A 43485-nucleotide genomic window follows, 5' to 3' on the forward strand; every position below is an offset into this window, starting at 1 on the left:
GCGCCTGCAGGATGGCAATCGGCGTGCGCAGTTCGTGCGCGGCGTCGAGCAGGAAGCGCTGCCGGCGCGCATAACCTTCGTCGAGTCGCGCCAGCGCCGCGTTGACCGCATCGACCAGGGGCACGACTTCCGCCGGCACGTGTTCGGCCGGCAGGCGCACGCCGCGACGATCCACATCGATACGCGCGGCGTCTGCGGCGGCGCGGTCGAGGCCGTGCATGGCCCGACGCACCACCAGCGGCGTGACCAGCAAGGTCACCAGCGCCATCAGGCCCGCCGCCGGCAGGCCGAACGCGGCCAGGGTGAGCAGCGCCACCTTGATGAGCTGGTATGCCGACAGTTCGCCGCCCGGTCCGGTCATGACCTGGACCATGCCGGCGGCGGAGTTCATGCGCTTCACGCGCGCGGTCGGCCGGGCCCGATCGCCGAGGTTCCAGCCCAGCCGCGCCTGCCCCACGTCGTCGAGCGCGTGACCGATGCGCGCAAATTCCGGCGGTACCTCGCCCTCGCTCAGCCAGTGACCCTGCATGTCATGCACCGTGAACCACAGGCCGGGCACGTCGGCGCGCAGTTCGGCGAGCGCGGGTGTAGGGCGCAGCGCGAGGCTGCCATCGGGCCGGCGCGCCAGCGCGTCGCGTACGACATCCAGCACGCGGTCCTCGGTTTCCAGCATCGTCGCGTCGCCGCGCCACCACGACAGGCCGAGCAGTACCAGCAGCAATGCCGTAAGCAGCGCGACCTGCAGCACCACCAGGCGCCGCACCAGCCGCCAGCGCAGGGTGCCATGGCCGTTCAAGCCGGGATCTCGCGCAATAGATAGCCGACGCCGCGGATGCCGTGGATCTCCAGGCCTGCCTGCGCGAGCTTGCCGCGCAGACGCGAAACGTGCGTGTCCAGGGCGTTGGGCTGCACGGCATCGTCGAAGCCGAACACGGCTTCTTCCAGTGCGCTGCGCAGCACGGTGCGGCCCTGGCGCTGCAGCAGCGTTTCGAGCACGAGCAGCTCGCGCCGGGGCAGCAACAGCGGCGCGCCGTCGATGCTGGCTTCGCGGTGGCGCGGGTCGAAACACAGGCGGCCGATGCGCAGCGTGTCCGCCTCGACCCGGCCGGGCCGGCGCAGGACGGCACGCAGGCGGGCCAGCACCTCCTCCACCGCGAAGGGTTTAGCGAGGTAATCGTCGGCGCCGTGATCGAGACCGCTTACGCGATCCTCCAGCCCGCCCCGTGCGGTGAGCACGATGACCGGCGTGTCGATACGCCGCGCGCGCAGCTGCGGCAGCAGGCTCAGACCATCGCCGTCCGGCAGCCGGCGGTCCAGCAGCACGGCATCATGCACGCCGCTGGCGAGTGCGGCGCTGGCGGCGGCCAGCGTAGGCACGTGATCCACCACGGCGTGATGGCGCGCCAGCGCTGCCGCCAGGGCGGCAGCCAGTTCGGTTTCGTCCTCGACCAGAAGTATGCGCACGCGTCCCTCGCATCGGCCCGGCGCCAGCCTGGCGCGCGAACATGGCGGCTACCTTGCGTAGCCGCCACGGACGGGGCAAGTGCCGTCGGCTCAGCTGGCGGCGCGGCGTCGGAGGCCCTGGCTGGTCGCGTGCGCTTCGCGCAGGCGGCGGCCGTGTGCCGCCAGCAGGTCGCCGCGCGTGACGATGCCGACCATGCGGTGGCTGCCGTCGGTGCTCAGCACGATCAGGCGGCCGACGTCGGCCTCGACCATGTGGTCGGCCGCTTCGCGCAGGCTGTGGTCTTCGCGTACGACCAGGGCGGGGCGTTTCACGAGCTCACTGACCCTGCGCTCGCCCGTCACCTGGCGGTCGAGCAGGTCGCGTCGGGTGACCACGCCGCGCAGCGCGCCCTGTGCATCGACTACCGGGAATCCCTGGTGCTTCGCTGCCGCGCCGCCTTCGTCCAGCCAGGTGCGTACGTCATGCAGCGATTGCTCTGCCCGCAGCGTGACGACGTCACGCGTGCAGGCGTCGCGCACCAGGATGCGGTCGAGGTAATCGGCCGTGTATTCGGCCGGCACGCGCACGCCGCGGCGTGCGATCTTCTCGGTCATGATCGTGTGGCGCATCAGCAGGCCGGACACCAGGTAGGCGGCTGCGCAACCGGCCAGCAACGGCAGCAGGCCATTGGCCTGCCGGGTGGTTTCGAAGGCGAACACCACCGAGGTGAGGAAAGCGCGCGAGGCGCCGGCGAAGATGGCCGCCATGCACACCAGCGCCGCCATGCGGGGATCGACGTGCAGCCACGGCAGGCAGGTCATGGTGAGCGTGCCGAACACGCCGCCCAGCGCGCCGCCGATGGTGAACAGCGGCGCCAGCGTGCCGCCGGACGTGCCGCTGCCCAGCGAGACCGACCACGACACCAGCTTCAGCAGGCACAGCGACAGCATCGCGCCCACGCCGAGCTGGCCGCCCAGCACGGCGCTGATGTTGGTATAGCCCACGCCCAGCGTGGCGGGCAGGAAGTAGCCGACCACGCCGGTGACCACCGCGCCCAGCGCTGGCCACCACATCCAGTGGATCGGCAGTTTTTCGAAGCCGTCCTCGATCGCATAGACCAGGCGCGTGATGCCCACGCTGAGCACGCCGACCACCAGGCCCAGCACGAGGTAGGCCGCCAGCGCCGGCAGGTCGGGCGCTGGCAGCGCCGGCATGGCGAACATCGGGCCGCTGCCTTCGAGCGCGAAGCGCACGCCCGTGCCCGCCGCCGCGCCGAGGGCCACGGGAATGAGCGAGCGCGCGCGGCGCTCGAACAGCAATAGTTCCAGCGCCAGCAGCACGGCCGACACCGGCGCGTTGAACACGGCCGCCATGCCGGCCGCCGCGCCGGCGGCTAGCAGCGTCTTGCGCTCATCCGCGGTGACGCGCAGCAGCTGCCCGGCCAGCGAACCCAGCGCGCCGCCGGTGGCGATGATCGGACCCTCGGCACCGAACGGCCCGCCGGTGCCGATGGCGACCGCGGAAGATACCGGCTTGAGCCAGGTCATGCGCGGCGGGATGCGGCTCTCGTTGAGCAGCACCTGTTCCATCGCTTCGGGAATGCCGTGTCCACGGATCGCGCGCGAGCCGAAGCGCGCCATGATGCCGACGATCAGGCCGCCGGCCACGGGGACGGCGATCACCCACAGGCCGAGCCGGTTGTCAGCGGGACTGGCGAAGTCGAAGCTCCAGCGGCCGTAGAAGGCGAGGTTGGTGACCAGCCCGATCAGTCCGGTGAGCGCCCGCGCCACCACCGCCACCACGGCGCCAAGCAGCATCGCCAGCGAGGCGATCCACACCACGCGCATGCCCAGCGGCCGGAACCGGCGCGGCATGTGGGCATCGGCGAGCGCCGGGTCCAGCGAGGGGGCGAGCGGAAGCGCCGCACGCGAGTGCGGGTCTTGGGCGTCATGCATGGGAAAGGGCCTGGGAGGCGGGTAGGCCGCGCAAGGTTACGCAAAACCCGGCCTCGTAGCTGGCTGGAAAATGAACGATATCTGGACGTCCATCCGCCTGGCTTACGATGGCGCGTCCCGTTCGACCGTGAGGCACGCCATGAAGCTCGGTCCCGTCATCCCGGTTCTGCGCATGTTCGACGTACCGAAGGCGCATGAGTTCTATCTCGGCTTCCTCGGCTTCGCGGTCGACTGGGAACATCGCTTCGAGGAAGGCCTGCCGCTGTACACGCAGGTCTCGCGCGCCGGTTGCGCGCTGCATCTGTCCGAGCATCACGGCGATGCCAGTCCCGGCGCCGCCGTGCGCATCGCGGTGGACGATATCGATGCGTTGCATGCGGAACTCGCGGCGAAGCAGTACGGCTATGGCCGGCCCGGCGTCGAGACCAGGCCTTGGGGTCTGCGCGAGCTGGCCGTGCATGACCCCTTCGGCAATCGGCTGATCTTCTTCGCCGGGCCGTAGCGCGGTCAGCGCGCGGCGGGCAGTTCGCCGGTGACCTGGCCGTGTTCATCCAGCGTGCGGACCATCGGCTTGCCGTCGCCCGCCACCATCAGCACGATGCGCGGCCGGCCTTGATCGTCGTTGATGCCCAGCCCCACCGTGCCGTCCTGTCCGCGGCCCATGGTCAGGCGCGTCTTCAGCGTGCCGCCATGCGACGCATAGAAAGCCTCGATCCGCTTGGCCTGTTCCTCCGGGGGCAGGTTCTTGATCTGGTCCAGCAGCTGGATCAGTTGGAGGATGGGAAACGGCGGCTGGTCGATGAGCGTGAAGCGGCTGCTGCGCGCCTCGCCCTGCTGGCTCGCATCCAGGCTGAGGATCTGGTCCTGCTCGAAGGCGTCGAAGGAGAGATGGCCGTAGGTCTGCTTGGTGCCGTCCGCGCTTTTCTCGCCGCCGAAAATCAGGCCGCCGTTCTCGGTACCTTCGTCGTTGAGGAAGATCATGCCGGCGGTCTTGCGGTTGGGGTGCGGATATTCCTTGTTCTTGATGTAGATGCCCGGCGCCTTGTCGGTGCTGGACACGATCAGGCGCAAGGTGCCGTCGGGCTCACGGATATTGATGCGCTGTACATCGAGCTGTTCGACCGAGAGTTTCCTCGGCGCATCGACGAAGCCGCTGAGCACGGTGACGGCGAACACGGCGGTAAGCACGCCCGAATAGATCATCAGGAAACGCTGGCTGCCCCAAGTCATCGCGACACTCCTGGAACGAAAAAGGCGGGGCCACATCGTGTGACCCCGCCCGCCAGGAAAGCGTGATAACTGCCGTGTCAGAACGCGCCGGCGTTCTCAGAAATGGATCACAGTGCGGATCGACTTGCCCTCGTGCATCAGGTCGAATGCCTCGTTGATGCGTTCCAGCGGCAGGTTGTGGGTGATGAACGGATCGAGCCGGATCTCGCCCTTCATCGCCTGCTCGACCATGCCCGGCAGCTGGGTGCGGCCCTTCACGCCGCCGAAGGCGCTGCCGCGCCACACGCGGCCGGTGACCAGCTGGAATGGCCGCGTGCGGATCTCCTGGCCCGCGCCGGCCACGCCGATGATCACGCTCTCGCCCCAACCCTTGTGGCAGCACTCCAGTGCGGCCCGCATCACCTCTACGTTGCCGATGCACTCGAAGCTGAAATCCACGCCGCCATCGGTCATCTCGACGATGACGTCCTGGATGGGTTTGGCATGGTCCTTCGGGTTGACGCAGTCGGTGGCGCCCATCTGGCGTGCGAGATCGAACTTGGTCGGATTGGTGTCGACGCCGATGATGCGCCCGGCCTTGGCCTGCACCGCACCCTGGATGACCGCCAGGCCAATGCCGCCCAGGCCGAATACCGCCACGGTGTCGCCGGGTTTCACCTTGGCCGTGTTGTGCACGGCGCCGATGCCGGTGGTGACGCCGCAGCCGAGCAGGCACACCTTCTCCAGCGGCGCGGCCGGATTCACCACGGCCAGCGAGATCTCCGGCACGACGGTGTACTCGCTGAACGTGCTGGTGCCCATGTAGTGGTAGATGGGCTGGCCGTTATAGGAGAAGCGCGTGCTGCCGTCCGGCATCAGACCTTTGCCCTGGGTTGCGCGCACGGCCTGGCACAGGTTGGTCTTGCCGGACTTGCAGAACTTGCACTCGCGGCATTCGGCCGTATACAGCGGAATCACATGGTCGCCCGGCTTCACGCTGGTGACGCCTTCGCCCACCTCGACCACGATGCCGCCGCCTTCATGGCCCAGCACGGCAGGGAAGATCCCTTCCGGATCGTCGCCGGACAGCGTGAAAGCATCGGTGTGGCACACGCCGGTATGGGTGATGCGGACCAGCACCTCGCCCTTGCGCGGCGGCGCGACGTCGATGTCGACGATCTCCAGCGGCTTGCCCGGCCCGAAGGCGACGGCGGCACGTGACTTCATAGGTATGTCTCCAGCGAACGAACGGAACAGAATGGCGGACGGCGGCGCCCGCTTATTTCAGATAGGAACGGACCAGCTCGGTCATCTCGCGCACGCGCTCGGCGCGGCGCTCTTCGGACGGCGCCGGTGCACCGAACTCCTCGCGGATATGCGCCTCCATCACCTCGGACATCAGGCCGTTGACCGCGCCGCGCACGGCGGCGATCTGCTGCATCACCGGTGCGCAGTCGGCGCCCGCTTCGAGCGCGCGCTCGAGCGCCTCGAGCTGGCCGCGAATACGGCGCACGCGACCGAGGACGCGTTTTTTCTCTTGCGGCGAATGGGGCATGGCGCAGGACCAGTATCTATACTGGGGTAGAGTATCTGGCCAGACGAGCCATAGGTCAATGCGGATGGCCTTATCAGGCCTAGCTTTTCCATTTTGGAAAAGCTGTGTATGTCTTTGTCTTCTATTTGCACCCCAACTGGAAAGTTAGGATGCCCTCCGTCGGCCGCCGCATGCCGCGGCGGCGATTCCCCCTCCGAGGTGCATCCATGTCGTCCTTCTCCTTGCGCGCTCTTTTCATGACCGCGCTGCTCTCGCTCGCCGCCGGTGCGCACGCAGAGTCGCCACTCCGGCAGCCCGGCAGCCTGATTGTCGATGGCAGCTTGCCGAAGGCGCAGGTCGAAGCGCAGGTGCTGGCCGCGCGTCGCTACGACACGTTCTGGAGCACCGGCGAAGAAGCGCTGGCCAAGGCTGCACTGGCTCCGGGTTTCATCGACCGCACGCCACCGCCGGGCCGCGCGCAGGGACTCGCCGGCCCGCTCGCCGCCTCCAGGCTGATGCGCGCGGCGATACCCGACCTGCGTTGCGAGATCGAACAGATGCTGGTGACAGGCGACCGCGTGGTGACGCACCTGCGCTTCCGTGGCCATTTCACCGGACGCTTCAAGGCCGTGCAGGGCAAGGGGCAGGCGATCGACTTCATCGCCACCGACATCTATCGCATCGCCGACGGGCATATCACCGACAACTGGCATCTCGAGGACAACTTGACGTTGATGAGCCAGATGGGCCTGTTGCCGGCGCCGGAGAACGCATCGTGAGCACGGAGCGCAGCTTTGACGGCAATCGTCGCGACTTTCTCGCCAAGGCGGGTGTCGGCGCCGGCATGTTGGTGACGGGAATGGCGATCCAGGCGATGCCCGGAACGCAAGCCGTGGCGCAAGCGAAACCCGGTCACATACGCGATGTCGTGCGCGGCGATGTCTGGCCGAACGGTGCGCGGTTGGTGATCTCCATTTCGATGCAGTTCGAGGCCGGCGGCCAGCCGCCGAAAGGTACGGATGGCCCGTTCCCGAAAGTGGACTTCCCCGCCAGCGTGCCGTCCGACGCTGCGACCGACACGTGGTTCGCCTACGGCTACCGCGAAGGCATCCCGCGCATGCTGGACCTATGGGACAAGCATGGCGTGAAAGTCACTTCGCACATGATCGGTGAGGCGGCGCGCCGCCACCCCGCGCTGGCCCGCGAGATCGTAGCGCGCGGGCATGAAGCCTCGGGCCATGGTCCGCGCTGGAGTTCGCAGTATGCGATGGATCGCGACGAAGAGCGCCGCTTCCTGATCGCCGCGCGCGACATGGTGAAAGAGGCCACCGGGCAGGCGCCGGTGGGCTACAACTGCAACTGGTTGCGGCGCGGACCCCACACGCTCTCGTTGCTGCAGGAACTGGGCTACCTGTATCACATCGATGATCTGAGCCGTGACGAGCCCTTCGTCGAGAAGGTGAACGGCAAGGACTTCGCGGTGGTGCCGTATACGCTGCGCAACAACGACATCCTGCTGGTCGAAGGCCGCAACTACTCGCCGGACGCGTTCCTGGCGCAGATCCGGCGCGACTTCGATCAGCTCTATCAAGAAGGCGCGACGCGCCGTCGCCTGATGTCCCTCAGCGCGCACGACCGCATCAGCGGCTCGCCGCAGATGGTGCACGCATGGGACGAATTCCTCACCTATGCGAGACGACACGAAGGCGTCGCCTTCATGCGCAAGGACGATATCGCGCGCTTCGCATTGGGCAGCCCGCACACCGTGCGCGAAACCGAGACCATCTAAAGGCAGATACGCATGACGAACTTTGAAGGCAGAAAGATTCTGGTAATCGGCGGCAGCTCCGGCATCGGCGAGGCGACGGCGAAGGCATTCGTAGCGGCCGGTGCGGCGGTGACCATCGCCTCGCGCTCCATGGAAAAGCTGGCGGCGGCGGCCAAGGCCATCGGTGGCGACCTGCGCGTCGTGGCCCTGGACACCACCGATGCGATCGCGGTGGAGTCGTTCTTTGCCGCGCAAGACAGCTTCGACCATGTGGTGGTGTCCGCGGCGCAGACGCCATCGGGCCCGCTGCGTGGCCTGCCGCTCGACGCGGCGCGCTCCGCGTTGGAAAGCAAGTTCTGGGGTGCGTATCACGTGGCGCGGTTCGCGAAGATCGCGCCGGAGGGCTCGCTGACCTTCATCTCCGGATTCCTGGGCACGCGGCCGAGCGCGAACGCGGTGCTGCAAGGCGCGATCAATGCCGCGCTGGAATCGCTGGGACGCGGCCTGGCATTGGAATTGGCGCCAGTGCGAGTGAACACGGTTTCGCCTGGGGTGATCGCCACGCCGCTTTGGTCAAAGCTGACCGACGACGCGCGCCGGAGCCTGTTCGAGGCCACGGCCGAACATCTGCCGGCAGGGCGCATCGGCCAGCCCGAGGATGTGGCCAGGGCAATCGTCTACCTCGCCGCGACACCGTTTGCGACAGGATCGATGGTGCTGGTCGATGGCGGCGGCGCCATCGCCTGATCGCTCTTCCATCTCGCTTCTCTCAAAGGGTTACAACATGCACATCGATCTATCCGGCAAGAACGCGCTGGTGACCGCCTCCACCGCCGGCATCGGCCTGGCGATCGCCACCGGATTGGCGCAGGCCGGCGCCAGCGTCGTGATCAATGGCCGCAAAGCGGACACGGTGCGCGACGTGGTGGACAAGCTCCGCCACCAGCTGCATGGCGCCAGTGTCGAGGGCGTCGCGGCAGACCTGTCCACGGCGGCGGGCGCCAAGGTGCTGACCGATGCGGTGCCCAGCGTGGACATCCTGGTCAACAACGCCGGCATCTTCGGACTGAAACCGTTTTTCGAGATCGACGATGCGGAATGGGAGCGCTACTTCCAGACCAATGTGATGTCCGGCGTGCGCCTGGCACGGCACTACATGCGCGGCATGATGGAGCGCGGCTGGGGCCGGGTGGTGTTCATCTCGTCCGAGTCGGGCCTCAACATTCCCGTGGAGATGGTGCAGTACGGCTTCACCAAGACTGCGCAGCTGTCCATTGCGCGCGGCCTGGCGAAAGTGGCTGCCGGCACCGGCGTCACCGTCAACAGCGTGCTGCCCGGACCGACGCTGTCGGACGGCTTCAAGGACCTGGTGCGCGAACAGGCCGAGCGCGAGGGCAAGAGCTACGAGCAGATCGGCAACGAGTTCGTGAAAGCGCACCGCGGCAGCTCGATCATCCAGCGCATCGCCTCGACCGAGGAAGTGGCGAACATGGTGGTGTATGTCTGCTCGGCGCAGGCCTCGGCGACAACGGGGGCCTCGTTGCGGGTGGATGGCGGCGTGGTCGATACGATCTAGCGGCATGCCATGGCGCGGAACGGAAAAGAAAACGCCCCGCGATGCGGGGCGTTTTTCGTCAAGCGGAGAGAGCCGGCTCAGGCCTTGTTCTCGCTCTCGTAGCGCTCCATGCCGTTGATGATCTCGGCCTTGGCCTCGGCGGCGTTGCTCCAGCCCTCGACCTTCACCCACTTGCCCTTCTCCAGATCCTTGTAGTGCTCGAAGAAGTGGCCGATACGCTCCAGCCAGTGGCCGGAAACTTCGTTGATGTCCTTGATGTGGGCGTAGCCGTTGAAGATCTTGGCCACCGGCACGACCACCAGCTTTTCGTCGGCGCCGGCTTCGTCCGTCATCTTCAGCATGCCGACCGGATGGCAGCGGATCACCGAGCCCGGCACCAGCGGCAGCGGCAGGATCACCAGCGCGTCCAGCGGATCGCCATCGCCGCCGAGCGTGCCCGGCACGTAGCCGTAGTTGCAGGGGTAGCGCATCGGCGTGGACAGGATGCGATCGACGAAGATCGCGCCGCTCTCTTTCTCCACCTCGTACTTGACCGGCTCGGAATCCTTCGGGATCTCGATGATGACGTTGATTTCGTTCGGCACGTCGCGGCCGGCGGAGACGAGATGCAGACCCATGATGATTCCTTGACTAAAGAGAGGTGCGAGGGAAAAAGGCGTAGGAAAGCCGCCAAGGATACGGCAAAGCCTGCTGCGCCGCAGCGTGCGGGGGTGTCGGATTCAGGGGCGCGTCAGTGCGCGGACGCGCTCAGCGCTGGTACGGGCGCTCGCGCAACCATTTGGTGGCAATCCATTTTTCGCCCTGGGCGACGGGCAGGCCGGCATGCAGCGACGCCTGGTCGCCGGTGTCGTAGGCGAAATAGACGGCCGAACCGCGCAGCGCCGTGACGGTGAGCCCTGCGGCGGGAAAGGCCGTGCCGCCGCCTTCCTCGGGGGTATTGAGGTACATCACGATGCTGGCGATGCGCTGGCCGCCGCGCGCGGTGACCGCGGTGAAACCCGGCTGAGTGGGATCGAACCAGTCAAAATGCGGCTCGTACTCCTGGCCGGGCAGGTAATGCAGCACCTGCAGGCCTTCGCCGTGGTTGATCGGCAGGTCCACCAGCCTGGCGATGCGCTGCTCGATGCGCTGGATCAGCGGCGTTTCCCCGATGCGGAAGAACATGCCGTTGCTGCTGCGCCGTTCGTCGGCCTGGTGGCGGCCATCCTCGTCTACGGTGAGCGAGCGCGCCAGGCGCGGCTGGGCCAGCGCGACCAGCGCGTCGCACTCCTCGCCGGTGAGCAGTCCTTCCAGCACCCGCACCGCAGGGCTGTCCACGCTGACGCCCACGCGCACGACATGGCCGTCGATGCTGGCGCACGGCGCGGCAGGATGGCGGGTGCGTTTGGCGCCGGCGCGCGGCAGCGTGGCATGGAGTGCCGCGAGCGGCACGCCGAGCACTTCGGACACGGCGCGATGGCTCTGCTGCGCGTCGTAGCCGGACTCCTGCATCAGCTTCACCACCTCCAGCGGACCATGGCCGGCGCGCGCGGCGGCCAGGATCCATTCGCGGAGTTCCGGGCGGGTCTTGTGGAAGTGCTTCATGCGGAGCGGGGCACGGTGTGAAGGGAAGCGCCTACTTTAAGGGCCTGCGAGCTATTTCACGTGATCCCACAGATAGGTATAGCCCAGTGCGTTCATGAAAGCCGCCTGCTTGTTGTCCGCCGCCGCGCCATGGCCACCTTCGATGTTCTCGTAGAACGACGTGTCGTAGCCCATGCCGGCGAGCCTGGCGTACATCTTGCGCGCGTGCACCGGGCCGACGCGATCGTCGCGGGTGGAGGTGGTGAACAGCACGGGCGGATACTTCTGGTCCGCCTTGGCGTTGCTGTAGGGCGAGAAGGTCTTGATCCATGCCCATTCCTGCGGCTTGTCCGGATCGCCGTACTCGGCGATCCACGACGCGCCGGCCGACAGGTGCGTGTAACGCTGCATGTCCAGCAGCGCGACCTGGCTGACGATGGCACCGTAGAGCTGCGGATACAGCGTAAGCATGTTGCCCATCAGGAGGCCGCCGTTGCTGCCGCCCATCGCGCCCAGGTGAGCCGGCGAGGTGACGCCGCGCTTGAACAGGTCTTGCGAGACCGCGGCGAAATCCTCGTAGGCGCGTGGACGGTTCGCCTTGAGCGCCGCCTTGTGCCAGCGCGGACCGTATTCGCCGCCGCCGCGGATGTTGGCGATGACGTAGACGCCGCCCTTGTCCAGCCACGCGCGTCCGACGGTGCCGCTGTAGGCCGGTTGCAGCGAGATCTCGAAGCCGCCGTAGCCGTACTGAAGGGTCGGGTTCTTGCCGTCCGCCTTCAGGTCTTTGGCGGCGATCTGGAAATACGGCACGCGCGTGCCGTCCTTGGAGACGGCGAAGTGCTGGCTCACCGCGTACTTCGAGGCATCGAAGAAGGCGGGGCTGTGCTTGATCGCCTGCGGTTCGCCCTGGTCCAGCGTGCCCGCGTAAAGCGTGGTCGGCTGCAGGAAGCCGCTGACGGTGAGGAAGTAGTCGTCGCTGTCATCCGCGTCGATGCCCGCGGCGGCGATGGTTGAGAGTGCCGGCGCGCCGCCCAGGCTTTCGCGCTTCCATGCGCCGGGCTGCGGCGTGAGCACTTCGAGGCGGTTCACCACGTTGTCCATCACGTTGAGGATCAGGTGGTGGCGCGTCCAGGAGTAGCCGTCCAGCGCGGTGGTATCGGTCGGTTCGAACAGCGCGATGAGTTCGCGCTTGCCCGCCATGTAGTCGTCGAAGTTGCCGGCGAGCAGCGAACCGGCCTTGTAGGTCTTGCCGCCCACGGTCCAGTCGCTGCGCGGCGTGACCAGCAGCCATTCGCGATGCACGTCGGTGGTGGCGTCATTGGGCACGTCGATCTTGACCAGCTTGCCGTCCTTGCCGCGCAGGAAGGTCTCGCTGTCGTAGAAGGCCAGCTGGCGATGCACGAAGTCGCGCTCGAAACCGGGCGTGTGGTCGCGGTCGGCCGAGATGCTCATGTCCTCGTGCTTGCCTTCGTAGACGAAGGCCGCGGCCGACAAGGGCGTGCCGCGCTTCCATTCCTTGACGATGCGCGGATAGCTTGAGGCGGTCATCGAGCCGGGGCCGAAATCGGTGGCGACGTACAGCGTGTCCTGGTCCTTCCAGGTGACCTGGGTCTTGGCCTCGGGCAGGCTGAAGCCGTCCTTCACGAAGGTCTTGGAGACGAGGTCGAACTCGCGCACCACGTCGGCATCCGCACCGCCGCGCGAGAGCATCAGCAGGCAGCGCCGGTTCTCCGGTTTGAGACAGTCGACGCCGTGCCACACCCAGTTCTCGTTCTCCGCCTTGGCCAGCGCGTCCAGGTCGATCACCGTTTCCCACGACGGCTGGTCCTTGCGATAGTCGGCCGGCGAGGTGCGGCGCCACAGGCCGCGTGGGTGATCCTTGTCGCGCCAGAAGTTGTAGTAGCGGTCGCCGATCTTGGTCGCGAACGGGATGCGCGCATTCGAGTCGAGCACCTCCAGGATGCGCGCGTCGAGCTGCTTGAACTCTGCCGTGTCGGCGTACTTCTTCACCGTTTCGGCATTGTGCTGGCGCACCCAGTCGAGCTGCCTGGCGCCATCGATGTCCTCCAGCCACAGCTGGGGATCGCTGGCGGTGCCAGAGGAGGGCTGCGCGGCGTCAGCGGGGGTCATCAAGGTCATGGACAGAACCAGTAGCGAGGCGAGGTAGGACGTCTTCACCGGAAATGCCTTTGTCGGGGTGGCAGTACCCGCATTCAAGCAGGCGAGACGCTGCGCGTCACCCGGGGAGGGCGGCGCGGCGCGGACGCTGCCGGCGCAAGGCCTTGGCCATGCGCCGCACGGCTTCGTCCAGTTCGGCGGCGTCGTGGTAGCTGAAACCAAGGCGCATATAGGGGCCGGACTGCTGCTGGAAGTCGTAGCGTGCGGCGTCGAAAAACAGGACGCCTTCGCTTTGGGCATCGTGCGACCAACGCGCCACGTCGATACCGCGGTCCGCGCTCGCCCAGAGCCCCAGGCCGCCCTTGGGCGGGCTGAAGCGCAGAGCGCCGCCGAGGTGCCGGCGCAGCGCGTCGGCCATGGCATCCCGGCGTGAGGCATAAACCTGGCGCATGCGGCGCGCGTGGCGTAGCAGTTCGCCATCTTCGAACAGCTCGGCCAGGGCGCATTCCATCGCCGCGTCCCCTCGTGCGTCGCTGGCCGCGCGCAGGCTAAGCAGGCGCGCCGCCATGGCTGGCGGCGCCACCACGAAGCCGGTGCTCACGCCCGGTGCCAGCAGATGGGAAAGCGAGCCGACATAGATCGTGTTGGCGCCGCCGCTGCCGGCGGCGATCGGCAATATCGGCCGGCCTTCGTAGTGGAATTCGTGGTCGTAGTCGTCCTCGATGATGGCGAAGCCATGGCGCAGCGCCAGCTCGGCCAGGCGCTGGCGCCGCTGCGGCGACATCACCGTGGTGGTCGGAAACTGGTGGTGCGGTGTGAGGAACACCGCGCGCAGCGCCTGTACGCGCAGCAGCGCCTCCAGCGCATCGACGTCGAGCCCGTCGCCATCCACCGCCACCGGCAGCAGCCGCGCGCCAGCCAGGCGCAGCACACTCCAGGCCGGGGGATAGCCGAATGCCTCCACCGCGACGGCATCGCCGGGGGCGATCAAGGTGCGTGCCACCAGATCGATCGCCTGCTCGATGCTGCGAGTGATCAGCAGATTGTCGGGCGTGACGGACAAAGCGCGCGTGCGCGCAAGCATGGCCGCCAGCTCGGCGCGCAGGCGCACGTGGCCGGCCGGATGCGTCTTCGCCAGCAGCGCGCGCCCGCGCAGTTCGATGGCGCGACGGAAGGCGCGCGCCAGGACGCGCGCGGGAAACAGCCTGGTATCCGGCGCGCCGTGCAGCATCAGCAGTCCGGCCGCCGGAGCCGGTGCGACCGGCGGGAGCACCAGCGGCGGCAACGCGTAGGTGGGCGTATCGCGATCGGCCGCGGGCGTGGCAGGCGGCTGCGGGGGCGGTTCGGCGACGAAGGTGCCGCCGCCCGCGCGCGTGCGGACCAGGCCTTCGGCGGCCAGCTCGTCGTAACCGGCCACCACGGTGTTGCGGTTCACGCCCAGGCGTGCGGCCAGTTCGCGCGAACCCGGCAGGACATCGCCCGGTCTGAGTCGGCCCCGGCGGATGTCGTCGGCGATAGCGCCGGCAAGCTGCAGGAAGATCGGCAGCTCGCGTGCGGGATCGAGGGCGATGGACAGTTCCCAGCGGCGCATGCGTGGATTCTAGGGCTGCACCGGCCCACGTACACCCATGACCTGCCAGGCACCGGACCAGCCTTCGTCGCGAAAGTGGCGCTCCCGCGCCAGCGTGCCGGGTTTCACGCTGAAGCCTTTCCGGTCCGCATCCGAGGAGGGTTTATGCGATCGCTATCGCATTTCATGCTCACCGCTTTTTGCGCAGCGGCCCTGCCCGCGCTGGCTTCCGGCCAGACGGCGTATCACCTGTTGCGGTTGCCCGGCCTGGGCGGTTCGGTGGCGGCCGGCAGCAGCATCGACGACCTGGGCCTGGTCAGCGGCAGCGCCAACCTGGCCGGCGATCAGGCCGCGCACGCGGTGCTGTGGCTGAATGGTTCGGCGCACGATTTGGGCACCCTGGGCGGTACCAACAGCGCCGTGCAGTGGCCAGTCAAGAACAACGCCGGCGTGCTCGCCGGCATCGCCCAGACCGGGCAGACCGATCCGCTCGGCGAAAGCTGGAGTTGCTCCGGATTCTTTCCCGGGCCGCAGGCATCCGGTCATACATGCCTGGGCTTCGCGTGGATCTGGGGACGCATGTGGCCGCTGCCGACGCTGGGCGGCAACAACGGATTCGCCGCCGGCGCGAACGACCGGGGCGAAGTTACCGGCTGGGCCGAAAACACCGTGCGCGATCCCACCTGCGACACTGCGGGTAGCGGCCAGGTGCTGCAGTTCCGGCCAGTGGTGTGGGGACCTGCGCCAGGCCAGCTGCGCGAACTGCCGCTGCCTGACGGAGACAGCTCGGGCGCAGCGACGGCCTCGAATGATCAAGGGCAGGTCGTGGGCATCGCTGGCACCTGCGATCAGGCGGTGGGGCGCTATAGCGCGCGCCATGCGGTGCTGTGGGATCACGGCGTCGTGCGCGATCTGGGCAATCTTGGCGGCGTCGCGTGGCATACGCCGATGGCGATCAACCGGCGCGGACATGTGGTCGGCTTCTCCAACGTGTCGGCTGCCGACGGCGGCAAGCTGCACGAGCACGCTTTCCTGTGGACGTCCGCTACCGGCATGCGCGACCTGGGCACGCTCTATCCCGACGACGTGCACAGCCAGGCCTTGGGCATCAATGCGCGCGACCAGGTGGTGGGTGTTTCATGCACCGCGCATTTCGCCAGCTGCCATGCCTTTCTGTGGGAGGACGGGCGGATGAGCGATCTGGCGCTGCGCGTGACCGGCGGCGACGAGCTTACGCTGGTGCAGGCGTTGGACATCAACGATGCCGGCGTCATCAGCGGGCAAGGTGTCGATCCGGTCGCCGGCACCGTGGACGCATTCATGGCCGTGCCGGCGGGCGCCATGCCGGTATCTGCCGTGCGCCATGCCGTGGCCGACCGTCCCTTGCCGGAGGCCATGCGTTCGGCATGGTTGCGGCGCTGGCGCGTGGCGAGCGCCATGGACGTGCCTTGAACGAAAAGGCCGTCCGCATTCGCCCACATCCGCTTTGCCGTCCCCGCATAAAAAAGCCGCCGGCTATGTACCGGCGGCAGTCGGGGAGATCCGAGATCCCTCGGCGCCGTTCCAGGCACCGGGGCTCGGTGTTGTGTAATGCCTTGGGTCAGAAGTCGTAGCGCGCGGTGATGCGGAAGTAGCGCGGGTCGGACACGTTCAGTTCGCGCAGGTACAGCGGGTTGGGCGTGTTGCGCGCGCCGGTTTCGTAGCGATAGTTGTAGGCCGTGGCCACCTGGCGGTTGAGCACGTTGATGATGTCCAGCTGCAGCGTGAAATCCTTCAGCCACTTCGGCTGGTAGGCCACGTTGAGGTTCAGCTGATAGGTCCAAGGGGCGGTGCCGTGCGAGCCGCGGGGCGAGAACGCATAGTCCGACGCGGCGGGGACATACGCGATGGGCTTGCCCTTCGAATCCTTGGCTCCCGGCACCGTGCCCGAGCCGGACAGGCCGCAGAACCAGTAGGCGGAGCTGCCGTAGAGACCTGCATCCGCCGTCGGATAGTGGCTGGTGCAGTTCTTCGGACGACCCGACGCTGCGATCAGCGTTGCGCCGAAACGCCACTCCTCGGTGGCCTGGAAGTAGCCGAACGCCTTCAACTGGTGCTTGCGGTTGTTCGGCAACAGGCCGTTGGAGCCGACCATGAGCTGCGGCAGGTCCCAGTCCTGGGTGGTGGACACATCGGCCTGGCCGCCGTTGCCGGTATCCAGGTCGGAGGCCAGCTGGCCCTCGGTGTTGCCGTAGTTGCGCGAGAACGTGTAGTCGATGCGGCCGTACCACTTGTCCGCGAACGGATGCTCCAGGAACAGGTCGAGGGCGTAGTACTTGCGCTTGAGCTTGGGCAGGCCCAGCTGCTCGGTCGTGTAGGTCACTTCCTTGAAGCTGCCGTCCGCTTGTTCCTGCAGGAAGGTGTTCGTCGTGCCTGGGTTGAACAGGAAGCACGAGCCGCCCAGCGCCTGGGCGCAGGTGTCGTCGATCGCGCTGCGCAGCTTGCGGTAGGTCAGCTTGGCGCCCCAGTTGAAGGTCGGACTGATCTGCTGCTCCAGGCCGGCGATGTACTCGTCCTGGTAATGGGACTTCAGGCCCTTCGCCGCCACGGTCCGCGGATCCGGTGCCGTGCCGCACTCCAGGTTGGTGGAGACGGCATTGGTATTGCCGCAGGCGTGGCCCTGGCTGCGGTCTACCGCGATAGGGGTCAGGCCGGTGGGCGCGCCGGTCTTCGGATCGACGCCGGTATAGGTGAAGTACTCGTTGGTGATCAGCGAGCCGGAAGCGCCGCGCACCGCGACGTTGTTCGGCATCGCCAGGTGATAGCGGCCGGCGTTGGCGTAAAGCTTCAGCGAGGAATCGCCGAACACGTCCCAGGCGGCGCCGATGCGCGGAGCTAGCTGGTGGCGCTGGCGCGCGTACGGCTTGCCGTCGCCGTTGTAGTTGGTGAACTGTTCGTTGCGCAGGCCGACCGACAGCAGCCAGCGGTCGGTGATCTGCCAGCGGTCCTCGATGAACTGGGCCTGCTGCTCGGTCTTCACCTTGGCGTTCTGCGTGCTGTAGGCGCGCGAGACGAAATAGCCCTTGGTGCCCAGGCCGCCGCCCGAGGCCGGCGTGCCGGTGCCGAGGGCATCGATAGCGATGTTCGGGTCTTTCTGCCAGCCGTAGACCCAGGCGTAGCCGCCGGGATAGGACTGGCCGGTGAGCGACTCGGCGGTCTGGTCGTCGATACCCGCGCGCAGGTCGTGATCGCCGAGACGGTACTCGACGTCCAGGCGCCAGCCATGGGTCTTGTCGTTGGCGCCCGGAATCAGCAGCGAGGACACCGCACCCTGCTGGCAGGCGCCGTAGGTCAGGCCAGGTGCCTGCACCGGCGCAGAGGAAGAGATGTATGGGCAGTTCGGGTCATAGCCGAACGGCTGCTGCAGATGCTCGAGGTTCTGCTTGCCGACCAGCGCCGACACGGTCAGGTCGTCGGTGATGTAGCTGGTGTACTTGGCGATGTAGAGCCGACTGCTGTCCTTCTGGTGTACGCCACCGTTTTTGACGTCGCCGTGCGAGAGGTCGTTGTAATTGAAGGCGTAGCGGCTGGAATCGTAGACGATATTGTCCTGGACGCCGGTCAGCTCGAGGATGTTGCTGTCGGTGATGTTCCAGTCGACCTTCGCCGTCCAGCGCGGCAGCTTGTAGGTATAGTCGTTCCAGCCGGTCTTGGCGACAGGGGCCGACGAGTTGGAGAACGACGCGACGGCGTTGCCGCTCTGCTTGGTCATCTCGCCGTCGACGTAGAAGAACAGCTTGTCCTTGATCAGCGGGCCGCTGACGTAGGCACCATAGGTGTTGTACGAGTACTGGTTCTTGTTGCGGTACCAGTAGAGCGTGCCATCCGTGCGTTTGGTCGGATCGGGATTGCCGGCCGTGTAGAAGCCCGTATTGGGGAAGTAGTTGTTGCGCGGATTGGCTCGCAACGCTTCCGGACGCAGGATGGCGTACACGCCGCCCTTCCACTGGTTGGAGCCGCGCTTGGTCACGATATTGATCACGCCGCCAGTGGAGCGGCCGAACTCGGCGCCGTAGCCACCGGTGAGCACCTGCTCCTGGTCGATCGCGTCGAACGGCAGAGTGGTCGCGCCCAGCGAGGTGAGCGGATTGGTCACGGCGTAGCCGTTGATGTAGTACGCGTTCTCCGACGAAGCCGCGCCGCCGAAGCTCGGGATGTTGCCGAAGCCGGTGGTGCTGTAGCTGGAGTTCTCGACCACGCCCGGAGCGAGCAGGGCCGCGGCGCCGACGCTGCGGCCGATCGGCAGCTTGGCCAGCTGCTCGGAGGTGAGCACGGTGCGCGTGTCGACGGAGGATACGTCGATCGCCGGCAGCGCGGCGGCCACCACCGAGACGCCCTCGAGGTTCTTCGCATCGCCGGACGCGGCAGCGGCGCCGAAGGACACTTCGGCGCCGCTGGCGATCGCCACCACGATGTTGTCGCGCGTGCTGACGGCGCTGCCGTTGTTCTGCAGCGTCACCTTGTACTTGCCCACCGGCAGGGTGGAGAAGCGGTAGCGGCCGCTGTCGTCCACGGTAGCGGTGCGGGTGAAGCCGGTCTCGGTGTTTTCGACGAGCACGGTGGTGCCCTGCTTGGCCGCGACTTGGCCGAAGATCGAACCGGTGGTGTTGGACTGTGCGAACGCGCCGGTGCTGGCAAATGCCAGACCCATGGCGAGCGCGAGTGCGGAATAGCGCAGTGGACGCGACGCCGAAGCGATGGTGATGGTCATTACAACAAGCTCCCCCAGGAGAATTGGACAAAGCGAAGGACGCGGCCCGCAGGCAGGCGCGTAGTCGTCGGAAGTGCTCCCTGGCGCACGGTGGAATGAACAGGCCGCAAGAACCTGCCCCGGTCCCTCCCCAGGGACCAGAGATGTGCGCCGGTGGCGTTTTTCCCCCAGGCCGGATGACGTCCGGCCTGTAACGCTTCTAACCAAAGGGTTACGGAAGCGTCAACACGTACGTCGCAAAAAAACGTAGGAATTTTTTACGTCGCTTTCACATCAATATCTTACGTTTCGACGGGGACTCGCGATCGCAGATGAGTGGTTCGATGAAACTTACGCCTGGCTTGCCAAAAACTTGCGCCAATGTGACGGCTGGCGATTTGGACGTCCAAACGCAACGGGCCGGGGCTTGTGGCCCCGGCCCGCATGCATGCCGCCGGTCCTGTCAGAGCAGCGGGATCAGCAGCAACGCCACGATGTTGATGATCTTGATCAGCGGATTCACCGCGGGGCCGGCGGTGTCCTTATAGGGATCGCCCACGGTGTCGCCGGTCACGGCGGCCTTGTGCGCATCCGAGCCCTTGCCGCCGTGATGGCCGTCCTCGATGTATTTCTTGGCGTTGTCCCAGGCGCCGCCGCCGGTGGTCATGGAGATGGCCACGAACAGACCGGTGACGATGGTGCCGATCAGTACGCCGCCCAGCGCCTGCGCACCGGCCTCGGCACCGCCCAGCCACTTGAAGCCGAACACCACGAGCACCGGCACCAGCACCGGCAGCAGCGAGGGCACCAGCATTTCCTTGATCGCCGAGCGGGTCAGCATGTCCACCGCACGCGAGTAGTCGGGCTTGGTGGTGCCTTCCATGATGCCTTTGATCTCGCGGAACTGGCGGCGCACTTCTTCCACCACCGAACCTGCCGCGCGCCCCACGGCTTCCATCGCCATCGCGCCGAACAGATAAGGGATCAGGCCACCGATCAGCAGGCCGATGATCACGTAGTGGTTGGACAGGTCGAAGCGGAAATCGCCCACGCCCAGATGCTGGCTGAGGTTGTGCGTGTAGTCGGCGAACAGCACCAGCGCGGCCAGGCCGGCCGAGCCGATGGCGTAGCCCTTGGTTACCGCCTTGGTGGTATTGCCCACCGCGTCGAGCGGATCGGTCACGCCGCGCACTTCCGGCGGCAGCTCGGCCATCTCGGCGATGCCGCCGGCGTTGTCGGTGATCGGGCCGTAGGCATCCAGCGCCACGACCATGCCGGTCATGCTGAGCATGGCGGTGGCCGCGATGGCGATACCGTACAGTCCGGCCAGCGCGAACGAGCCCCAGATCGCCGCGCACACCGCCAGCACCGGCAACGCGGTGGATTTCATCGACACACCGATGCCCGCGATGATGTTGGTGGCATGGCCGGTGGTCGAGGCCTGCGCCACGTGGCGCACGGGCGCGTACTCGGTGGCGGTGTAGTACTCGGTGATCACCACCATGGCACCGGTGAGGGCCAGGCCGATCAGCGCGCAGCCGTAGAGCTTGCCCACCCCGTAGGCCGATTCGGCCATCAGCTGGCTGGTGATCGGCCAGAACGCGACGGCGGCGAGCACGGCCGAGACCGCCACGCCGGCGTAGAGCGCGTTCATGATCTTGCCGCCCGCACGCGAGCGCACGAAGAAGGTGCCGATCACCGATGCGATGATCGACGCACCGCCCAGCAGCAGCGGGAACAGCACGCCGTTGGAGCCGGTCTGCTCGGCCATCACGCCGCCCAGCAGCATGGTGGCGATCAGGGTCACCGCGTAGGTTTCGAACAAGTCGGCCGCCATGCCCGCGCAGTCGCCCACGTTGTCGCCCACGTTGTCGGCGATCACCGCCGGATTGCGCGGATCGTCCTCGGGAATGCCCGCTTCGACCTTGCCGACCAGGTCGGCGCCCACATCGGCGCCCTTGGTGAAGATGCCGCCGCCCAGGCGCGCGAAGATCGAGATCAGCGAGGAGCCGAAGGCCAGGCCGACCAGCGCATGCAATGCGTGCATGTTCTCATAGCCCATGCCACGCAGCGCCGCGTAGTACGCGGCGACACCCAGCAGGGCCAGGCCGACCACCAGCATGCCGGTGATCGCGCCGCCGCGGAAGGCGACATTGAGTGCGGCGGCGAGCCCGCTGCGCGCGGCCTCGGCGGTGCGCACGTTGGCGCGTACCGAGACGTTCATGCCGATATAACCGGTGGCGCCAGACAGCAACGCGCCGATGGCGAAGCCGATGGCCGTGCCCCAATCCAGCGCCAGGCCGATCACGATGAAGAGCACCACGCCGACGGCGCCGATCGTGGTGTATTGCCGGTTGAGGTAGGCCCGGGCGCCTTGCTGGATCGCCGCGGCGATCTCCTGCATGCGCTCGTTGCCCGGTGATTTGGCCAAGATCCAGCGCACCGAGAGCGCGCCATACAGAACCGCCACGACCGCACATGCAAGCACGATCCACAAGCCATACTGCTGCAGCATCGAAGCCTCCCCATCTCGGTTGTAGTAGCCGCCCATTGCGGGCGGTTCCGGCGAGTATAGGCAGAGGTCGATGGCGTTCATGTTGTGCGACGCAACGGCGCACGAAAAAAGGCGGTGCCCCGTAGACACCGCCTTCACCATGATCCATCCGCCGCTTAGTTCAGCACCATGTCCAGGATGATGCCGGTGCCGATGGCGACGAGCAGGTAGCCGCCGTCGTCGCGCACCCAGTGATAGCCGTACGGCGGCGGACGCAGGCGGTAGTAGCGATAGTCGTTCACCACATACACCGGGCCGTAGTAGCGCTCGCCGCGCGCCCAGCGATGAGGATGAGGACGATAGTGGCCGCCGTAATAGCGGCGATCGTGCCAACCGCGATCCGGACCGCGCCAATGGTCGCGGCGGTCCCAGTCGCGGCGGTCGTGATCGCGACGGCCCCATTCCTGACGACCGCGGTCGCGATCGTAGTGGCCATGGCGGTCGCCGCGATCGTGCCCGCGATCGTGATCGGCCAGCGCGGCGCCGCTGCCGGCCAGGAGGCCCAGCGCGAGGAACAGCTTGCCGAGGAACTGTTTGCCCAGAGTCTTCATTTGCGCTCCTCCGACGAATCGCCGTCGTTGCGAAAGATCGTAAAAAGATGCGTCTGAACGATGAGTCCTATTCGTCACGGGGTCTTTATCCACTGCTCAGCTGTCATGCCTTCGCCATCTGTCTTTTTTCAAACTGAAATATATGATTTAAAAGGATATTTTGACTAAAGCATGTCTCCCTCCGGCCGATGCAGGGGCCAGCTCCCCACTTCCCCGAGTAGGTGTCGCATGCGTTTTCTCCAAGCTCTCGCCCGCCACTGGCGGGTCTTGCCCGCGCTTTCCTTGCGGTTCCGTCTGATCCTCCGTCTCGTCGGCCTGCTGCTGCTCCTGCTGGTGGTGGGCGGCGTCGCCGGGTTGTCCCTTTGGCATGCCGACCAGCGCATGGGTGCACTGGTGGCCGACGCGTTGAGCCCGTTATCCGACGTGGGCCGCATCCAGAACGATTACAGCGACAGCCTCAACGCACTCACGCATGCCGGGCTCACGCGGCTGCCATCCGCACTGGAGGAGGCGCGCACGCAGATCCAGTCCAACCGCGTGGAGATCGGGCGTCGCTGGGAACATCTGCGCGGTAGCGGCCTGGCGCGCGAACAGGCCCAATTGCTGGCCTTGACCGACGCACACCGGAAGGCGGCCGAGCAAGCCGTCGACGACGCGCTCAAGCAGCTGGAGGCCGAGCAGTACGACCTCGCTCAGTTGCAGATCGCTTCCGACGTGCAGCCGGCCTTCGTGCCGCTGCATGCGGATTTCGCCAACCTGTTCGCCAAGGCCGTGCAGGCTGGCGAAGAGGCGGTGGCTGCCGCGCATGCGTCGAGCCGCCGCGTGCAGATCCTTCTGACCGCCGTGCTGATGGGCGGATTGCTCGCGGCGCTGCTGCTGGATGGTCTGCTGATCCGCGCCATCACCCGCCGTCTGCGCCAGGCGGTCTCGGTAACGCAACGCATCGCCGATGGCGCGCTCGGCCATGCGCTACAGGTCGGAGATCACGACGAAATAGGCGCTTTGCTGCGCGCATTGCAGCGCATGGATCTGCGCCTGGCTGACGTAGTGCGCGAGGTGCAGCAGGGCGCGCTCGGTGTCACTCGATCCGCCGATCGGCTGGCCCGCGACAATGACACCTTGCGCAAGCGCACACGGACCCAGGCCGATAGTCTGGAGCGCAGTGCCGCCTCGATGGAGCGCCTCACCGAGGCGGTGCGCCGCAACGCTGACCATGCGGCGCTCGCCGACCGCCTCGCCGCCGCCGCGCGCGAGCAGGCCGAGGCGGGCAGCGGCATCGTGGCCCAGACGCGCCGCTCGGTCGATGCGATCGGCGACGCCCACCGACGCATGAGCGACATCGTGGCAGCAATCGACACGCTGGCTTTCCAGACGAGACTGCTCGCCTTGAACGCGGCGGTGGAAGCGGCCCATGCCGGCGCGCACGGGCGCGGCTTCGCAGTGGTCGCCGACGAAGTGCGCCAGCTGGCCCAGCGCAGCACCGAGGCCGCGCGCGAGATCCGCGGCTTGATCGAAGACAGTCACGCCAGGGTGGAGGCAGGCGCCGTGCTCGCCGCGCATTCCGGCGACGTGTTGATACGCATTGTCGAAGGCGCTTCGCAGGTTTCGCAGGCCGTCGCCGCGATTCGGGCGAGCAGCCGCGAGCAGAGCGAAGGCATCGGCGAGATCGACGCTGCGGTGCGGCATATGGATGAGGGCACGCGGCAGAACGCGCGTCTTGTGGGCGACGTGGCGGACGCGGGCCGCGCGTTGCGTGGTCAGGCCGATGCGCTGACGGCGCTGGTCGGGTTCTTCCGTTCCGCCGACTCGCCGGCCGAAGAGGGTGCAAAAGCGTGATGCGGCTCGCGCGTCCCGACCAAAAGGCGTACAGGCGTGCGCCGGGTGCTATGGCAAGCTCGCCAGCACGATGGGAGGGCCGCAATGAGCGCATGCCAATGGCCGACTGGAATCGGGCTGCTGTTGCTGGCCCTGCCGTGGCTGTTGCACGCGACGCCGCCGCGCGCGGAACGCCTGGAATGGCACGGCAAGGCCTACGCGCTGCTGAGCGAGCCGCTGGAGCAGCGCTACCCGGATCGTCAGGCGCGCCCGCGTTTCATGCCCGCACCACTGCGCGCCGCAGACGACCGCGGCTATGTCGGCAGCTGGCGCCTGGAAGACGATCGTCTCTATCTGGTGGACATCGATACGTGGCTCTGCGCCGACGCGGCCGCGCGCACCGGCGACTGCCGCCGGGCCACGCTGGCCGAACTGTTCGGCGCGACGCAGGGCGGGCAGGTATTCGCGAATTGGTACAGCGGCGAACTGATCCTGCCTGACGGTGCCTTGTTGCCGGGCGACGGAACCGGCTACGGTGCGCCCCACGAGCGGACCATCCGCATCACCCTGAAGGCCGGCAAGGTGACTCGCATTGAGACGATCGACAATGCGCATCCGCGCAAGGCGGAGCGCTGAGCGGTGTTTTGGCGAACCATCGCGGTAATGGGCGTATTGGCCTTGTTGCTCTACGTGGGTTACGCCGCTGCGCTCTACTTCAACCAGCGGGCGATGATGTATCACCCGGAGGCAACCTGGCGAGTCGTGCAGGCGCCCGATATCGAGCTCGTTCGCGATGGTGTGCCTCTGCGCGGTTGGGTGATGCATCCGGGGCAGCCAATGGCGATTTTGTACTTCGGCGGCAATGGTGAGCGCGTAGAAGACGCGCGCGAGTCGCTTGCCCGCTGGTTCCCGCAACACACAATCTATCTGCTGGCCTACCGCGGCTATGCGGCCAGCGGCGGCGAACCGGAAGAGCGGTCGCTGGTGGCCGATGCGCTGGCCTGGTTCGATCGGATCGCGCCCGACCATGCCTCGGTTGCTGTCATCGGACGCAGCCTGGGCAGTGGCATTGCCGTACAGCTGGCCGCGCAACGTCCGGTGGAGCGATTGGCGCTGGTGACGCCGTTCGACAGCATGGTGCGCGTGGCGAAGGATTTTCATCCATGGATGCCGGTCGACTGGCTTGCGCGTGAACGCTATGAATCGTGGCGCTATGCGTCGAGTGTGCGTTGTCCGGTGCTGATCATCCGTGCGGGCGAGGATGAACTGGTGGCCGCCGCGCACACCCAGGCGCTCGCTTCCGCCTTTTCTTCACCGCCGTTGCTGCAAGTGGTGCCGGATGCGGGACACAACGACATACAGGAGTATTCCGCTTATCGCATCGGCTTGAGCCGCTTCATGCAGTGATTGCTTCTGACAGCGGAGTGGTAAGCCACCTGCGCAGTGCGGCGATGGCGTCGTCGCTTTCGTTGGCCGGCGGATAGACCAGGTGGTAATCCTGGCCGTCCAGTTCGGGGCCGAACGGGATCGTCAGTGTGCCGCGGGTCAGTTCGCCGGCGACCAGCGCGATGTTGATCAGGGCTACACCCTGGCCGGCGATGGCTGCGTCGATGGCGTGGGCTTCGTCGCTGAAGGTCACGCCGCGCGAGACATCCGCGCCGTGAAAGCCGGCGGCACGGTGCCACGCCGCCCAGTCGGATGGCTCGCGAAAACCCGGTTGCCACTGGTAATGCAGCAGCGGATGACGCATCAGGTCGGCGGGCGCACGCAATGTCAGCCGCGGGCTGCACATTGGCGCGAAGCGCGCGTGCAGCAGCGGCTCGCTGTGCAGGTCGCGGAACGGGCCTTTGCCGTAGCGCACGGCGGCATCGATCTGCTGCGAGCCGAAGTCGACTGGTTGGGTGGACGCATGCAGGCGCAGATCCAGTTCCGGATAGTTGGCCTGGAATGAGGCGAGCCGCGGTACCAGCAGGCGAGCGACAAAAGCCGGCGTCGCCGATACGGTCAGGATGCGCCGTCGCCGTGGGCGCAGCAGCGGAGCGAGCCCTGCCGCCATCAGGTCGAAGCCGTCCCGCAACGCAGGGAAAAGTTGGCGACCTTCGGCGGTGAGCGTCACCTTGCGCACCTGCCGCTCGAACAGCGCGACGCCGAGCAGCTCTTCCAGCTGGCGTACCTGATGGCTGATCGCTGTGGCGGTCACCGACAACTCCTGCGCGGCGAGGCGGAAGCTCTGATGACGCGCCGCGGCTTCGAAGGCGCGCAGGGAGGCGAGGGGCGGGAGGTGTCGGCGCGAGCTTTCCATGGGTGATCTGTATTCATGCATGAGCTGAGAAAGGATCGTTTTTCAGGCCGGTTCTTCGTTCATAGCATGCGCTTCCGGCTCCATCACGTGAATGGAGTTCATGCCTGGAGAACTCGATGACCACCTTGCTCCACCTCGATGCCAGCGCCCGCGGCGGCCGCTCCGATCTGCACCGATTCGGCTCGCACACGCGGCGGCTGAGTGCACGTTTCGTCGACCGCTGGCATGCGACGCATCCGGCCGACGACGTGCTTTATCGCGACATCGGGCAGCGCCCGCCGACGCCGGTCGATGGCAGCTGGATCCATGCGGCCTTCACGCCGGAACCGTCACGCGCATCGTGGATGTGCCAGCGGCTGGGCGAGAGCGATGCCCTGATCGACGAACTGCTTGCCGCCGATCTCATCGTGGCCGGCGTGCCGATGTACAACTTCGGCGTGCCGAGCGGCTTCAAGGCCTACATCGACAATATCGTGCGCGTGGGGCGGACGTTCGGTTTCGACCGGTCGCGCACCGGCGCGCCGTACTGGCCTCTGCTCGACGACAAGCCGCGCACGCTGGTGCTGCTGAGTTCGCGTGGCGACTACGGCTACGACGCTGGCGGGCGCATCGCTGCGATGAATCATGTGGAGCCTGCCGTGCGCACGGCTTTCGGGTACATCGGCGTGACGGACGTGCGCATGGTGGCGGTGGAGTACGACGAGTTCGGCGGCGATCGCCTGGCCGCCTCGCTGCATGCAGCTGAGGCGGCGGTGGACGCGCTGGTGGACGAGCTGCAGCGGGCGCACGCGGCGCACGCCCCGCCGCCGTTGGTCATGGCGTAAACGCGGGCAGCTTGCGGGCTACGGCGGTGTTCTTCAGTTGCACGTACTTTGGCAGCCCGTTCTTGCCGTAGGGCAGCGAGGCCTCGCCCTGGATCAGCGGGGCGAGGTAGCGGCGTGCCGCGGCGGTGATGCCGAAGCCGTCGCGGGTGAGGAAGGAGGCCGGCATTTTCTTCTCGCGATTGGCGATCTTGGCCAATGGCGCCGATTCAATCTTCCAGCGATACGGCGCGTCGGAGGTGCGCACGATCACCGGCATCACCGCGTTCTGGCCGGCCAGCGCGTATTCCGTCGCGGCCTTGCCGACGGCGTAGGCCTGGTCGGCGTCGGTCTTGGAGGCGAGGTGGCGGGCCGAGCGCTGCAGGTAATCGGGCAGCGCCCAGTGGTACTTGTAGCCGAGCTTTTCTTTCACCAGCGCGGCCAGCACCGGCGCGACGCCGCCCAGCTGCGCGTGGCCGAACGCATCGCGCGTGCCGGCTTCGGCGAGGAACTGGCCCTGTGCGTTGCGGATGCCCTCGGAGGCGACCACGGTGCACCAGCCGACGCGTTCCACCGTGGCCTTGACCTTGGCCAGGAACGCCTCTTCGTCGAACACGCGCTCGGGAAACAGGATGAGATGCGGCGGCGCATCCGGGCTCTCGCCGGCGAGGCCCGCGGCGGCGGCGATCCAGCCGGCGTGGCGGCCCATCACTTCGAGGATGAAGACTTTGGTCGAGGTATCGGCCATCGAGGCGACATCGAGGCTCGCTTCGAGCGTGGAGACGGCCGTGTACTTGGCGACGGAGCCGAAGCCGGGGCAGCAGTCGGTGACGGCAAGATCATTATCGACGGTCTTGGGCACGCCAATGCAGCGGATGTCGTAACCCATGGCCTTGCCCAGCTGCGAGATCTTCAGCGCGGTGTCGGCCGAGTCGTTGCCGCCGTTGTAGAGAAACCAGCGGATGTCGTGGGCGCGCAGCACATCGATGAGCCGCTCGTACTCGGCGCGGTTCGCTTCCAGCGATTTGAGCTTGTAGCGGCAGGAGCCGAACGCCCCGCCAGGCGTGTGGCGCAGCGCCGCGATGGCGGCGGCAGTTTCCTTCGACGTATCGATCAGCTCTTCGCGCAGCGCGCCGAGGATGCCGTTGCGCGCCGCATAGACCTGCACGCCTTGGGCGCGCGCAGCCTCGATCACGCCGGCGGCGGTGGCATTGATCACCGCGGTGACGCCACCCGACTGGGCGTAGAGCAGGCGGCCGGCGGGGGATCGGGACGAGCGCTTCATAGGCATTCTCCAGGTGGTCTTTTCGTGCGGTGCGGCAATCTTGCGCCGAGCCGGGATGTCTTTTGCAACAGTGATTTAGCGCAAACGGGCGACGCATCTTGTTTGACGGCACCCCCTGCAGACGTTAACGTGACTGTCAATTTCCTTCTGTATTGGCGGACCCGGCGGCAAGCGCCGCGGCGAGCCGGAACTCGTGGAGCATTATGCGACTCGTCCTTCTTGGCCCGCCCGGTTCGGGCAAAGGTACCCAGGCTGCGCGCCTCAAGGTTGAACTCGGCGTTCCGCACATTTCCACCGGCGACATGCTGCGCGCGGCGGTGGCCGCCGGCACCCCGACCGGCCTCAAGGCCAAGGCGGTGATGGATGCGGGCAAGCTGGTGTCCGACGACATCCTGCTGGCGATGCTGGAAGAGCGCCTGTCGCAGGACGACGTGAAGAACGGCTTCATTCTCGACGGCTATCCGCGCAACGTGGCCCAGGCCGAGGCGCTGGGCCACCTGCTGGCCAAGATCGGCCAGCCGCTGGACGCGGTGGTGAAGCTGGACGTGCCGGATGAGGTGATCATCGGCCGCGTCGAGATCCGCTTCCAGGCCGAGCACCGCAAGGACGACGATCCGGCGGTGGTGCGCGACCGCCTGAAGGTCTACGCCGAGCAGACCGCGCCGGTGGCGGATTTCTTCGCCAAGCGCGGCCAGCTGCAGGTGGTCGATGGCGTGGGCGAGCTCGACGAAGTCACTGCGCGCGTGAAGCACGCGCTCTCGCGGGAATCGGCCGCCGCCAACGGCTGATCCCACGGGCCGCCACCGAGCGGCCCGTTCTTTTTTCGAGTGTCCTTTTGCGGCAATCCCCTCATCGTGACGGCCACGTGCCGCGCCACGCGTTCGACAGGTTCTCCATGCGTCTGCACATTCTCGGCATCTGCGGCACCTTCATGGGCGGCGTGGCCGCGCTGGCGCGCGAGCTCGGCATCTCTGTCGAAGGCTCCGACGCCAACGTCTACCCGCCGATGAGCGACCAGCTGCAGGCGCTGGGCATCGGCTTGATGCAGGGCTACAAGGCCGAGCACCTGCAGGCGTCGCCCGGCCATGTGCGGCCGGACCTGGTGGTGGTGGGCAACGCCATGACCCGTGGCAATCCCGCGGTCGAATACATGCTCGACGAGCAGATGCGCTATGTCTCCGGCCCGCAGTGGCTGGGCGAGACGCTGCTGGCCGGGCGCGAAGTGCTGGCGGTTGCCGGAACTCACGGCAAGACCACCACCACCAGCCTGCTGGCGCACCTGCTTGAAAGCGCCGGTCTCAAGCCGGGCTTCCTGGTGGGCGGCGTGCCGGGCAACTTTGGTATCTCCGCGCGGCTGGGCGAGGGCAAGCCGTTCGTGATCGAGGCAGACGAATACGACAGCGCGTTTTTCGACAAGCGCTCCAAGTTCGTCCACTACCGGCCGCGCATCGCCATTCTCAACAACCTCGAATACGACCACGCGGACATCTTTCCGGACGTGGCCGCGATCCAGCGCCAGTTCCACCATCTGGTGCGCACGGTGCCGGGCAATGGCCGCCTGATCGTCAACGCGCACGACGAGCGTCTCGCCGAAGTGCTGGCGATGGGCTGCTGGACGCCGGTGGAGACCTTCGGCATCGGGCGTGGCGACTGGCAGGCTTCGCTGATCGAGGCGGACGGTTCGGCGTTCACTGTCGCTCTGCGCGGTGAAACGCTGGGCGAAGTGCGCTGGCCGCTGCTGGGCAATCACAGCGTGATGAATGCATTGGCCGCGCTCGCCGCGGCGGCGGCGGCGGGGGCCGATCCGCGCACGCTGCTGCCGGCTTTCGCCAGCTTCCAGAGCGTGAAGCGCCGCATGGAAGTGGTCGGCGACGTGGATGGCGTGCGCGTGTACGACGATTTTGCCCATCACCCGACCGCGATCGCCACGACGCTGGCCGGCCTGCGTGCGAAGGTGGGTGGGTCGCGCATCCTGGTCGCGCTGGAGCCGCGCTCCAACTCGATGCGCCTGGGCGCACATGCCGAAGGGCTGGCGCCGTCGCTGGCCGACGCGGATGCGGTGGTGTTCCTGCATCGCTCCGAACTGCCGTGGGACGCCAAGCGCGTGACCGACGCGCTGCAAGGCCGCGGCGCTACCGCACCAACGGTGGATGCGCTGGTGCAGACGCTGCGCACGCAGGCGCGGGCGGGCGACCACGTGGTGTTCATGTCCAACGGCGGTTTCGAAAATGCGCCGCGGCGTTTCGTCGAGGCGCTGCGCGGCGCCTGAGCGGGTTCAGAGCGGCGCTTCGAAACTCGGGGCGCGGCGCTGGTATTCGCGTTGCGCGGCGTACCACACCGCGCCGCCGAAGCTGATCGCCACCGTGGCCAGCACGATGCCGCCCCAGGCATAACCCATGACGCCAAGCAGCCCGTAGCCGCCCCAATAGGCGCCCATCGCGCCGAAGATCAGCAAGAGATTCACCGCAGCGCGGCCGAAGCTGCCTTCGGGGCCGATCAGGTGCACCGCCAGGCCGACCAGGCTGGCGGAGGTGGCGACGATGGCGGCGGTCAGCAGCATGCGACCGGGCTCGGCGGCATGGGCGAGCACGCTGCCGAGGAGCGTGTAGGCGAGGGCGGTGAGCACGCTCACCGGGACCAGCAGCATCAGCGCGTCCACCACGATCTTCTGGTACTCCGCGCGGGTAGCCGGCGCCAGCGTGAGATAGAGATCGGCCAGGTTCGGCCGCATGCGCAGCATGCCGCGGCCCAGCTGCGGGAAGCGCGTCATGGTGAGCAGGATGGCGTAGGCGCCGATCACTGCCGCATCGAAGTTCTGCCGATGCATCACCGCCAGGAAATAGATCGCCACCATGCCGGCGACCAGTACAAGCCTCAGAGCGATGGCCTGCGGATTGTCGTGCGGAAGCAGCAGGCGGCGTACCAGTGTGAGGCGGCCGGCGGCGGTGGGATGGCGGCGGTAGCGCTGCAGGGCGTGCTCCATCGCGCGCTGCGCGGCGCGGTCGAACAGGTCGGACAGCCAGCGCCCGAACACACCGCGTTGCGCCGGGGTTTCCTCGAGGCCGGCACCGCCGCGGCCGAGGCTGGCATTCTCCAGCGGCGAGGACGGCGTGTCGCGATCCTCGATGCGCAGCAGCGGCGCCAGCGCGAAACGGAGCAGGAGAATGGCGCCCAGCGCCATCAGCGGCGCCGTCCATGGAGAGGCGAGCGCGGCGTGCATCACTTGGTTGGCCACGCGTGGCATCCAGCCGGCCGCGATGAAGACCACCCAGATCAGCAGGCCGACGCGCCGTCCGCAGCCGATCGCCAGTCCCAGTGCCGCGACCAGCAGCAAGGCAGCGACGATCAGCGCGACATGCCATGGCGCGGCCAGCGCCATGGCCAGCGTGGGCAGCGCCACCCATTGGGCGACATTGACCAGGCCCAGCCAGGCCAGTCGCTGGCGAAAGCGTGGCAACAGAAAGCTGTCCGGGCGGCACAGGCCACGCAGCACCTGGCCCTGGCCGATGTGCCAGAACCAGGAGCCGAAGGCCAGCATGCCGACGCCGAGGTAGGCCACGCCCTCATCCCCCGCGAGCGCGACCCACGCCAGGATCACGCCGGTCAGCCACATCAACGTGGCCAGCGCGGCCAATAGCGGCATGCGCTTCCAAAGCTGCAGCCACAGCTGCCAGACCGCCTTCATGCCAGTTCCACGAACAGGTCTTCGAGCGTGGGCGTTTCGATGCGCAGCGTGGCGCCGCTGTGTTCGGCCAGTGCCTGCAGCGCGGCATGGTCGGGCGCTTCGAGCAGCATCTGCAATTCCGTGCCGCTGGCGCTGGCCTTGAGCAAGCCATCGAAATGCGGCGTGGCGGTCCAGCCTTCATCGCGGATGAGCACGGCGCGCAGGAAGCGTTCGCGCAGTTCGGCCAGCGGCCGGGTGAACTGGATGCGGCCATCGCGCAGCAGGGCGATGTCGGCGCCGGCCCGCTCCAGGTCGGCCGTGATGTGGGTGGAGAAGATCACCGTCTTGCCGGGATGGCGCATCAGCTCCAGCAGTTCGGCCATGAAGGCGCGGCGCGCCTGCGGGTCGAGGCTGGCGACCGGTTCGTCCAGCACCAGCAGATCCGGTTGCGGCGCGATTGCGCGCACGATCGCCAGCTTCTGCCGCTGGCCCTGCGAGAGCTGGCCGATCTTCTGCCTGGGGTCGAGCTCCCAGCCTTGCAGCAGGCGTGCCGCCAGCACATGGTCCCAGCGCGCATAGAACGCGGCGGTGAAGTCCAGGTAGGCGCCCACTTTCATCCAGGGAAACAGATCGAACGTCTGCGGTACGAAACCGATGCGGTGCATGCGCTCGCCGCCGGGTTCGGTCATGGGCGCGCCGAGCAGTTGCACGTCGCCGCCGTCGATGGGCGACAAGCCGAGCAGGCAGCGCAGCAGGGTGGTCTTGCCGGCGCCGTTGCGGCCGAGCAGGCCGACCACGCGGCCGGCGGGCACCGTCCAGTCCACGCCTTGCAGGACCTGGCGCTTGCCGAAAGCCTTCGCCAGGCCGCGTGTCTCCAGTACGGGGGCGGCCGGCAGGCCAACCGGGTCGACGAGCGTGAGCGGCAGTTCGGTAGCGGACATGCGGGTCGGATCCGAGCGTTCCCCAGAAGATAGCGGATGGTGCCTCGCGTCCGGTGACGGCGGAAGCCTGGCGGGTGATCGGCGGCGAGACCGGACCGGTGTTGCCTTAGACTTCCGGCATGGTTGCGCAGCCCTTTCCCACCGAACTGCCCTTGTTTCCCTTGTCCACCGTGCTGTACCCGGGCGGACGACTGCAATTGCGCGTGTTCGAGCCGCGCTATCTGGACATGGTGCGCGACTGCACCCGGCGCGACAGCGGCTTCGGCGTCTGCCTGATCCTGCGGGGCCAGGAAGTGGGCGAGCCGGCGCTGCCCGCGGCTGTGGGTACGTTCGCGCGCGTCATCGACTTCAGCCATGGCGAGAGCGGCCTGCTGGCGATCGTCGCCGAAGGCGCCGAGCGTTTCCGCGTCACGCGCACGCGCGTGCGTTCGAACGGCCTGATCATGGGCGAGGTGGAGCACTGGCCTGCTGAACGGAGTCAACCGGTGCCGGTGGAGTTCGCGCTGCTGCAGACCATCCTCGGGCGACTGCTCGAGAACATGGCGACGCACTGGCGCCATGCGCGCGCCGAGAATTACGAGGAGGCCAGCTGGCTCGGCTTTCGCCTGGCCGAGCTGTTGCCGCTGGAACTGGAAGAGCATCAACGCATGCTGGAGCTGACCGATCCGCTGCGGCGCCTGACCGAACTGCGAGACATCCTGCCGCGCTTCCAGAAGGCCTGAGTCGTCCGGCTGCCTGATCCTCCGCTTAGCTTTGCGCATGCGGCGCGCGCTTCTAAACTGGTGTTTTTCCACCGAGACGCGACGCCATGGCCAGCCTGAGCGGCAAGACCCTGTTCATCACCGGCGCCTCGCGCGGCATCGGCCTGGCGATCGCGCTGCGTGCCGCGCGCGATGGCGCCAACATCGCCATCGCCGCCAAGAGCAGCGTCCCCAATCCCAGGCTGCCGGGCACCATCCACAGCGCGGCGGCCGCGGTCGAAGCCGCCGGCGGCAAGGCGCTGGCGATCAAGTGCGACATCCGCGAGGAAGACGAGGTGAAAGCCGCGGTGGCGGCGACGGCCGAGGCATTTGGCGGCATCGACATCCTGGTCAACAACGCCAGCGCGATCTGGCTGGCTGGCGCGCTGGATACGCCGATGAAGCGCTTCGACCTGATGCAGCAGGTCAACGCGCGCGGCTCGTTCCTGTGCGCGCAGGCTTGCCTGCCTTATCTGCTGAAGTCGGCCAATCCGCACATCCTCACGCTGGCGCCGCCGCCGTCGCTCGCGCCGAAATGGTGGGCGCCGCATACCGGCTACACGCTGGCGAAGATGGGCATGAGCTTCGTCACGCTGGGCCTGGCCGGGGAGTTCGGTCCGCGGGGCGTGGCGGTGAATGCGCTGTGGCCGCGCACGATCGTCGCGACTGATGCGCTGAACATGATTCCTGGCGTGGACGTGCAGCGCTGCCGCAAGCCGGAGATCGTGGCTGACGCCGCGCATGCCGTACTTACGCGCGAAGCCAAGGGTTTCTCCGGACAGTTCCTGATCGACGAAGACGTGCTGCGGGAGGCCGGCGTCACGGACTTCGCGCCCTACGCGGTGGATCCGTCGCAGCCGCTGCTGCCTGATCTGTTCCTGGGCTGACCGGCGCAAGCGCCGCTTTGCCGGCTCGTGCCGGACGTGCCGCCTTTCCAAGATGAAGAGGACATTCTCATGAAATATCTGCACAGCATGGTTCGCGTCCGCGACGTGGACGCGAGCCTGCGTTTCTACTGCGAAGGCTTGGGTCTCAAGGAAACCCGCCGGATGGAAAGCGAGGCCGGCAAATTCACGCTGATCTACCTCGCGGCGCCGGCATCGCCGGAGGCGGAAGTCGAGCTGACTTACAACTGGGGCTCCGAGGAGGATTACGGCAGCGCCCGTAATTTCGGCCACCTGGCGTTCGAGGTTGAAGACATCTACGCGACCTGCCGCCATCTGCAGGACATGGGCTACATCATCAACCGTCCGCCGCGGGATGGGCACATGGCTTTCGTGCGTTCGCCGGATCTGATTTCGATCGAGCTGCTGCAGCGTGGCGGCCACCTCCCTGCGCAGGAGCCGTGGGCGTCGATGCCCAATACCGGCGTGTGGTGATGCGACGCCTTCGTCCTTCTGGCTGAGTCGACCCCGCCCATTTGGCCGGTGCCGCTGTCCGGGACGGCCGTATAAGGTGTGAGCCAAATCACCTTTTCGGGGCGCCCCGGATAGGGCGCCCGCGAACGTGACCGCCCGGCGCGGTTGGGGAGCCCCGTGCCGCGCCAGGAGACCGCGTGGTGGGAGGGGCGATGGCTGCAAGCAAGGGGGACGCCAGGCGCTGCGTGGTCTGGTTCGGCCAGCCCGGCGCCACCGAGCGCGTGCGCCTGAATCGGGCTGGCTGGTTCGTGCGCGTCGCCGAATCCGGCGGCAGCGCCGGTGTCGGCACGCGCGGCGGCAACACGGTGGTGGCGGTGGCCGATCTGCGCAACGCGGATGCCACCGATGTCGTAGCGATGGAACGCGTGCTCGACGAACATCCCGGCCTCCCGTGGCTCGCTCTCATCCCCGCGGAAATGCCGGAAGGCGACCAGGCGCTCAGCCACATCATCGACACCTGCGTGGATGTTTTCACCGCGCCAGTGGATTTCGAGCGCCTGCTCGATTCGCTCGCCCACCTGGGCGGCGACCTGGTCATCGCCGAGCCGGACGACCTGGGCATCACCGGGCACAGCAAAGCCACGCGCACGGTGATCGCCGCCGTGCGGAAGTACGCGCCAGTCGATCTGCCGGTACTGATCACCGGCGAGACGGGTACCGGCAAGGAAGTGGCAGCGCGCGCGTTGCATCAGCTGTCGCGGCGCGCGGCCAAGCCGTTCGCCGCGATCAATTGCGGCGCGTTACCGCCGAACCTGGTGCAATCCGAACTGTTCGGGCATGAGCGTGGCGCGTTCACCGGCGCCAACGCGCGGCGCATCGGCCATTTCGAGACGGCCGCCGGCGGCACGGTGTTCCTGGATGAAGTGGGCGATCTGCCCTCGGACGCGCAGACGAGCCTGTTGCGTTTCCTGCAGGAGGGCACGCTGGAGCGGGTGGGCAGCAGCCAGTCGATCAAGCTGGACGTGCGCGTGCTGGCGGCGACCCACGTCGATCTGGAGAAAGCGGTGGCACAAGGCCGCTTCCGCGAAGACCTGTATTACCGACTCAACGTGCTTCGCCTCCACATGCCGGCGCTGCGCGAGCGCGAGGACGACGTGGTGCTGCTGGCCCAGCATTTCCTCGATGCGTTCCGCGAACACCATGCCAGCCACGCCCGCACGTTCAGCAGCGCCTCGCGCCAGGCGATGCGCAACTTCGGTTGGCCGGGCAACGTGCGAGAGCTGCTGAATCGGGTGCAGCGTGCGGCGGTGGTGGCCGAGGACGCGCTGATCACGCCGGAGGACCTGGACCTTGGCCATGTCTCCCAGACGCCGCTGGGGCGGGCCAGCCTGGGCAGCGCGCGCGTCGCCGCGGAGCGGGAGGCGGTGATCAGCTGCCTGCGCGAGTGCCATTTCAACGTGAGCGAATGCGCGCGCCGGCTCAAGGTCTCCCGCGTGACCATCTACCGCCTCTGCAAGAAACACCGGCTGGCGCTCGACCAGCTGCGCTGAGGCGGATGCCTTGCCGGATATGCAGGTGCGTGCGCATGGCGCGCGGATGGCATGCGTCCGCGCCGTTTGCGGATCCGGATCGACACGAGAAAAAGACGGAGGGCCCCCGGCCTACAGGGGTCAGCCGGGGGCCTCCGTTGGTTGCCCGGCCACAGGGAATGCCGGGTTACCGCCCAGGTCGCCATCGGGCGATGGCGTTGAACTCGGGTCGCTGTAAAGAGGGCAAACGGCGTGCCAACTGTCGTGTGAGCGGCTGCAGGCGTTTTTTCAAGGACTTACGCGAATGGCGGCGAGGCTTGGTGTAACGCATTCGAGGCAGCCGCCACCGGCGCGATGGGCGCGGCGCGAGTTGTGGCGCCATGGGTCGGGACAACGAGGGGTGTATCCGTGGTGCAACGGTGCAACCTGCATGGATACAACGCCTGCGCATGGAAAAGCCGGGGCGCTGGTTCTACGATGCGCGAGGCCCCGTCCGCGCGGATCGCGTCGGCGCAACGGCCAATCCTCCCCAACCATTCGATGGTGTTGCCCGAATGGCAATGCCAGGAGCTTTTTCATGCACGCGCAGGATTCATCGTCGTCCCTGATCGATCTCGGCAAGCGCTACTGGCTGCCGGTGTACCGACCCCGCGAGGTGGTGCTGGATCATGGCAAGGGCGCACGCGTGTGGGATACCGAAGGGCGCGACTACGTGGATCTGGGCGCCGGCATCGCGGTGAATGCGCTGGGCCACCAGGATCCGGACCTGGTCGATGCCCTGGTGACGCAGGCGCATAAGCTCTGGCACAGCAGCAACGTGTTCTATACCGAGCCGCCGCTGCGCCTGGCCGAAGAACTGGTGAAGGCCTCCGGCTTCGCCGAGCGCGTGTTCCTGTGCAATTCCGGCACCGAGGCCAACGAGGCGGCGATCAAGCTGGTGCGCAAGTGGGCTGCCTCGAAGGGGCGTGCGCCGGACCGGCGCGTGATCCTGACTTTCCGCGGTTCCTTCCATGGCCGCACGCTGGCCGCGGTGACCGCGACGGCACAGCCGAAGTACCAGGAACATTACGAGCCGCTGCCCGGCGGTTTCCGTTATCTGGATTTCAACGACGTGGCCGGACTGGAGGCCGCGTTCGCGCAGGGCGACGTCGCCGCCGTGATGCTCGAGCCGGTGCAGGGCGAAGGTGGCGTGCTGCCGGCGTCGCCGGCCTTCATCCAGCGCGCGCGCGAACTGTGCGACACGCACGAAGCGCTGCTGGTGCTGGACGAGATCCAGTGCGGCATGGGTCGTACGGGCACGCTGTTCGCGCACGAGCAGGATGGCGTGACACCGGACATCGTCACCCTGGCCAAGGCGCTGGGTTGCGGCTTCCCGATCGGTGCGATGCTGGCCGGCCCCAAGGTGGCCGAGGTGATGCAGTACGGCGCGCACGGCACCACCTTCGGCGGCAACCCGATGGCGGCGGCGGTGGCGCGCGTGGCGTTGCGCAAGCTCGGCTCGGCGGAACTGATGGCCAATGTCGCTAGGCAGGCGCGTGCGCTGCGTGACGGGCTGGCGGCGATCGATGCGGAGCTGAAGCTGTTCGCCGAGGTGCGCGGCCGCGGGCTGATGATCGGCGCGGTGCTGGCCGAATCCTATAAGGGGCGCGCCGGCGAAATCCTGGACTATGCCGCGGCGCACGGCCTGCTGGTGCTGCAGGCTGGGCCGGACGTGCTGCGTTTCGTGCCGCCGTTGAACATCACCGATGCCGACCTGGCTGAGGGCTTGGCGCGTCTGCGTGCGGCGCTGACGGATTTCGTGCGCAAGCCGTAAACGGCTCTATTCGGCGCCGTGCTCGAGTGCGGTGCCGCACAAGCGGCAGTAGTGCGCGTCGGCTTCATGGTCGCCCAGGCGGCAGGTGGGGCAGGTGATCCGGCGGCGGGCATCGCGCAGGCCCGCCGCCAGCTCTGCCGCGAAGATGCCGGTCGGCACCGCGATGATGCTGTAGCCGACCAGCATGATCACCGAGGTCAGCAACTGGCCCAGCGTGGTGTGCGGGGTGATGTCGCCAAAGCCCACGGTGGTCATGGTCACTACAGCCCAGTACATCGAGCGCGGAATGCTGCTGAAGCCGTTGCCCGGCCCTTCCACCATGTACATCAGCGCGCCGAAGATCAGCACCAGCGTCAGGATGGTGCTGATGAACACCAGGATCTTGCGCCGGGCACGCAGCATGGCCGTCCAGAGCTTGTTCGATTCGTCGACATACCGCGTCATCTTCAGTACGCGGAAGACGCGGAGGATGCGCAGCGCGCGCACCACCAGCAGATACTGGCTGCCGACCAGGAACAGGCTGAGATAGGTGGGCAGCACCGCGAGCAGGTCCACGATCCCGAAAAAGCTGCGCATATAGGCGCGCGGTCGCTCGACAACCGCGACACGCAACAGGTATTCCGCCGTGAACAGGATGGTGAAGATCCATTCCAGCGCATAGAACAGCTGCGCCGCGCGTTCGTGCAGTTCGGCCACCGAGTCGAGGATCGTCACCAGGATGCTGGACACGATCGCAACCATCAGCACGATGTCGAAGAGACGGCTGGGGCGATCGTCGTGATCGAAGATGATGTGGAACCAGCGCGCCCGCCAGCCGGTGGTCGTGGCTGGCCCGCAGGGACGAGGTGATGCGCTGCGAGAGGATGTGCCCATGAGGAGCTCCCAGGTGGCGGTCCGGTACGTCCGTGGCGTGGCCGGCAGCATAGCGGCGACGCGTGGAGCGTCCAGAGGGCGCTGGTGGTTCAGTCCAGACCGAAGGCGCGTAAGGTGCGTCGGAATCCTGGCAGATCGAGGTAGTGGTGGGCGTGGAGGCCGGCGATTCGAGCGCCCTCGGTGTTAGCAGCGCTGTCATCGACGAACAGCGTGCCGGTCGGTGTCGCCCTGAGCGCTTCGAGGCAGCCGAGATAGGCGGCCGCATCCGGCTTGGCGGCGCCGAACTGTGCGGCAGTGTAGGCGCGGCCGGCGAACAGCGGGAACAACTCAGGCGCGATGAGCGGCAGGTTGTCGGCCATCAGCTTGCCGTTGTTGGTGAGCAGGCCGAGGCTCACGCGGCCGACCAGGCCGGCTGCGAGCGCGAGGACTTCCGGGCGCACTCGCGTGGCCGCGCGGCGCGCGGCAATCCAGGCCTCCGCGCTCATGGCACGGCCCAGGTGTTCGCTGAGCGCGGCCAGATAGGCCGCGCCGTCCAAGGCGCCGCGGTCGCCAGCTTCTTCGATGCCGGAAGCATAGATCGCCGCATGCACGGCGGCCGGCGTGGCGCCGATCCGCTCGGCCAGGTGCGCGACGCGCACCTGCTTGTCGTAATCGGCCAGCACGCCGTCCAGATCGAACAGCACGCAATCCAGCAGAGCGTACATCAGACGCGCAGCGTGAGCAGGGTCTGGCGGGCGGCTTCCAGGGTGGCGGCCAGATCCTCGTCGCTGTGTGCGCTGGACAGGAAGCCGGCTTCGAAGGCCGAGGGTGCCAGGTAGACCCCGCGCTCCAGCATGCCGTGGAAGAAGCGATTGAAGGTGGCGGTATCGGCGGCGGTGGCCTGGGCATAGGTCTCCACCTTCTCCTTGGTGAAGAACAGGCCGAACATACCGCCCACGCGGTTGGTACTGAAAGCCAGACCTTCGCCGTCGGCCACCGCTTGCAGGCCGTCGGTGAGCAGGCGGGTACGCGCGGCCAGCCGGTCGTAGAAGCCGGGCTCCTGGATCAGCTCCAGCATGGCGAGGCCAGCGGCCATGGCCACCGGATTGCCGCTCAGCGTGCCGGCCTGGTAGATCGGGCCGGCTGGTGCGACCTGCTCCATCAGCTCGCGCCGGCCGCCGTAGGCACCGACCGGCATGCCGCCGCCGATGATCTTGCCGAACGTGGTCAGGTCCGGCGTGATGCCGTAATGCGCCTGGGCGCCGCCCAGTGCGACGCGGAAACCGGTCATCACCTCGTCGAAGATCAGCAGCGCGCCGTGGCGCGTGCACAGTTCGCGCAGGCCCTGCAGATAGCCTTCCTTCGGCGCAATGCAGTTCATGTTGCCGGCGACCGGCTCGATGATCAGGCCGGCGATGTCGTCGCCGTGCTCGGCGAACAAGGCCTTGGCCGCGTCCAGGTCGTTGTAGGCCAGGGTGAGCGTGAGATCCGCGGCGGCCTTGGGCACGCCGGGCGAGGTCGGCACGCCGAAGGTGAGCGCGCCGGAGCCGGCCTTCACCAGGAAGCTGTCGCCATGGCCGTGGTAGCAGCCTTCGAACTTCACGATCTTGCTGCGGCCGGTGACGCCGCGCGCGAGTCGGATGGCCGACATGGTGGCCTCCGTGCCGGAGTTCACCATGCGCACCATGTCCACCGAAGGCACCAGGCGGGTGATGGTTTCGGCCATGGTGACTTCGGCGGGGCACGGGGTTCCGAAGGACAGGCCGTTCACGATGGCGCGCTCGACCGCTTCGCGCACCTTCGGATGGTTGTGGCCGACGATCATCGGCCCCCATGAGCCCACATAGTCGATGTAGCGCTTGCCCTCGACGTCCCATAGATAGGCGCCGTCCGCGCGCGCCGTGAAAAAGGGCTCGCCGCCGACGGACTTGAACGCGCGCACGGGCGAATTGACGCCACCGGGCATGAGCTGCTTGGCGCGCTGGAAGAGTTCGTGGTTGGTCATCGTGTGGATCCAGAAGTGGACGAATGCGAAGCGATCGAATAGAGCGAGGCGAAGCGCCGGGCTTCGGCGCACACATCGGAGGCGCCAAACAGCGCTGAGATCACCGCGAGGAAATCCGCGCCAGCGTCGACCAGGGCGCCGGCATTGTCCGGCGTGATGCCGCCGATCGCCACACGGGGCACGCCGAGCGCGGCGCTCTGCCGCAGCAGCTCCGGCGCGGCGCGGCGGGCCAGAGGCTTGGTCGACGAAGAGAAAAAGGCGCCGAAGGCGACGTAATCGGCGCCGGCCATCGCGAATTGCCGGGCGCGCTCGAGCGAGTCGTAGCACGACACGCCGATGATGGCTGCGTCGCCGAGCATCGCGCGCGCGGCGTTTGGGGCGGGGTCGTGTTCGCCCAGATGGACGCCGTCGGCACCTACGGCGACTGCGAGCTCTACGTCGTCATTGATGATCAGCGGCACCCCATGCGCTACGCAGAGTTGCCGCAGCGCGCCGGCTTCGGCGAGGCGCCTGGCCGAATCGGCTGTCTTGTCGCGGTATTGGACAAGCCTGGCGCCGCCTTCCAGGGCATGAGCGACGGCATCGATCAGGTCAGGGCGAGGGCCGTCCGTGATGGCATAGAGGCCGGAATGTCGAAGCTTGGGATGCATGAGCTGTGGTGTGTTGCCGCCGTACGCTTCCGCACGGCCTGCCGAGTTGCGAGAATGCGCCTCTTGTTCCCCATTTCAAGCAGTGCACCGATGACTCAGGGCTCTACCGGCAAGGAAGGCAATCTGCGCAAGTGGATGTGCGTGGTCTGTGGCTTTATCTATGACGAGGCGCTGGGTCTCCCCGATGAAGGCATCGAGCCGGGTACTCGTTGGGAAGATGTGCCCGACGCCTGGACCTGCCCGGATTGCGGTGCGACCAAGGACGATTTCGAAATGGTCGAAATCGACTGAGTTCCTCCGATCAGTCAGCACGCGGCCCGAAATCGCCATACCGTTGACCGGGCCGCGTGTTCAGATGCTCCCGCGCCCTCTTAATAAGAGAGGGTGCAGCCAGTAGGGAGCCGCCATATGCAACAGTTCGTGCCTTTTGAAGACGATTGGGATGCCCTGGAGAAGCTGCATCCCGCCTCGTTGATTCCTTTCCGCATCGGCGTGCCTTGCGCACACGATCTGGCCGCAACGGCCGATCACTGCACCTTGCCGATCGTTCCTTCCACGCCCAGCTCATCGCCGATCGCGGCGCCGATACGGCTGGCGGTGCCCGCGGGCAGTTCCAGCACATAGCGGGCTGGCCGTTCGCTGGGATAACTGGGGCAGGGGTCCGCCTTGCACGGCGGTACGTCCAACTGCATGGAGACCAGCTTGCGGTCGGCGTCGAAGTACAGGATGTCCAGCGGAATGAGCGTGTTCTTCATCCAGAACCAGCGCTGGTCGGTGTCCTTGAATATGAACAGCATGCTGTGATCGGCTGCGAGCTCCGTGCGCATCATAAGTCCGCGTGCGCGGTCTTCGTCATTGGTGGCCAGTTCGGTGACAAAGCGCTTGCCGTGCAGCGTCACGCTCGGCGAAGCGGCGTGCGCGCCGACGGAGACGCTGCCGGCGAAAGCGAACAAAAGGGGCGCTAACAGACTTTTCATCGCTACCTCGGATCCTTGGCTGACAAATAAGTGGTGGGCGCGAGTGTAGCGGTCGCGTGGAGTGTCATCTTGCGGAAAAAATTTCAGTGCGCCCCCTTCCCAGATTCAGGGAGGGGCGATATGATTCTCGCCCCTTCGACGAATCGCTTCCGACGAAGGGTTCCACGGCAAGGCCAACGACGA

40 protein-coding genes (1 of these 40 running past the window's edge) are annotated in these 43485 nt (G+C 67.1%); 18 read left to right on the top strand and 22 right to left on the bottom strand.

The window, feature by feature from the left end:
• The 3 genes from ACNR9O_RS23105 to ACNR9O_RS23115 all read right to left on the bottom strand — a co-directional run.
• Positions 1-796 carry the 5' portion of a sensor histidine kinase gene (locus ACNR9O_RS23105; protein ID WP_473684279.1) on the bottom strand. 590 nt of this gene lie to the left of the window's left edge, so 796 of the gene's 1386 nt are visible here — the first part of the coding sequence; its start codon is at positions 794-796; its stop codon lies beyond the left edge, outside the window.
• Entirely contained in the window at positions 793-1464 is a 672-nt protein-coding gene (locus ACNR9O_RS23110) for a response regulator transcription factor (RefSeq protein ID WP_473684277.1), read from the bottom strand. The genes ACNR9O_RS23105 and ACNR9O_RS23110 overlap by 4 nt, the downstream gene beginning before the upstream one ends.
• A gap of 90 nt (positions 1465-1554) precedes the next feature.
• On the bottom strand, positions 1555-3399 hold the full coding sequence (locus ACNR9O_RS23115) for a chloride channel protein (protein ID WP_473684275.1): 1845 nt from the start codon (positions 3397-3399) through the stop codon (positions 1555-1557).
• Between the two features lie 139 nt (positions 3400-3538).
• Between ACNR9O_RS23115 and ACNR9O_RS23120 the strand changes: the two genes are divergently transcribed.
• A complete protein-coding gene (locus ACNR9O_RS23120) occupies positions 3539-3901 on the top strand; it encodes a glyoxalase superfamily protein (protein WP_473684273.1) in 363 nt (120 codons plus the stop codon).
• 5 nt (positions 3902-3906) lie between these two features.
• On the opposite strand, the gene ACNR9O_RS23125 is transcribed toward ACNR9O_RS23120, so the two are convergent.
• The 3 genes from ACNR9O_RS23125 to ACNR9O_RS23135 form a co-directional block, all read right to left on the bottom strand.
• Positions 3907-4629 carry a hypothetical protein gene (locus ACNR9O_RS23125; protein WP_473684271.1) on the bottom strand — a complete coding sequence of 241 codons (723 nt, stop codon included), beginning with the start codon at positions 4627-4629 and terminating at the stop codon, positions 3907-3909.
• 96 nt (positions 4630-4725) lie between these two features.
• The gene (locus ACNR9O_RS23130) at positions 4726-5835 is read right to left on the bottom strand and encodes an S-(hydroxymethyl)glutathione dehydrogenase/class III alcohol dehydrogenase (RefSeq protein WP_473684269.1); all 1110 of its coding nucleotides are present in this window, start codon (positions 5833-5835) and stop codon (positions 4726-4728) included.
• Positions 5836-5887: 52 nt separating this feature from the next.
• The gene (locus ACNR9O_RS23135) at positions 5888-6163 is read right to left on the bottom strand and encodes a metal/formaldehyde-sensitive transcriptional repressor (RefSeq protein WP_473684267.1); all 276 of its coding nucleotides are present in this window, start codon (positions 6161-6163) and stop codon (positions 5888-5890) included.
• Between the two features lie 206 nt (positions 6164-6369).
• Between ACNR9O_RS23135 and ACNR9O_RS23140 the strand changes: the two genes are divergently transcribed.
• The 4 genes from ACNR9O_RS23140 to ACNR9O_RS23155 are packed head-to-tail and all read left to right on the top strand — an operon-like array spanning position 6370 to position 9486.
• On the top strand, positions 6370-6921 hold the full coding sequence (locus ACNR9O_RS23140; RefSeq protein WP_473684265.1) for an ester cyclase: 552 nt from the start codon (positions 6370-6372) through the stop codon (positions 6919-6921).
• Positions 6918-7931, top strand: a complete 1014-nt coding sequence (locus ACNR9O_RS23145) for a polysaccharide deacetylase family protein (protein ID WP_473684263.1) — start codon at positions 6918-6920, stop codon at positions 7929-7931. The genes ACNR9O_RS23140 and ACNR9O_RS23145 overlap by 4 nt, the downstream gene beginning before the upstream one ends.
• Before the next feature lie 12 nt (positions 7932-7943).
• A complete protein-coding gene (locus ACNR9O_RS23150) occupies positions 7944-8657 on the top strand; it encodes an SDR family oxidoreductase (protein WP_473684261.1) in 714 nt (237 codons plus the stop codon).
• A gap of 37 nt (positions 8658-8694) precedes the next feature.
• Positions 8695-9486 carry an SDR family NAD(P)-dependent oxidoreductase gene (locus tag ACNR9O_RS23155; RefSeq protein ID WP_473684259.1) on the top strand — a complete coding sequence of 264 codons (792 nt, stop codon included), beginning with the start codon at positions 8695-8697 and terminating at the stop codon, positions 9484-9486.
• Between the two features lie 77 nt (positions 9487-9563).
• Here ACNR9O_RS23155 and ppa read toward each other — a convergent pair whose 3' ends face one another.
• The 4 genes from ppa to pdxR all read right to left on the bottom strand — a co-directional run bounded on the left by ppa (position 9564) and on the right by pdxR (position 14758).
• Positions 9564-10103, bottom strand: a complete 540-nt coding sequence (gene ppa, locus ACNR9O_RS23160) for an inorganic diphosphatase (protein ID WP_473684256.1) — start codon at positions 10101-10103, stop codon at positions 9564-9566.
• Positions 10104-10233: 130 nt separating this feature from the next.
• Positions 10234-11070, bottom strand: coding sequence for a 2OG-Fe(II) oxygenase (locus ACNR9O_RS23165; protein WP_473684254.1), 837 nt, complete (start codon positions 11068-11070; stop codon positions 10234-10236).
• Positions 11071-11121: 51 nt separating this feature from the next.
• On the bottom strand, positions 11122-13188 hold the full coding sequence (locus tag ACNR9O_RS23170; RefSeq protein WP_473700840.1) for a prolyl oligopeptidase family serine peptidase: 2067 nt from the start codon (positions 13186-13188) through the stop codon (positions 11122-11124).
• Positions 13189-13285: 97 nt separating this feature from the next.
• Complete coding sequence (pdxR, locus tag ACNR9O_RS23175; RefSeq protein WP_473684250.1) at positions 13286-14758, bottom strand: MocR-like pyridoxine biosynthesis transcription factor PdxR; 1473 nt, start codon at positions 14756-14758, stop codon at positions 13286-13288.
• Positions 14759-14902: 144 nt separating this feature from the next.
• Between pdxR and ACNR9O_RS23180 the strand changes: the two genes are divergently transcribed.
• Complete coding sequence (locus ACNR9O_RS23180) at positions 14903-16189, top strand: hypothetical protein (protein WP_473684248.1); 1287 nt, start codon at positions 14903-14905, stop codon at positions 16187-16189.
• A 148-nt stretch (positions 16190-16337) separates the two neighbouring features.
• Here the strand turns inward: ACNR9O_RS23180 and ACNR9O_RS23185 are convergent, their stop codons facing one another.
• From ACNR9O_RS23185 to ACNR9O_RS23195, 3 genes are all read right to left on the bottom strand, one after another.
• On the bottom strand, positions 16338-19487 hold the full coding sequence (locus ACNR9O_RS23185; protein ID WP_473684246.1) for a TonB-dependent receptor: 3150 nt from the start codon (positions 19485-19487) through the stop codon (positions 16338-16340).
• Between the two features lie 442 nt (positions 19488-19929).
• Positions 19930-21981 (bottom strand): sodium-translocating pyrophosphatase, encoded by a 2052-nt coding sequence (locus ACNR9O_RS23190; RefSeq protein ID WP_473684244.1) that lies wholly within the window; start codon positions 21979-21981, stop codon positions 19930-19932.
• A gap of 155 nt (positions 21982-22136) precedes the next feature.
• Positions 22137-22571 (bottom strand): RcnB family protein, encoded by a 435-nt coding sequence (locus tag ACNR9O_RS23195; protein ID WP_473684242.1) that lies wholly within the window; start codon positions 22569-22571, stop codon positions 22137-22139.
• 228 nt (positions 22572-22799) lie between these two features.
• On the opposite strand from ACNR9O_RS23195, the gene ACNR9O_RS23200 reads away from it, so the two are divergent.
• The 3 genes from ACNR9O_RS23200 to ACNR9O_RS23210 all read left to right on the top strand — a co-directional run bounded on the left by ACNR9O_RS23200 (position 22800) and on the right by ACNR9O_RS23210 (position 25793).
• On the top strand, positions 22800-24407 hold the full coding sequence (locus ACNR9O_RS23200) for a methyl-accepting chemotaxis protein (protein WP_473684240.1): 1608 nt from the start codon (positions 22800-22802) through the stop codon (positions 24405-24407).
• 84 nt (positions 24408-24491) lie between these two features.
• Positions 24492-25022, top strand: coding sequence for a hypothetical protein (locus ACNR9O_RS23205; protein WP_473684238.1), 531 nt, complete (start codon positions 24492-24494; stop codon positions 25020-25022).
• A 27-nt stretch (positions 25023-25049) separates the two neighbouring features.
• Positions 25050-25793 (top strand): alpha/beta hydrolase, encoded by a 744-nt coding sequence (locus ACNR9O_RS23210; protein ID WP_473684236.1) that lies wholly within the window; start codon positions 25050-25052, stop codon positions 25791-25793.
• On the opposite strand, the gene gcvA is transcribed toward ACNR9O_RS23210, so the two are convergent.
• Entirely contained in the window at positions 25783-26688 is a 906-nt protein-coding gene (gene gcvA, locus ACNR9O_RS23215; protein ID WP_473684234.1) for a transcriptional regulator GcvA, read from the bottom strand. The two genes, ACNR9O_RS23210 and gcvA, sit on opposite strands and share 11 nt — an antisense overlap.
• Before the next feature lie 116 nt (positions 26689-26804).
• Here gcvA and ACNR9O_RS23220 point away from each other — a divergent pair, with 116 nt between their 5' ends.
• The gene (locus tag ACNR9O_RS23220) at positions 26805-27512 is read left to right on the top strand and encodes an FMN-dependent NADH-azoreductase (RefSeq protein WP_473684232.1); all 708 of its coding nucleotides are present in this window, start codon (positions 26805-26807) and stop codon (positions 27510-27512) included.
• Here ACNR9O_RS23220 and ACNR9O_RS23225 read toward each other — a convergent pair.
• Positions 27502-28773, bottom strand: a complete 1272-nt coding sequence (locus ACNR9O_RS23225; protein ID WP_473684230.1) for a 6-phosphofructokinase — start codon at positions 28771-28773, stop codon at positions 27502-27504. The genes ACNR9O_RS23220 and ACNR9O_RS23225 overlap by 11 nt on opposite strands.
• 203 nt (positions 28774-28976) lie before the next feature.
• Here ACNR9O_RS23225 and ACNR9O_RS23230 point away from each other — a divergent pair, with 203 nt between their 5' ends.
• A complete protein-coding gene (locus tag ACNR9O_RS23230) occupies positions 28977-29561 on the top strand; it encodes an adenylate kinase (protein WP_473684228.1) in 585 nt (194 codons plus the stop codon).
• A gap of 107 nt (positions 29562-29668) precedes the next feature.
• A complete protein-coding gene (mpl, locus tag ACNR9O_RS23235; RefSeq protein ID WP_473684226.1) occupies positions 29669-31042 on the top strand; it encodes a UDP-N-acetylmuramate:L-alanyl-gamma-D-glutamyl-meso-diaminopimelate ligase in 1374 nt (457 codons plus the stop codon).
• Between the two features lie 6 nt (positions 31043-31048).
• Here the strand turns inward: mpl and ACNR9O_RS23240 are convergent, their stop codons facing one another.
• Together ACNR9O_RS23240 and ACNR9O_RS23245 are read right to left on the bottom strand one after the other, a co-directional pair.
• Positions 31049-32458, bottom strand: coding sequence for a hypothetical protein (locus ACNR9O_RS23240; protein ID WP_473684224.1), 1410 nt, complete (start codon positions 32456-32458; stop codon positions 31049-31051).
• A complete protein-coding gene (locus tag ACNR9O_RS23245) occupies positions 32455-33378 on the bottom strand; it encodes an ABC transporter ATP-binding protein (RefSeq protein ID WP_473684222.1) in 924 nt (307 codons plus the stop codon). The genes ACNR9O_RS23240 and ACNR9O_RS23245 overlap by 4 nt, the downstream gene beginning before the upstream one ends.
• 119 nt (positions 33379-33497) lie before the next feature.
• On the opposite strand from ACNR9O_RS23245, the gene ACNR9O_RS23250 reads away from it, so the two are divergent.
• The 5 genes from ACNR9O_RS23250 to ACNR9O_RS23270 all read left to right on the top strand — a co-directional run bounded on the left by ACNR9O_RS23250 (position 33498) and on the right by ACNR9O_RS23270 (position 38818).
• Positions 33498-34100: an LON peptidase substrate-binding domain-containing protein gene (locus ACNR9O_RS23250; protein ID WP_473684220.1), complete on the top strand. Its 603-nt coding sequence runs from the start codon at positions 33498-33500 to the stop codon at positions 34098-34100.
• 86 nt (positions 34101-34186) lie between these two features.
• Positions 34187-35005: an SDR family oxidoreductase gene (locus tag ACNR9O_RS23255; RefSeq protein ID WP_473684217.1), complete on the top strand. Its 819-nt coding sequence runs from the start codon at positions 34187-34189 to the stop codon at positions 35003-35005.
• 69 nt (positions 35006-35074) lie between these two features.
• Complete coding sequence (locus ACNR9O_RS23260; RefSeq protein WP_473684215.1) at positions 35075-35497, top strand: VOC family protein; 423 nt, start codon at positions 35075-35077, stop codon at positions 35495-35497.
• Positions 35498-35688: 191 nt separating this feature from the next.
• A complete protein-coding gene (locus ACNR9O_RS23265; protein ID WP_473684213.1) occupies positions 35689-37026 on the top strand; it encodes a sigma-54 dependent transcriptional regulator in 1338 nt (445 codons plus the stop codon).
• A 556-nt stretch (positions 37027-37582) separates the two neighbouring features.
• Positions 37583-38818, top strand: a complete 1236-nt coding sequence (locus ACNR9O_RS23270; protein ID WP_473684211.1) for an acetylornithine transaminase — start codon at positions 37583-37585, stop codon at positions 38816-38818.
• A gap of 6 nt (positions 38819-38824) precedes the next feature.
• Here the strand turns inward: ACNR9O_RS23270 and ACNR9O_RS23275 are convergent, their stop codons facing one another.
• From ACNR9O_RS23275 to thiE, 4 genes are all read right to left on the bottom strand, one after another.
• Positions 38825-39691 carry an ion transporter gene (locus ACNR9O_RS23275; RefSeq protein ID WP_473684209.1) on the bottom strand — a complete coding sequence of 289 codons (867 nt, stop codon included), beginning with the start codon at positions 39689-39691 and terminating at the stop codon, positions 38825-38827.
• A gap of 89 nt (positions 39692-39780) precedes the next feature.
• The gene (locus ACNR9O_RS23280) at positions 39781-40395 is read right to left on the bottom strand and encodes an HAD-IA family hydrolase (RefSeq protein WP_473684207.1); all 615 of its coding nucleotides are present in this window, start codon (positions 40393-40395) and stop codon (positions 39781-39783) included.
• A complete protein-coding gene (gene hemL, locus ACNR9O_RS23285) occupies positions 40395-41675 on the bottom strand; it encodes a glutamate-1-semialdehyde 2,1-aminomutase (protein ID WP_473684205.1) in 1281 nt (426 codons plus the stop codon). Before hemL ends, ACNR9O_RS23280 begins: the two co-directional genes overlap by 1 nt.
• Positions 41672-42325 (bottom strand): thiamine phosphate synthase, encoded by a 654-nt coding sequence (gene thiE, locus ACNR9O_RS23290; protein ID WP_473700688.1) that lies wholly within the window; start codon positions 42323-42325, stop codon positions 41672-41674. Before thiE ends, hemL begins: the two co-directional genes overlap by 4 nt.
• A 90-nt stretch (positions 42326-42415) precedes the next feature.
• Here thiE and ACNR9O_RS23295 point away from each other — a divergent pair, with 90 nt between their 5' ends.
• Positions 42416-42616, top strand: a complete 201-nt coding sequence (locus ACNR9O_RS23295; RefSeq protein WP_473700689.1) for a rubredoxin — start codon at positions 42416-42418, stop codon at positions 42614-42616.
• A gap of 236 nt (positions 42617-42852) precedes the next feature.
• On the opposite strand, the gene ACNR9O_RS23300 is transcribed toward ACNR9O_RS23295, so the two are convergent.
• Positions 42853-43302 carry a DUF192 domain-containing protein gene (locus ACNR9O_RS23300; RefSeq protein ID WP_473684201.1) on the bottom strand — a complete coding sequence of 150 codons (450 nt, stop codon included), beginning with the start codon at positions 43300-43302 and terminating at the stop codon, positions 42853-42855.
• Between the last annotated feature and the right edge of the window lie 183 nt (positions 43303-43485).

Source organism: Dyella sp. CR10 (genome assembly GCF_055814425.1).

Coding starts and splice junctions, on each gene's coding strand:
- ACNR9O_RS23115 (WP_473684275.1), bottom strand. CDS start 3,399: ATGCATGACGCCCAAGACCCGCACTCGCGTGCGGCGCTTCCGCTCGCC.
- ACNR9O_RS23120 (WP_473684273.1), top strand. CDS start 3,539: ATGAAGCTCGGTCCCGTCATCCCGGTTCTGCGCATGTTCGACGTACCG.
- ACNR9O_RS23125 (WP_473684271.1), bottom strand. CDS start 4,629: ATGACTTGGGGCAGCCAGCGTTTCCTGATGATCTATTCGGGCGTGCTT.
- ACNR9O_RS23130 (WP_473684269.1), bottom strand. CDS start 5,835: ATGAAGTCACGTGCCGCCGTCGCCTTCGGGCCGGGCAAGCCGCTGGAG.
- ACNR9O_RS23135 (WP_473684267.1), bottom strand. CDS start 6,163: ATGCCCCATTCGCCGCAAGAGAAAAAACGCGTCCTCGGTCGCGTGCGC.
- ACNR9O_RS23140 (WP_473684265.1), top strand. CDS start 6,370: ATGTCGTCCTTCTCCTTGCGCGCTCTTTTCATGACCGCGCTGCTCTCG.
- ACNR9O_RS23150 (WP_473684261.1), top strand. CDS start 7,944: ATGACGAACTTTGAAGGCAGAAAGATTCTGGTAATCGGCGGCAGCTCC.
- ACNR9O_RS23155 (WP_473684259.1), top strand. CDS start 8,695: ATGCACATCGATCTATCCGGCAAGAACGCGCTGGTGACCGCCTCCACC.
- ppa (WP_473684256.1), bottom strand. CDS start 10,103: ATGGGTCTGCATCTCGTCTCCGCCGGCCGCGACGTGCCGAACGAAATC.
- ACNR9O_RS23165 (WP_473684254.1), bottom strand. CDS start 11,070: ATGAAGCACTTCCACAAGACCCGCCCGGAACTCCGCGAATGGATCCTG.
- ACNR9O_RS23170 (WP_473700840.1), bottom strand. CDS start 13,188: ATGACCTTGATGACCCCCGCTGACGCCGCGCAGCCCTCCTCTGGCACC.
- pdxR (WP_473684250.1), bottom strand. CDS start 14,758: ATGCGCCGCTGGGAACTGTCCATCGCCCTCGATCCCGCACGCGAGCTG.
- ACNR9O_RS23180 (WP_473684248.1), top strand. CDS start 14,903: ATGCGATCGCTATCGCATTTCATGCTCACCGCTTTTTGCGCAGCGGCC.
- ACNR9O_RS23185 (WP_473684246.1), bottom strand. CDS start 19,487: ATGACCATCACCATCGCTTCGGCGTCGCGTCCACTGCGCTATTCCGCA.
- ACNR9O_RS23190 (WP_473684244.1), bottom strand. CDS start 21,981: ATGCTGCAGCAGTATGGCTTGTGGATCGTGCTTGCATGTGCGGTCGTG.
- ACNR9O_RS23195 (WP_473684242.1), bottom strand. CDS start 22,571: ATGAAGACTCTGGGCAAACAGTTCCTCGGCAAGCTGTTCCTCGCGCTG.
- ACNR9O_RS23200 (WP_473684240.1), top strand. CDS start 22,800: ATGCGTTTTCTCCAAGCTCTCGCCCGCCACTGGCGGGTCTTGCCCGCG.
- ACNR9O_RS23205 (WP_473684238.1), top strand. CDS start 24,492: ATGAGCGCATGCCAATGGCCGACTGGAATCGGGCTGCTGTTGCTGGCC.
- ACNR9O_RS23210 (WP_473684236.1), top strand. CDS start 25,050: ATGGGCGTATTGGCCTTGTTGCTCTACGTGGGTTACGCCGCTGCGCTC.
- gcvA (WP_473684234.1), bottom strand. CDS start 26,688: ATGGAAAGCTCGCGCCGACACCTCCCGCCCCTCGCCTCCCTGCGCGCC.
- ACNR9O_RS23220 (WP_473684232.1), top strand. CDS start 26,805: ATGACCACCTTGCTCCACCTCGATGCCAGCGCCCGCGGCGGCCGCTCC.
- ACNR9O_RS23225 (WP_473684230.1), bottom strand. CDS start 28,773: ATGAAGCGCTCGTCCCGATCCCCCGCCGGCCGCCTGCTCTACGCCCAG.
- ACNR9O_RS23230 (WP_473684228.1), top strand. CDS start 28,977: ATGCGACTCGTCCTTCTTGGCCCGCCCGGTTCGGGCAAAGGTACCCAG.
- mpl (WP_473684226.1), top strand. CDS start 29,669: ATGCGTCTGCACATTCTCGGCATCTGCGGCACCTTCATGGGCGGCGTG.
- ACNR9O_RS23240 (WP_473684224.1), bottom strand. CDS start 32,458: ATGAAGGCGGTCTGGCAGCTGTGGCTGCAGCTTTGGAAGCGCATGCCG.
- ACNR9O_RS23245 (WP_473684222.1), bottom strand. CDS start 33,378: ATGTCCGCTACCGAACTGCCGCTCACGCTCGTCGACCCGGTTGGCCTG.
- ACNR9O_RS23250 (WP_473684220.1), top strand. CDS start 33,498: ATGGTTGCGCAGCCCTTTCCCACCGAACTGCCCTTGTTTCCCTTGTCC.
- ACNR9O_RS23255 (WP_473684217.1), top strand. CDS start 34,187: ATGGCCAGCCTGAGCGGCAAGACCCTGTTCATCACCGGCGCCTCGCGC.
- ACNR9O_RS23260 (WP_473684215.1), top strand. CDS start 35,075: ATGAAATATCTGCACAGCATGGTTCGCGTCCGCGACGTGGACGCGAGC.
- ACNR9O_RS23265 (WP_473684213.1), top strand. CDS start 35,689: ATGGCTGCAAGCAAGGGGGACGCCAGGCGCTGCGTGGTCTGGTTCGGC.
- ACNR9O_RS23270 (WP_473684211.1), top strand. CDS start 37,583: ATGCACGCGCAGGATTCATCGTCGTCCCTGATCGATCTCGGCAAGCGC.
- ACNR9O_RS23275 (WP_473684209.1), bottom strand. CDS start 39,691: ATGGGCACATCCTCTCGCAGCGCATCACCTCGTCCCTGCGGGCCAGCC.
- ACNR9O_RS23280 (WP_473684207.1), bottom strand. CDS start 40,395: ATGTACGCTCTGCTGGATTGCGTGCTGTTCGATCTGGACGGCGTGCTG.
- hemL (WP_473684205.1), bottom strand. CDS start 41,675: ATGACCAACCACGAACTCTTCCAGCGCGCCAAGCAGCTCATGCCCGGT.
- thiE (WP_473700688.1), bottom strand. CDS start 42,325: ATGCATCCCAAGCTTCGACATTCCGGCCTCTATGCCATCACGGACGGC.
- ACNR9O_RS23295 (WP_473700689.1), top strand. CDS start 42,416: ATGACTCAGGGCTCTACCGGCAAGGAAGGCAATCTGCGCAAGTGGATG.
- ACNR9O_RS23300 (WP_473684201.1), bottom strand. CDS start 43,302: ATGAAAAGTCTGTTAGCGCCCCTTTTGTTCGCTTTCGCCGGCAGCGTC.